Source organism: Clostridium cavendishii DSM 21758, assembly GCF_900141845.1.
Lineage (GTDB): Bacteria > Bacillota > Clostridia > Clostridiales > Clostridiaceae > Clostridium_AG > Clostridium_AG cavendishii.
This window is the reverse complement of the sequence record NZ_FQZB01000004.1, coordinates 1-57,671: the sequence shown is the minus strand read 5'-3', so window position 1 is coordinate 57,671 and position 57,671 is coordinate 1. Positions and strand designations below refer to the sequence as shown.

The 57,671-nt window shown below is 26.6% G+C and carries 61 protein-coding genes and 2 pseudogenes (1 of these 63 running past the window's edge); 47 read left to right on the top strand and 16 right to left on the bottom strand.

Annotation, left to right across the window (positions count from 1 at the left end; translation table 11 throughout):
* From BUB01_RS02340 to BUB01_RS23940, 5 genes and pseudogenes are all read right to left on the bottom strand, one after another.
* Window positions 1–703: the beginning of a HAMP domain-containing sensor histidine kinase gene (locus BUB01_RS02340; protein ID WP_072984911.1), read on the bottom strand. Its footprint begins 1,124 nt before the window's first position; only the first 703 of its 1,827 coding nucleotides appear in the window; the start codon lies at window positions 701–703; its stop codon lies off the left edge, out of view.
* A gap of 219 nt (window positions 704–922) precedes the next feature.
* Window positions 923–1,105 carry an alpha/beta-type small acid-soluble spore protein gene (locus tag BUB01_RS02335; protein WP_072984909.1) on the bottom strand — a complete coding sequence of 61 codons (183 nt, stop codon included), beginning with the start codon at window positions 1,103–1,105 and terminating at the stop codon, window positions 923–925.
* Between the two features lie 367 nt (window positions 1,106–1,472).
* A complete protein-coding gene (locus BUB01_RS02330) occupies window positions 1,473–2,444 on the bottom strand; it encodes a P1 family peptidase (protein WP_072984907.1) in 972 nt (323 codons plus the stop codon).
* A 127-nt stretch (window positions 2,445–2,571) separates the two neighbouring features.
* Window positions 2,572–2,871 (bottom strand): annotated as a pseudogene (locus BUB01_RS23945) (ECF transporter S component); the annotation flags it as partial.
* A 102-nt stretch (window positions 2,872–2,973) separates the two neighbouring features.
* Window positions 2,974–3,330: pseudogene (locus BUB01_RS23940) on the bottom strand (ECF transporter S component); the annotation flags it as partial.
* A 318-nt stretch (window positions 3,331–3,648) separates the two neighbouring features.
* On the opposite strand from BUB01_RS23940, the gene BUB01_RS02320 reads away from it, so the two are divergent.
* The 14 genes from BUB01_RS02320 (at window position 3,649) to BUB01_RS02255 (ending at window position 19,826) form a co-directional block, all read left to right on the top strand.
* A complete protein-coding gene (locus BUB01_RS02320) occupies window positions 3,649–4,302 on the top strand; it encodes an HDIG domain-containing metalloprotein (RefSeq protein ID WP_072984903.1) in 654 nt (217 codons plus the stop codon).
* Between the two features lie 199 nt (window positions 4,303–4,501).
* Window positions 4,502–5,980, top strand: a complete 1,479-nt coding sequence (thrC, locus tag BUB01_RS02315) for a threonine synthase (protein ID WP_072984901.1) — start codon at window positions 4,502–4,504, stop codon at window positions 5,978–5,980.
* Between the two features lie 4 nt (window positions 5,981–5,984).
* Window positions 5,985–6,866, top strand: coding sequence for a homoserine kinase (thrB, locus tag BUB01_RS02310; RefSeq protein WP_072984899.1), 882 nt, complete (start codon window positions 5,985–5,987; stop codon window positions 6,864–6,866).
* 17 nt (window positions 6,867–6,883) lie between these two features.
* Entirely contained in the window at window positions 6,884–7,321 is a 438-nt protein-coding gene (locus BUB01_RS02305) for an ACT domain-containing protein (RefSeq protein ID WP_072984897.1), read from the top strand.
* A gap of 173 nt (window positions 7,322–7,494) precedes the next feature.
* The gene (locus BUB01_RS02300; RefSeq protein ID WP_072984895.1) at window positions 7,495–8,796 is read left to right on the top strand and encodes a DUF4026 domain-containing protein; all 1,302 of its coding nucleotides are present in this window, start codon (window positions 7,495–7,497) and stop codon (window positions 8,794–8,796) included.
* Window positions 8,797–8,985: 189 nt separating this feature from the next.
* Window positions 8,986–9,879: a D-alanine--D-alanine ligase gene (locus tag BUB01_RS02295; protein ID WP_072985352.1), complete on the top strand. Its 894-nt coding sequence runs from the start codon at window positions 8,986–8,988 to the stop codon at window positions 9,877–9,879.
* A gap of 174 nt (window positions 9,880–10,053) precedes the next feature.
* Window positions 10,054–11,514, top strand: a complete 1,461-nt coding sequence (pdxR, locus tag BUB01_RS02290) for a MocR-like pyridoxine biosynthesis transcription factor PdxR (RefSeq protein WP_072984893.1) — start codon at window positions 10,054–10,056, stop codon at window positions 11,512–11,514.
* Between the two features lie 170 nt (window positions 11,515–11,684).
* Window positions 11,685–11,975, top strand: a complete 291-nt coding sequence (locus BUB01_RS02285; protein WP_072984891.1) for a hypothetical protein — start codon at window positions 11,685–11,687, stop codon at window positions 11,973–11,975.
* A gap of 150 nt (window positions 11,976–12,125) precedes the next feature.
* Window positions 12,126–12,812 (top strand): ABC transporter ATP-binding protein, encoded by a 687-nt coding sequence (locus BUB01_RS02280; RefSeq protein WP_072984889.1) that lies wholly within the window; start codon window positions 12,126–12,128, stop codon window positions 12,810–12,812.
* The gene (locus BUB01_RS02275) at window positions 12,781–15,159 is read left to right on the top strand and encodes a hypothetical protein (protein WP_072984887.1); all 2,379 of its coding nucleotides are present in this window, start codon (window positions 12,781–12,783) and stop codon (window positions 15,157–15,159) included. Before BUB01_RS02280 ends, BUB01_RS02275 begins: the two co-directional genes overlap by 32 nt.
* A 240-nt stretch (window positions 15,160–15,399) precedes the next feature.
* Window positions 15,400–16,095, top strand: a complete 696-nt coding sequence (locus BUB01_RS02270; protein WP_072984885.1) for a response regulator transcription factor — start codon at window positions 15,400–15,402, stop codon at window positions 16,093–16,095.
* Window positions 16,079–17,458: a HAMP domain-containing sensor histidine kinase gene (locus tag BUB01_RS02265; RefSeq protein ID WP_084108191.1), complete on the top strand. Its 1,380-nt coding sequence runs from the start codon at window positions 16,079–16,081 to the stop codon at window positions 17,456–17,458. Before BUB01_RS02270 ends, BUB01_RS02265 begins: the two co-directional genes overlap by 17 nt.
* Before the next feature lie 278 nt (window positions 17,459–17,736).
* Window positions 17,737–18,456 carry a hypothetical protein gene (locus tag BUB01_RS02260; RefSeq protein ID WP_072984883.1) on the top strand — a complete coding sequence of 240 codons (720 nt, stop codon included), beginning with the start codon at window positions 17,737–17,739 and terminating at the stop codon, window positions 18,454–18,456.
* A gap of 98 nt (window positions 18,457–18,554) precedes the next feature.
* Window positions 18,555–19,826 (top strand): MFS transporter, encoded by a 1,272-nt coding sequence (locus tag BUB01_RS02255; protein WP_072984881.1) that lies wholly within the window; start codon window positions 18,555–18,557, stop codon window positions 19,824–19,826.
* Between the two features lie 201 nt (window positions 19,827–20,027).
* Here the strand turns inward: BUB01_RS02255 and BUB01_RS02250 are convergent, their stop codons facing one another.
* Window positions 20,028–20,528 (bottom strand): cupin domain-containing protein, encoded by a 501-nt coding sequence (locus BUB01_RS02250; protein ID WP_072984879.1) that lies wholly within the window; start codon window positions 20,526–20,528, stop codon window positions 20,028–20,030.
* A gap of 99 nt (window positions 20,529–20,627) precedes the next feature.
* Window positions 20,628–21,044 (bottom strand): DUF2752 domain-containing protein, encoded by a 417-nt coding sequence (locus BUB01_RS02245; protein WP_072984877.1) that lies wholly within the window; start codon window positions 21,042–21,044, stop codon window positions 20,628–20,630.
* Window positions 21,045–21,240: 196 nt separating this feature from the next.
* Between BUB01_RS02245 and BUB01_RS02240 the strand changes: the two genes are divergently transcribed.
* Window positions 21,241–21,921 carry a DUF421 domain-containing protein gene (locus BUB01_RS02240; RefSeq protein ID WP_072984875.1) on the top strand — a complete coding sequence of 227 codons (681 nt, stop codon included), beginning with the start codon at window positions 21,241–21,243 and terminating at the stop codon, window positions 21,919–21,921.
* A 95-nt stretch (window positions 21,922–22,016) separates the two neighbouring features.
* Window positions 22,017–22,664: an FMN-dependent NADH-azoreductase gene (locus tag BUB01_RS02235; protein ID WP_072984873.1), complete on the top strand. Its 648-nt coding sequence runs from the start codon at window positions 22,017–22,019 to the stop codon at window positions 22,662–22,664.
* A gap of 147 nt (window positions 22,665–22,811) precedes the next feature.
* On the opposite strand, the gene BUB01_RS02230 is transcribed toward BUB01_RS02235, so the two are convergent.
* The gene (locus BUB01_RS02230; protein WP_072984871.1) at window positions 22,812–23,714 is read right to left on the bottom strand and encodes a 3'-5' exoribonuclease YhaM family protein; all 903 of its coding nucleotides are present in this window, start codon (window positions 23,712–23,714) and stop codon (window positions 22,812–22,814) included.
* A gap of 223 nt (window positions 23,715–23,937) precedes the next feature.
* Window positions 23,938–24,117 (bottom strand): YjfB family protein, encoded by a 180-nt coding sequence (locus BUB01_RS02225; RefSeq protein WP_072984869.1) that lies wholly within the window; start codon window positions 24,115–24,117, stop codon window positions 23,938–23,940.
* Window positions 24,118–24,305: 188 nt separating this feature from the next.
* Here BUB01_RS02225 and BUB01_RS02220 point away from each other — a divergent pair, with 188 nt between their 5' ends.
* The 3 genes from BUB01_RS02220 (at window position 24,306) to BUB01_RS02210 (ending at window position 27,502) form a co-directional block, all read left to right on the top strand.
* The gene (locus tag BUB01_RS02220) at window positions 24,306–25,694 is read left to right on the top strand and encodes an MATE family efflux transporter (protein WP_072984867.1); all 1,389 of its coding nucleotides are present in this window, start codon (window positions 24,306–24,308) and stop codon (window positions 25,692–25,694) included.
* Window positions 25,695–25,729: 35 nt separating this feature from the next.
* On the top strand, window positions 25,730–26,560 hold the full coding sequence (locus BUB01_RS02215; protein ID WP_072984865.1) for a DUF4037 domain-containing protein: 831 nt from the start codon (window positions 25,730–25,732) through the stop codon (window positions 26,558–26,560).
* A 162-nt stretch (window positions 26,561–26,722) separates the two neighbouring features.
* Window positions 26,723–27,502, top strand: coding sequence for a TrmB family transcriptional regulator (locus BUB01_RS02210; RefSeq protein ID WP_072984863.1), 780 nt, complete (start codon window positions 26,723–26,725; stop codon window positions 27,500–27,502).
* A gap of 119 nt (window positions 27,503–27,621) precedes the next feature.
* On the opposite strand, the gene BUB01_RS23055 is transcribed toward BUB01_RS02210, so the two are convergent.
* Window positions 27,622–27,768 carry a hypothetical protein gene (locus BUB01_RS23055; RefSeq protein ID WP_159433197.1) on the bottom strand — a complete coding sequence of 49 codons (147 nt, stop codon included), beginning with the start codon at window positions 27,766–27,768 and terminating at the stop codon, window positions 27,622–27,624.
* Window positions 27,769–28,033: 265 nt separating this feature from the next.
* Between BUB01_RS23055 and BUB01_RS23625 the strand changes: the two genes are divergently transcribed.
* From BUB01_RS23625 to BUB01_RS02195, 4 genes are read left to right on the top strand one after another with little or no spacing between them, the layout of a single operon-like run.
* Window positions 28,034–28,294 carry a TetR/AcrR family transcriptional regulator gene (locus BUB01_RS23625; RefSeq protein WP_242958352.1) on the top strand — a complete coding sequence of 87 codons (261 nt, stop codon included), beginning with the start codon at window positions 28,034–28,036 and terminating at the stop codon, window positions 28,292–28,294.
* Window positions 28,295–28,645, top strand: coding sequence for a TetR-like C-terminal domain-containing protein (locus BUB01_RS23620; RefSeq protein WP_341422240.1), 351 nt, complete (start codon window positions 28,295–28,297; stop codon window positions 28,643–28,645).
* On the top strand, window positions 28,639–29,658 hold the full coding sequence (locus tag BUB01_RS02200) for a S66 family peptidase (RefSeq protein ID WP_341422239.1): 1,020 nt from the start codon (window positions 28,639–28,641) through the stop codon (window positions 29,656–29,658). The genes BUB01_RS23620 and BUB01_RS02200 overlap by 7 nt, the downstream gene beginning before the upstream one ends.
* 43 nt (window positions 29,659–29,701) lie before the next feature.
* Window positions 29,702–30,487: a GNAT family N-acetyltransferase gene (locus BUB01_RS02195; protein ID WP_072984859.1), complete on the top strand. Its 786-nt coding sequence runs from the start codon at window positions 29,702–29,704 to the stop codon at window positions 30,485–30,487.
* Between the two features lie 137 nt (window positions 30,488–30,624).
* On the opposite strand, the gene BUB01_RS02190 is transcribed toward BUB01_RS02195, so the two are convergent.
* Window positions 30,625–31,344 (bottom strand): hypothetical protein, encoded by a 720-nt coding sequence (locus tag BUB01_RS02190; RefSeq protein WP_207649968.1) that lies wholly within the window; start codon window positions 31,342–31,344, stop codon window positions 30,625–30,627.
* 638 nt (window positions 31,345–31,982) lie between these two features.
* Here BUB01_RS02190 and BUB01_RS02185 point away from each other — a divergent pair.
* The 5 genes from BUB01_RS02185 to BUB01_RS02165 all read left to right on the top strand — a co-directional run bounded on the left by BUB01_RS02185 (window position 31,983) and on the right by BUB01_RS02165 (window position 36,352).
* On the top strand, window positions 31,983–33,104 hold the full coding sequence (locus BUB01_RS02185; RefSeq protein ID WP_072984855.1) for a zinc metalloprotease: 1,122 nt from the start codon (window positions 31,983–31,985) through the stop codon (window positions 33,102–33,104).
* An 86-nt stretch (window positions 33,105–33,190) separates the two neighbouring features.
* Window positions 33,191–33,691 carry a MarR family winged helix-turn-helix transcriptional regulator gene (locus BUB01_RS02180; protein ID WP_072984853.1) on the top strand — a complete coding sequence of 167 codons (501 nt, stop codon included), beginning with the start codon at window positions 33,191–33,193 and terminating at the stop codon, window positions 33,689–33,691.
* A 79-nt stretch (window positions 33,692–33,770) separates the two neighbouring features.
* The gene (locus BUB01_RS02175) at window positions 33,771–34,937 is read left to right on the top strand and encodes an ArsA family ATPase (RefSeq protein WP_072984851.1); all 1,167 of its coding nucleotides are present in this window, start codon (window positions 33,771–33,773) and stop codon (window positions 34,935–34,937) included.
* A gap of 12 nt (window positions 34,938–34,949) precedes the next feature.
* Complete coding sequence (locus BUB01_RS02170) at window positions 34,950–35,174, top strand: hypothetical protein (protein WP_072984849.1); 225 nt, start codon at window positions 34,950–34,952, stop codon at window positions 35,172–35,174.
* A gap of 17 nt (window positions 35,175–35,191) precedes the next feature.
* Entirely contained in the window at window positions 35,192–36,352 is a 1,161-nt protein-coding gene (locus tag BUB01_RS02165; RefSeq protein ID WP_072984847.1) for an ArsA family ATPase, read from the top strand.
* 31 nt (window positions 36,353–36,383) lie between these two features.
* Here BUB01_RS02165 and BUB01_RS02160 read toward each other — a convergent pair whose 3' ends face one another.
* A complete protein-coding gene (locus BUB01_RS02160) occupies window positions 36,384–36,653 on the bottom strand; it encodes an MBL fold metallo-hydrolase (RefSeq protein ID WP_278337106.1) in 270 nt (89 codons plus the stop codon).
* A 303-nt stretch (window positions 36,654–36,956) separates the two neighbouring features.
* Here BUB01_RS02160 and BUB01_RS02155 point away from each other — a divergent pair, with 303 nt between their 5' ends.
* The 14 genes from BUB01_RS02155 (at window position 36,957) to BUB01_RS02090 (ending at window position 49,214) form a co-directional block, all read left to right on the top strand.
* Complete coding sequence (locus BUB01_RS02155; protein WP_084108190.1) at window positions 36,957–37,706, top strand: MBL fold metallo-hydrolase; 750 nt, start codon at window positions 36,957–36,959, stop codon at window positions 37,704–37,706.
* A 527-nt stretch (window positions 37,707–38,233) separates the two neighbouring features.
* Window positions 38,234–39,157 (top strand): 3-oxoacyl-[acyl-carrier-protein] synthase III C-terminal domain-containing protein, encoded by a 924-nt coding sequence (locus tag BUB01_RS02150; RefSeq protein WP_072984843.1) that lies wholly within the window; start codon window positions 38,234–38,236, stop codon window positions 39,155–39,157.
* Window positions 39,158–39,210: 53 nt separating this feature from the next.
* A complete protein-coding gene (locus BUB01_RS02145) occupies window positions 39,211–39,444 on the top strand; it encodes an acyl carrier protein (RefSeq protein ID WP_072984841.1) in 234 nt (77 codons plus the stop codon).
* A 14-nt stretch (window positions 39,445–39,458) separates the two neighbouring features.
* Entirely contained in the window at window positions 39,459–40,799 is a 1,341-nt protein-coding gene (locus BUB01_RS02140) for a hypothetical protein (RefSeq protein WP_072984839.1), read from the top strand.
* A 44-nt stretch (window positions 40,800–40,843) separates the two neighbouring features.
* The gene (locus BUB01_RS02135; protein ID WP_072984837.1) at window positions 40,844–41,956 is read left to right on the top strand and encodes a hypothetical protein; all 1,113 of its coding nucleotides are present in this window, start codon (window positions 40,844–40,846) and stop codon (window positions 41,954–41,956) included.
* Window positions 41,935–43,107 carry a radical SAM protein gene (locus BUB01_RS02130; RefSeq protein WP_072984835.1) on the top strand — a complete coding sequence of 391 codons (1,173 nt, stop codon included), beginning with the start codon at window positions 41,935–41,937 and terminating at the stop codon, window positions 43,105–43,107. Before BUB01_RS02135 ends, BUB01_RS02130 begins: the two co-directional genes overlap by 22 nt.
* Window positions 43,108–43,409: 302 nt before the next feature.
* Window positions 43,410–43,727, top strand: a complete 318-nt coding sequence (locus tag BUB01_RS02125) for a hypothetical protein (protein WP_072984833.1) — start codon at window positions 43,410–43,412, stop codon at window positions 43,725–43,727.
* Window positions 43,728–43,903: 176 nt separating this feature from the next.
* The gene (locus BUB01_RS02120; protein WP_072984831.1) at window positions 43,904–44,299 is read left to right on the top strand and encodes a PBECR3 domain-containing polyvalent protein; all 396 of its coding nucleotides are present in this window, start codon (window positions 43,904–43,906) and stop codon (window positions 44,297–44,299) included.
* A gap of 301 nt (window positions 44,300–44,600) precedes the next feature.
* A complete protein-coding gene (locus tag BUB01_RS02115; RefSeq protein ID WP_072984829.1) occupies window positions 44,601–45,059 on the top strand; it encodes a DUF2628 domain-containing protein in 459 nt (152 codons plus the stop codon).
* A gap of 323 nt (window positions 45,060–45,382) precedes the next feature.
* Window positions 45,383–46,489, top strand: a complete 1,107-nt coding sequence (locus tag BUB01_RS02110; RefSeq protein ID WP_072984827.1) for a helix-turn-helix domain-containing protein — start codon at window positions 45,383–45,385, stop codon at window positions 46,487–46,489.
* A gap of 11 nt (window positions 46,490–46,500) precedes the next feature.
* Window positions 46,501–46,701: a PLDc N-terminal domain-containing protein gene (locus BUB01_RS02105; RefSeq protein WP_072984825.1), complete on the top strand. Its 201-nt coding sequence runs from the start codon at window positions 46,501–46,503 to the stop codon at window positions 46,699–46,701.
* The gene (locus BUB01_RS02100) at window positions 46,701–47,618 is read left to right on the top strand and encodes an ABC transporter ATP-binding protein (protein ID WP_072984823.1); all 918 of its coding nucleotides are present in this window, start codon (window positions 46,701–46,703) and stop codon (window positions 47,616–47,618) included. Before BUB01_RS02105 ends, BUB01_RS02100 begins: the two co-directional genes overlap by 1 nt.
* Window positions 47,615–48,379, top strand: a complete 765-nt coding sequence (locus BUB01_RS02095) for an ABC transporter permease (protein ID WP_072984821.1) — start codon at window positions 47,615–47,617, stop codon at window positions 48,377–48,379. The genes BUB01_RS02100 and BUB01_RS02095 overlap by 4 nt, the downstream gene beginning before the upstream one ends.
* Window positions 48,380–48,611: 232 nt before the next feature.
* A complete protein-coding gene (locus BUB01_RS02090; protein WP_072984819.1) occupies window positions 48,612–49,214 on the top strand; it encodes a VanZ family protein in 603 nt (200 codons plus the stop codon).
* An 87-nt stretch (window positions 49,215–49,301) separates the two neighbouring features.
* Here BUB01_RS02090 and BUB01_RS02085 read toward each other — a convergent pair whose 3' ends face one another.
* The 4 genes from BUB01_RS02085 to BUB01_RS02070 all read right to left on the bottom strand — a co-directional run bounded on the left by BUB01_RS02085 (window position 49,302) and on the right by BUB01_RS02070 (window position 52,812).
* Window positions 49,302–50,198 carry a sensor histidine kinase gene (locus BUB01_RS02085; protein WP_072984817.1) on the bottom strand — a complete coding sequence of 299 codons (897 nt, stop codon included), beginning with the start codon at window positions 50,196–50,198 and terminating at the stop codon, window positions 49,302–49,304.
* 99 nt (window positions 50,199–50,297) lie between these two features.
* A complete protein-coding gene (locus BUB01_RS02080) occupies window positions 50,298–51,095 on the bottom strand; it encodes a hypothetical protein (RefSeq protein ID WP_072984815.1) in 798 nt (265 codons plus the stop codon).
* A complete protein-coding gene (locus tag BUB01_RS02075; RefSeq protein WP_072984814.1) occupies window positions 51,088–52,011 on the bottom strand; it encodes an ABC transporter ATP-binding protein in 924 nt (307 codons plus the stop codon). The genes BUB01_RS02080 and BUB01_RS02075 overlap by 8 nt, the downstream gene beginning before the upstream one ends.
* 120 nt (window positions 52,012–52,131) lie before the next feature.
* The gene (locus BUB01_RS02070; protein WP_072984812.1) at window positions 52,132–52,812 is read right to left on the bottom strand and encodes a response regulator transcription factor; all 681 of its coding nucleotides are present in this window, start codon (window positions 52,810–52,812) and stop codon (window positions 52,132–52,134) included.
* 337 nt (window positions 52,813–53,149) lie between these two features.
* Here BUB01_RS02070 and BUB01_RS02065 point away from each other — a divergent pair, with 337 nt between their 5' ends.
* The 5 genes from BUB01_RS02065 (at window position 53,150) to prfH (ending at window position 57,199) form a co-directional block, all read left to right on the top strand.
* Window positions 53,150–53,806 (top strand): L-2-amino-thiazoline-4-carboxylic acid hydrolase, encoded by a 657-nt coding sequence (locus BUB01_RS02065; protein WP_072984810.1) that lies wholly within the window; start codon window positions 53,150–53,152, stop codon window positions 53,804–53,806.
* Between the two features lie 92 nt (window positions 53,807–53,898).
* On the top strand, window positions 53,899–54,390 hold the full coding sequence (locus tag BUB01_RS02060; RefSeq protein ID WP_072984808.1) for a hypothetical protein: 492 nt from the start codon (window positions 53,899–53,901) through the stop codon (window positions 54,388–54,390).
* A gap of 301 nt (window positions 54,391–54,691) precedes the next feature.
* Entirely contained in the window at window positions 54,692–55,240 is a 549-nt protein-coding gene (locus BUB01_RS02055; RefSeq protein ID WP_072984806.1) for an NADAR family protein, read from the top strand.
* A 282-nt stretch (window positions 55,241–55,522) separates the two neighbouring features.
* Window positions 55,523–56,590: an RNA ligase RtcB family protein gene (locus BUB01_RS02050; protein WP_072984804.1), complete on the top strand. Its 1,068-nt coding sequence runs from the start codon at window positions 55,523–55,525 to the stop codon at window positions 56,588–56,590.
* A 9-nt stretch (window positions 56,591–56,599) separates the two neighbouring features.
* The gene (gene prfH / locus BUB01_RS02045) at window positions 56,600–57,199 is read left to right on the top strand and encodes a peptide chain release factor H (RefSeq protein ID WP_072984802.1); all 600 of its coding nucleotides are present in this window, start codon (window positions 56,600–56,602) and stop codon (window positions 57,197–57,199) included.
* The last annotated feature ends 472 nt before the right edge of the window (window positions 57,200–57,671 follow it).

Here is a 57,671-nt window from a genome sequence, read left to right as displayed (position 1 = left end):
TATTTGCTTTATGGGAAAAGTCACCTTCTTTAGCTTTTAAAATATCCTTTTGAAGCGAATAAATAGGTTCTAAAAATTTTGATATTAATTTTAAAGTTAAAAGAAAGCTTATTAATATTAAACCAATAGATAAAAAAATCATAGATAAAGTAGAAGTATGTATTTTTTCTGTTACATTTCCTTTTTTATTAAGAATTGCTTTTTGATTTAATAGAGATACATCTCTAATAGATTTTCTTAGTTTTAAGTATTTTGGTTTTACATCAGTAGTGTAGTTTTTCAAAAGTATTTCTTTACGATCTGAACTACTATTTGTATTGGATTTTATTAAACTAGAAAATGAAGTCAAAAAATCTTCATAATTTTTTTTTATATCAGATGTTGAATTTTCTTCATATACTTCAGTTAGATTATTAAGTTGAAAATAAAGAGGTTCATTAAAATCGGTATTTTTTTCATAAAAGGCTTTTAAATATTTATCATCATTATATATTATATAAGATAGTATATCTTTATCCATAAAATCAATTGTGTCTAGCATTTTATCACAAAATGTTATACTATCATAATTCTCATTTAAAACAGCATCAGAAGCTTTACCAATTTTTAAGAGATTAAAAATTGAAAAGGTACCTATTAAAATATTTATAATAACTAAAATCATGAATAAATTGATAAATTTTCTTTTTAAACTTTGTTTCATTTAATCCTCCTATATAGAAATATAAATTTAGGTAATATTTTTAAAGTTTAATTATGTCATAATGTAAGTATATAGGCAATTAGTAAAATATACAATAAATGATACAAAGCAAATAATATAGAATAAAAGAATGGAATTGCAGTATGATGTAATTTCTAAACATAAAGGAAAGACCTAAGGAGAATCCCTAGGTCTAATAATTGATATTAATTTTAAAAATTACTTTAATGATTTTTCGTATTTAGATACCATCCTCTTAACCATTTCTCCACCAACGCTACCGCATTGTTTTGAAGATAGGTTTCCGTTATAATCTGTAAATGGTACTCCCATTTCATTAGCTACTTCTGTTTTAAATTTTGATAACCCATTTTTTGATTCTGGAACTAATTTTTGTGCCATATTAATTTCCTCCTTCAAAGGTTAAAAAATTTTATTTGCTAAGCTTTATTTGCTTTGCATTATTATTATGTATCTATATATTTTTAATACACTATGAAAACGGAGGTAAAATAGGAATAAATGTATAATTTAGGGTTAATATTCTATGGATTAAAGTTAAATTATTAAATTTGACATATCAGTTTTTATTTTGTCCCTATACTCTTAAATTATTGAAATTTATATTACGAAATAAATATTATTTTTTTATAATAAAGGCTTTCTAGAAAATCAGTAGAAAGCCTTCACAGTAATAAAATTTTATTAATAACATATGCAAGTATAGAGCATATATAATTGTTCATGTACAATTATATATTACTTTTAACTATTTTAAAGATATATCATTATAACTCTTATAACCATAAGCAGAGGTAGCTGATTTAACTCCGTTAAGGATAGCTTTTTCCATAACTCTAGCAGAGAGTAAACCAACAACGTTTATATCAGCATCTATTTTATTTGTTGACATAGTAAATATTGTATCACCATCAAACATAGTATGAGCAGGGCGCATAGTCCTACCAAAGCCATTATGAGCCATTGAAGCTATTTTATTTGCTTGAGCTTTAGTTAGATTTGCGTTTGTTAATATAGTACCTATAGTTGTATTGCCTTTAAATACGTTATTTTTTTTATCATATAGAGAAATCATAGTTTCTTCGGTATCAATAAAACCACTATTATCTTCTTTTAAAGCACCAGCTATTATCTTATTTGTATTAGGATCTATAATATCACCGAGACAATTTACTCCAACTATTGCACCTATTTTTAAGTTGCCTACCTGAATTGCATAAGATCCAAAACCGCCTTTCATTGATTTTTCAGCACCTAAAAATTTTCCAATTGTAGCACCTGTGCCACAACCTATATTTCCATTTATATTATCAGAATAAAGTTCGGAATTTTTACAAGCTAGATAACCCATCTCTTTATTAGGACGAATTTTTGGATTACCACAAGTTAAATCAAATAAAACTGCTTGACAAACTATGGGAACCTTAGTTATACCAACATCAAAGCCTATATTATGTTCTTCTAAATATTCCATAACTCCAGAAGATGCATCAAGTCCAAAAGCAGAACCACCTGATAAAACAACTCCATGAATTTTTTCAACCATTTCCATAGGATTCAGTAAATCAGTTTCCCTAGTTCCTGGAGCACCTCCTCTAACTTCAACCCCAGCACTAGCACCTTCTTCACAAATAACAACAGTACAACCAGTGCCAGCTTCAAAATCACTAGCGTGACCTAGTTTAAAACCTTCTATATCGGTTACATTTATTTCAAACATAATCTTTCTCCTTTAAAAAATTTAAAATTTTATATTAAAAATTATAGTGTAAAAAAGAAAATATTAAATAAGGTACTTTAAAACGAGTGATTGTTTTAAAATACCTTTACTAATTTCAGTCAAAAGCCTATTTCTTTTTAATTTTTAAGATTGCAATTACAACTGGAATAGTTACTAAAGCTGAAATTAATGCTTCAGGAATACCATTAGTTATTCCTATACCAGCTATGAACTTTCCTGCAATTTCAGGTGACACATTTATTGCTTTAGCAAATCTATCTGCATATATTAAATAAACAAGTCCAAGAACTAATGCAGTATTTGTTAAGGTACCTAAAATTGAAGCAGTACCTATACTTAAAACTTTTTCTTTATTTGTATGTTTAAATTTTATAACTACTACACTAAGTAGTATAAAAACTATTGCTGTTAGTATTCCATCCACTTGAATTGGTAAAAATACTTTTAAAGCTATAAAAAGCATAAAGCTTACTGTTGCAGTAGCAAATATACCAGCTAAATTAATATGTTTTTTTACAGCTTTGCTCATACCTGCATAAATATAATAACTAACTACACCTATTAACACCCTTGGTAATATAGCTATTATAGGATTCCAAAATATAAAACTTGTTGGGGTTGGTGTAGTAAAAGCCTGATATATTGAAAATAATCCAAAACATAAACCTATTATTGCACCTACAATTGGACCTTCTATTATAGCACCTATAATAACTGGAATATGCATTATAGTTGCTTTAACTGGTGGAATTGCTATAAATCCTAAACCAGTAAGCCCAAGAAATATTGATATTGCTGATAACATTCCAGCAACTACAAGTTTTCTTGTATTAAGCGATGAACTTGTTACTAAATTTTTTTCCATTTTTTTAAATCCTCCGTTCTTATTCCTATTATGGATATAATTCGGTTTTATAAAAATAAAAACCATAAAGTTCGGTTTCTAATAGAATACCGACAATATGATTTTATCACGATTTTATAAGAATTCAAGCAGTTTTATAAAGAAGTTAAAAATTGTTAGTGAAAAATTTATCAAAAATAAGTTGTTTACTAATTTAGACAATAAAAAGAAAAAATTTTCAGAAAATATATAAATCTGCTATGCTTCTGTTGACTATAAAATATAAAAAGGGAGATAATATATATATGTGCAGTAAACATTATCATGAGAGGTGAGTTTATGGAGATATTAGAAGTAGTTAATGAGATAGAGAAGCACTTACTTGAAGATAAAAAACCATCGATATATTTAAATGAAGCAAAGAATAAAGGTTTCTTTAAAATACAGGGTATAGAAGTACTTAATGAGCTAGAAAATATTCCGCAATCACCAAAACATCATCCAGAGGGAAATGTTTGGAATCATACTTTACTTGTAGTAGATGAAGCTGCAAAATATAAAGATTTAAGTAGCGATGCTAGAGTTTTTATGTGGGCAGCATTAATACATGATATAGGAAAAGAAAAAACGACTATGAATAAAGAAGGAAGAATAACAGCATATGATCATGATAGAGTTGGAGCCGAAATGGCAAGACGGATGCTTAGAAAAATTAGCGAGGATATTGTCTTTAATGAAAAAGTTGTGAATTTGGTTAGATATCATATGCAATATTTATATGTAAGTAAAAGATTACCTTTTTCAGATATAAAAGCTATGAGTGAAAATTCAAATCCTGAAGATATTGCATTGCTTTCTTTATGTGATAGATTTGGAAGGGGAAAGTTATCAAAATCACAAAAAGAAGATATGTTATCCGACATAAATAAATTCTTAAAACAAGTATCATCTACAAGTGGAGAGGAATATAAACTTATAGAAGATTTAAAATAGTGTGAATTAAAAAGCTTAAACTACCTAATAAAATAGTTTAAGCTTTTTAATTTATTATAAGGGTTAATATATAACAAAGTCATTATTCTATTTATTATTTTTTATCATGATGTTTACGAATAAAAAACACTTGTATTTAATACAAAAACATGATAAGCTTTTATTAAGCATTAAAATATACAAAAATTGGGGTGGTAAAATGCTTTTTTATAGTACAAGGGGATATAGAGAAAGAGTTTTTTCAGAAGAGGCAATAATAAGTGGGCTAGCTAAAGATGGAGGGTTATTTGTTCCGGAGAAATTTCCTAACATAGCACATAGATTAGAAGAATTAAGTTTTCTTACCTATGAAGCTTTAGCATATGAAATTATTAAATTATTTTTTAATGAATTTAGTGATGATGAAATTAAAGATTGTGTAAATAGTGCTTATACAGGACGTTTTAAAGTTCAAGTTAATAATAATTTTTTAGAACTTTATCATGGACCAACAAGTGCTTTCAAGGATGCTGCACTTCTTTTTTTGCCACAGATAATGAAAAAAGCAAAAGAAAAGACTAATTTTAAAAACGATATATGTATTTTAACTGCTACATCAGGTGATACAGGTAAGGCAGCATTGGAAGGCTTTAAAGATATAAAAGGGTTTAAAATAATAGTATTTTATCCTAAGGATGGAGTAAGTGAAATACAAGAAGCTCAAATGCGTACTCAAAAAGGTGAGAATACTTATGTTGTAGCAATTGATGGAAATTTTGATGATGCTCAAAATGGGGTAAAAGCAATATTTAGTGATGGTGGTTTTAAGCAATATTTAGATGACAGGGGAGTAAGTATAAGTTCGGCAAATTCAATTAATATAGGAAGATTAATTCCTCAGATAGTATATTATTTCTATGGTTATTTTAGATTAGTTAGTTCTGGGAGTATAGCTATGGGAGAAAGAATAAACATAGTTGTACCTACTGGGAATTTTGGTAACATATTAGCGGCTTATTATGGGAAAAGAATGGGGCTACCTATAAATAAGTTTGTATGTGCATCAAATGAAAATAATGTACTCACTGATTTTATAAATACAGGAATTTATGACAAGAGGCGCGAACTTAAACTTACAGAATCACCATCAATGGATATATTAGTTTCGTCCAATTTAGAAAGATTATTATTTGAATTAAGTAATAGGGATAGCAATCTTATAAAGGAATTAATGGATGAGCTAAATAAAAATGGTTTTTATAAAATAAATGAAGCTATGAAGAAAAATATGAAAGATTTTTATGGTGGATTTGCAACTGAAGATGAAGTTAAGAAAGCAATAAAATCAGTTTATGAAGATAAAAACTATTTAATAGATACTCATACAGCAGTTGCTTATTCTGTATATCAAAAGTATAGAAAAGCTACTGGAGATGATAGCAAATATTTGATAGCATCAACAGCATCACCTTTTAAATTTGTAAGGAGTATATTAAAAGCTGTAGATGGTAATAAATTTGAAAATGAGTATAAGGAATCAAACGATTTTAAACTTTTGGAGGTGCTTGGAGATATTACAAAAAATAAAGTGCCAAAAGGTCTTGCTTCTTTAGAAAATTTAGAAATTAGGCACAACAATTTATGCAATAAGCAAAATATGGAGGAGATAGTAACTCTATTATTAAAAGTGGGGGATTAAATATATGATTAAAGTAAAGGTTCCAGCAACTTCAGCCAATATAGGGGCAGGCTTTGATTGTTTGGGAGTTGCCCTTAAGCTATACAATATTTTTGGATTTGAAGAACTTTCGGAGGGGCTTAAATTTGAAGGTTTTGCAGAAGAATATTGTAACGAAGAAAATGTGGTTTATCAAGCTATGATTAGTTGTTTTGATAAATGTAATTATAAAGTGAAGGGCATAAAAATAACTTTAATAGAACAAAACATTCCTATGACTAGAGGCTTGGGGAGTAGCTCTAGTTGTATAGTGGCTGGTCTTATTGGGGCAAATAGACTAGCTGGAAATACTTTAACAAGGGATGAAATATTGGATTTGGCTGTAGAGATAGAAGGCCATCCAGATAATGTAGCACCGGCTATATTAGGAGGGATGGTAGTAGCTATAAAGGATGATGAGAAAACTTATTATAATAAATTCAATATAGAGGATAGATTAAAGTTTGTAGCTTTAATTCCAGATTTTATGTTAGCAACATCAGATTCAAGAAATGTCTTGCCAAAAGTAGTGGAATTTAAGGATGCTATATTTAACTTATCAAGAGCAGCATTTACTGTATCTTGTTTTGCTACGGGTAGATATGAAGCTCTTAATAAAGCTTGTATGGATAAACTACATGAACCTTATAGGAGTAGACTCATACCAAATTATTTTACTATAATAAATAAGGTGTATAATAATGGTGGACTTTGTGCGTTTTTAAGCGGGGCGGGTCCTACTATTATGAGTTTGTATTTAGAAAAGGATATTAATAATTTGAGTGAAGTTAATACTTTTATAGATAACTTAGATGAAAAGTGGGATTTAATTAAACTAGAGGCTGAAAATAATGAGATACATTTATAGGTTTAGAAGGTGAAATAATGGATAAGAACTTTTTAGTGATTGATAAAAGGGTGTTACCAGATGTTTTTGAGAAGGTAATACTTGCAAAAAAACTACTAAAGGATGGTAAGGTAAAAGAGATTACAGAAGCAACTAAGCAAGTTGGAATAAGTAGAAGTGTTTATTATAAGTATAAAGACTTTGTTTTTGAATTTTCCGAGAGTTCAAAAGGAAGAAAACTTATATTTAACATGATAATAACACATGAAAAAGGTATTCTTTCAGCTGTTCTTAATTTGATTTCAGAAACTGGTGGAAATATACTAACTATAGATCAAGGAATTCCTATAAATAATTCAGCTTATGTAACTATAACTATGGATATTTCATCATTAGAAATTGAATCACAGAAACTGTTAGAGAAGATAAAAACTGTAAAAGGTGTGGAGAAAGTAGAATTTGTGGCTATGGAATAACTTGTATATATAATGGATTAAGCAATATAGATAAACATTTTATTTATATTGCTTAATTTATTTTTATCATTAATAAAGTGCATTTAGTTCCAAAGTAATTGGATTATTAAAAAAAACATGATATAATAATTAGAATTAAGTGGTAAAAAATAGAAAAGGGGGTTAGAGATTATATGAGAGATTCTAATATTTATAAGAAAATATTAGATGGACAAGGCAAATTGCCATCCAATATGGGGATAATACCGTATGAAGATATTGACGAATTTACATATGAAGGGATAAAGGAAAGTTTAGAACATAATGGGGACTTCAATATAGTTAATATGGAAGTGAAGGAAAATTTATTAGAAGGAAACATAAGATACATAAATCAAAATTTAAGAGTTAAAATTATTATAAATAAGAGTAAATTTGATGTAGTAGACATAGAAGAAAAGAAAGATTATTATGAATTATCCGATCAAGAGGTAGAACATGCTAAAGTGGCCAATGGATATGTAGAATGTAGAGTCTACTTTGGTAGGAATTCATTAGAATCATATTTAGCGCAACTTAAGATATTAAATACTATAACAAAAAATGTGGCTATTTTAATAGATATGAGTGCTTTTAAACTTTTGTCTGGAAATTGGCTTAGCTTTGTTGCAAAATCCAAAGTTCCACCATCAGCTGAATATTTGTATAGTGTTCATCTAGTTAGCGATGATAATAAAAAAGGTATATGGATGCATACACATGGATTATATAGATGTGGTCTTTTAGAAGTGGAAATGTTAAAAATTACAGAATCAGTAGAAGGTCAATATAATTATTTAAATGCTATAGTTAATAAGCTTTTAATAGAAGGAATGCCAAGGCAGGAAGCACCTATATATGCAGGTCGGTCTCAAAATAGAGATATAGTTTATATATGGCTACCGTGGCAAAAGGCTATAAAAAGATTATCTAAAAAAGGATTGTTTGGTGCAAAAATAAAGTTTTTAGGGGATAAAGATGATAGGAAGGATGGTGCACATAATGGACCATCAGCTGTTTTATTAGCTTATGATAATAAAAAAATAAAAGATGCAGATTATTATGCTGAAATAATAGCTGATAATCCTATTATATACATAAATAGTGAAGAAACAGATAGAATGTCTGCTGTGGCAGAAGAAAGATTTCATCATTTCAAGCAAATATTTAATGATTATAAAAATGAAAATAAGTGGGAATTTGTAATTAAAGTTGGTTGCCTTATAGATTCTGCTAAGAAAAAGGAAGATAGAGAACATCTTTGGTTTAAGGTTAATGAAATAAAGGAAAGAGATTTTTTAGGTGAGCTTATAAATGAGCCATATGGAATAGACAGTATGAAGAAAAATTGTATTTATAATATGATGATATCTAATATTTCTGATTGGAGGATATATTCTCCAAAAGAAAGTTATTCACCAGATTCAATTTATAAGTATTTTGAATTAGATAAGTAGAAAAAAGGTTCCATTTAACTATTAAAGTTATAGTTAGGTGGAACTTAATATTATGCCTAATTATCAATATAATAAATTAAGACATATTACAAAAAATAATAGATAAATTTAAATATAATTGGTATTTTTGGCCTATTATTTTCTTTCATATGCCTAAAATGATAATTAGGAGTGAATTTTATGAAGCTTATGAAGGTTGGAGTTTTAATGGGAGGAGTTTCCTCTGAAAGAGAGATTTCTTTGAGGTCTGGCGAACAGGTTGTAAATAATTTAGATAGAAAGAAGTATGAAGTAATACCAATATTGCTTGATTCTAAAAAAGACGTTATAGAAAAGGTGGAAGGAGTAAATTTTGCATTTATAGCTTTACATGGAAGTTTTGGTGAGGATGGGGAAATACAAGGAATTTTAGAGAGTTTAAATATTCCTTATAATGGATCAGGTGTATTAACAAGTGCTCTTTGTATGAATAAAAAACAAAGTAAAAGGATAATGAAGTCAGTAGGAGTTAATACAGCTGAGTTTATAACAGTAAATAATATAGATGAAATAGAAGTAAAACTTAAAAATAATTTAAGCTATCCATTAGTAGTTAAACCTAATATTGGAGGCTCAAGTGTAGCTACATTTATTGTTTATAATGAAGAAGAACTTAAAGCTTCAGTTAAGGAAGCTCTAAAATATGATAAGGAAATAATAATAGAAAGATATTTAAAAGGTGAAGAATATACTGTAGCTATATTGAATGGTGAAGCTTTACCTATTATAGATATAAAATCGAAAGGAAAGTTTTTTGATTTTAAGGCAAAATATACGAAAAATGAAGCTACAGAAGAGATTGCTAATATAAGTAGGGAACTGGAAAAGGAGATCAAAGAGCTATCTATAAGATGTTATGAAATATTTGATTGCAAAGCATATGCAAGAGTTGATATCATAGTAAGTGAGGGGATTCCTTATGTACTTGAAGTGAATACATTACCAGGTATGACCAATAATTCTTTGATTTTAAAAGCTGCTAAAGCAATAAATTTAACTTATGTGGATTTACTTGATAAAATAATTGAATATTCACTTACTTAATAAAACTTATTATTACTAGATCAAACCTATGTAAAATAATATCAATAAATTTTTAAATTAGAATTAGGTAAGAATTAAAAGTTTTGTATTAAATTATTTTTAATCTTTAATAATAAATTTTTATAACCATTTATGGTAAGCTAGCATAGATAAACGATGAAAGGGGCTGATACTTTGATTTGTTCAGATTTAAATTTCAACAATGAGGAGCCTATATATATACAAATAGAAAATAATATTAAGGAAATGATAGAAAAAGGAAGGATAACTAGTGAAAGTAAATTACCATCGTCTAGAGAATTGGGAAAACTTCTAGGAGTTAGTAGGAATTCAGTAATAAGTGCTTATGAAAATTTAGAAGCTAATGGATATATATATACATTAAAAGGAAAAGGTACCTTTGTTGCAAAGAGAAAGAGTGTTAGTAATAGAGGGTTTAATGTTGATTGGAATAGTAAAAGAAATAATTATGGTAAAACCTTAGAAGAATTAGATATTATCAAAACAGAATTGGTTTGGAAAAAAGGTATGATATCTTTTAAAAGTATAGCACCAGATGAAACTCTTTTTGATACCGAAGAGGTTAAAAAAGGTTTTTTAAATAGAATGAGTATAGAAGGAAATAAGCTTTTGAATTATGGTTATGCACAAGGATATAAGCCATTAATAGAATTGCTTTTAAAGTATATGAAGGAAAAAGGCGCTAAAATAGATAACAAAGATATTCTAATTACAAATGGATTTACAGAAGGTTTAGATATAGTGTTAGCTACTTATACAAAGCCAGGGGATACAATTATATGTGAAAATCCGACTCATAATACAGCCATAAAAATAATGAAAAGTTATGGACTTAAGGTTATAGGCGTTAAGATGAACAGTAATGGAATAGATTTAGAAGATCTTGACTTGAAGCTTAAAGAGAATAAGGTTAAAATGGGATATTTAATTCCTTCTTATCATAATCCAACAGGTATTGTTATGGATGTGGAAAAAAGATATAAGGTTTATGATATTTTTAAGAAATATAATGTACCAATAATAGAGGATGGATTTAATGAAGAACTGTTATATTCAAGTTCTCATGTACTCCCTCTTGTAGCGTTAGAAGGAGATGGAAATAGTATAATTTATATAGGAAGTTTTTCAAAAATATTATTTCCAGGTATAAGATTAGGATTTATTTTAGGGGATAAGAGTTTGATATCAACACTTGAAAGTGTTAAGAGGGGGAGAACAATTCACTGTTCATTTTTAGATCAAGCCATATTTTATGAATATTTAAATAGTGGAGTTTTTTCGAAATATATAAAAAAAGCACGAAAGCACTATAAGGAGAAATATGAATTTACTTTAGCTAAAGTTAAAGAGTATATACCTTATGAAGAGGTTTTTGGCGAAGGAGGGTTACATCTTTTCATAAAATTAAAGGACATAAATGCTAGAAAGGTTTTAGATAAATCTTATGAAAAAGGAGTTGTATTTACTCCAGGAGATATATTTTATTTAGATGGAAGTGGAAGAAATACTTTTAGAATAGGATTTTCAAGGCTTTCAGATGAAGAAATAACAGAAGGAATAAAATTAATAGGTCAAAGTATAGAAGAGGTAATGGAAAAAGAGAGCTTGGATTAAAGAAAAGCTCTCTTTTTTGACATAAGTAAATTATAGAAGGTAGTCTTTTTATTATCATAATTACACAATAAATACAAATTTGAATAATATATTAATAGTAGAATATTTAGTGATTTTGGAGCATCTAGGAAGTGGTAACAGAATTAATATATTAGGATGAGGTGAGGTACATGGCAAAGTGTGTTCATTGTGGAAAAACATTAGAGAATAGGGAACTTAGAATATCTGTTTTAACTTCTCAACCAGTAAAGTGCCAAAATTGTAAAAAAATCAATGAAATAAGTTGGTTTACTGTTATATTTACAGCAAGCATTATAGTTTTATCATTAGGTTTTGGTATTAGAATATTAACAGATGTATCATTTAATAGCTTAGAGATAATTATTTATATGATTTCTGTAGTAATGTCAGTAATATTATTATGCCCTTTATGGTATAAGGTAGCAAAAATAAAAAAATGAGTTAGCATTCATAATGGGAATCCATCAGGGTAAGTTCAAATAATTAGGTAAAGGTTTAGATTTTCACTTAATCTTTATTTTTTCTTTATATTTAATGTATAAAAAATAAAATTCTTTCTCTTACAATTAATATTGGAGGGAGAGGATTTTATGTTTTCAATAAGAAATTTATCGAAAGAATTCAAACAAGGAAATCAGATACAAAAAGTTTTAAAAGGAATAGATTTAGAGGTTAATAAAGGAGATCTAATAACTATAATGGGACCATCTGGTGGTGGGAAATCTACACTTTTATATAGTTTAGCACTTTTAAGCGAACCGACTTCAGGAGAAATATTTTTTCAAAATAAAAAAGTAGATTTTCAAAATGAAAAAACTTTAGAGGGGTTAAGGAGAAATAACATAGGATTAATATTTCAAAATCCAAATTTAATAAGTTCACTTACACCAGTAGAAAATCTTGTAATAGTTATGAACTCTAAGGAAGGCCACAAAGAAAAGGTTAGAAAAGCGGAAGAACTTTTAAAAATGGTAGGATTAAGTGATAAGAAAAAGGCAAGCATAAGTTCATTATCAGGGGGAGAAGCACAGAGAGTAGCTATTGTTAGGGCCTTAGTAAATAAGCCATCAATTCTTTTATGTGATGAACCAACAGGTGCATTAGATTCTGAAAATGGAAGTAATGTTATTAATATTTTACTTAATATAAGAGAGGAAACACAGTGTGCATTAGTTATAGTAACTCATGATGAAAATATAGGAAGATTAGGTGAGAGAAGGCTTTATTTAAGGGATGGTGTTATAGATGAAATTAAGAGAGATTCTAAAGTTATATAATTTTAGAAAATTTAAAAAAGAAAAAATACTTTTAAGTTTTACAGCACTATCTATATTCATAGCAGTACTAGTATCATTAATGGTTCCTCAAATAGCAGAAAGTCACAAAAGATATATGGAAAGCAATATAAGACTTTTAAATGGTGGGGACTTAAAAATTAGAACAAGATATTTATCTAATGAGTTTAATGAAGTGATTAAGGATGCAATAGATAAAGGCTTTGAAGTGAAAAGTAAGGATGTTGAAACAGGCTTTTTCTATTTGGATTCTGGCAAAAAGGTAGTTGGTTCAATAATTGTAGATGGAAAGAGTTACAATAAAAATTCTGAAAATGATTATAATCTTAAAGAAAATGAAGCTGTATTATGTAGTAGAATAGCTAAGAATTTAAATATAAAGGTAGGGGATAAGATTAATGTAAACGCCAGTATAACTGGAAAAAGGGAGTATACGGTTAAGGCTATAGAAACATTGGCTTCAGGTGTAGATAAGGATTCTGAAATTCTTGGCTATGGGAAATTAGGTAGAAATAAAGAGAGCCTGGAGAAGGATAAAAATCTTGTAACTAAAAATGGAATGGTTATTATAAATGGAAAAGAGTATAAAGCTTTAAGTGAAAAGCTTAGAAATGTTGAGAATGGTTATGAATATACTACACTTGATGAGAGACGAAAGGAGGTTAAAGGTGAGATAAGTAGAGAAGTTGCAGTGCTTTCTATTGTTACAACATTATCATATATACTTTCAGCTTTAGGTATAATAAGTACAACTATTATGTTATTAATAAAAAGAAAAAGGGATATTGCGATACTTAAAATGCTAAATGTTTCTTCTAAGATTTTGAAAAGGTCTATGAAGGTAGAGTTAGGAATTATAGTTGGGTTACCTTTAATATTAGCATCTATTTCTTCGATTTATTTTTCAAAGGTATTTTTAAGGATAAATAATATTGAGGATTTATGTACCTTAAATGATAAATTACCTATAATTCTTAAAGGAAGTTTATTTAATGTATTTATGTTTTTAATAATACTTAATGTAGCTTTATTAACATCAAATGCTATACAGCCATTATCAATAATAAGGGAGGATCAAACTCTTGTTAAAAAATATATAAAGAGAACAGCTAAAATTACAATTCTGTTAATTCCAGTAATGCTTATAGTATATGCTATCTTTATAGGTCAAATTTCATCTGCTTTATCTAGTATTGGAATTCTGCTATTTATACTTATATTTTTTGTGGCTATTTCAATTATTCTTAAGCTACTACAATTAGTTCCTTTTAGAAACACTTTTTGGATTTATAGTATAAAAACTATAAAAAAGAATTTTTCGTCTTTTGTATTAGTAATTTTAAGTATAACCTTAACCTTATTTCTTATATTAATAGGGTTTAATATGGATAAAACTATTAGAGATGCATTTAATAAGTCTGTGGATTCAACCTTACCTTATAATTATATGATAGGACCTCAAGAAGGTGAGAATATAGATAGTATACTAAAAAATGATGCTAATATATCTGGATATTCAAAGTTATATGAATATGAGGGAAAGGTACTTAATAAGGGTGTAAAATTTAGAAGTGCTACAATAGCTCAAATAAAAGAAAATGAATATGGAACAAAGTTTAAGATTCTAGAAGGTAATGATATATATGAAGGTGAAAAGGGGGGCTGTCTAGTAAGTCAAGAATTTATAAGAGAGACAGGAGTAAAGTTTGGAGAGATATTAAATATAGAAACAGAACAAGGAAATGTAGACATTAAGATTAAAGGAATTTATGATGGTGGTAAAATAGATTCGCATAAGATAATCACAGATTTTGTTAGAGAAACTAATGATATAGGTTATATAGTAAAAGCAAATAATGATCAATGGACAAATAAAATTAAAAAATCATGTGTAATGCATATAGGGATAGTTGGAGAAAGCTTTGCAGAAGTTGCTAAGGAGTTTTTAAAATTATTTAAAGGGTTATGCTTTATAGCTATATTTTCTAGCTTACTTTTCAATATAAATATGGGTTTTATGAGTTATATGGGAGAAGAAAGAGATGAAACTATAATTAGAGCTTTAGGAATCGGAAGAAGGTTTAATATAAAACATGAAATAATTAAATTTTTTATTGTAATGTTAGCAAGTGTTATAATGGCCACTACTTTATATAATTTAATTATAAATTCTATACTTAAAGGTTTTATGGGCGTTACTTCAAACATTTCTATTCAAATGTTTGGATTAATAATAATAATTTCATTTGTTTTAGGTATAATTAGTTTTTTATTTCCTATAAATAAGCTTAATAATAATAAAAGTTATACTATATTAAGGGAGGAATAGCTATAATAAATACTCATTAATATTAATTTATATTAATGTTTTTATAGAATAGATTTAAATTAAAAAACTAAAATTTGAATACTAATTAAATTAAAGATTTAGAATTCAACTTAATAAAATAAATATTATATGTGTTATAATGGAAATATGATAAATAAAAGAGAATTAATGGTTTAAGCTAATATAGCCACTTTCAATAGGTAAGAAAGTGGCTATGTTATAGATAGAGGAGTTTAGTAAATGGAGAAAATATTAGTAGTAGATGATGATAAGGATATAGCTTTTATGCTTAAGAATTACTTAACAAAGGAAGGATACGAGATAGAAATAGCACATGATGGAATAGAAGGGTTAAAAAGCGTAACGGGGTTTATGCCTAAGATAATTTTATTAGATGTAATGATGCCAAATATGGATGGATATACTATGCTTTCAAAACTTAGAGATTTTTCTAATATTCCTGTAATATTATTAACTGCTAAAGGTGAACAAATGGATAAAGTATTAGGCTTTATGAAGGGTTGTGATGACTATGTAGTAAAGCCTTTTGATCTGACTGAGCTTACATTTAGAATAAGAGCTGTTTTAAAGAGAATAAATAGTATAGCAAATAATAAGATTGAAAATGAGGACAAGATTATAATTAAAGATTTAGAGATAATTAGGGATGAATTTAGAGTTTTAAAGTTAGGTGAAGATTTAAAGCTTACTAAAAAGGAATTTGAGATTCTATGCCTTCTAGCATCAAATAAGGGCCGTGTGTATTCAACAAAGCTTATATATGAAAATTTATGGGGAGAAACTTTTATAGAAAATGATAATTCTATATTAACTCATATAAGAAATTTGAGAGAAAAACTAGGTGATAATGCAAAAGAAGGGAAATATATAAAAACTGTATGGGGAGTAGGCTATAAAGTTGAAAAAGATATTTAAGAAAAAGATATTTAAATTAAAAGGTGAAATTGTAATTTTTGTGATAATATCTATTGCGCTTTCATTTTTTATTGGTATTTTCATGGCAGAAACTATTAAAACAAATAGATCAGAAGGAGAAATTCAAAGAGATAGAGAAGAAAATGCTAAAGAAGTAGTAAAAAAGCTGAAAAAGAATCTTGAAAAGCAAACACTTGATGAGCATAGACTTAACGAAATGCTTAATATGAATGGTGGGAATGGTGATTTATACGTTTTAGATTATAAGGGAAATGTTTTATATGGTACCCATAGAAACATTAGCAGTATAGATATATCAAATTTGAAAGAAATAAATATATATGAAGTTGGTGAGAATTATGATAGAAAGAGATTTAGGGGACAAGGTATTATAAAAATAGATGATGAAAAATATTTGTTTTATGATTTGATGCAGTATGCTGGAGGTGGCGGAGATTTACCAGCTGTATTATTAATATTAATTATAGCAATAGCTATATTTTGCATATTGATTTGGGGAAGAGTTTCCTATATTTCTAAAATGAACAAGTCTATAAAAGTAATAGCTGGAGGAAATTTTTCTGAAAGAGTTCCTTTAAAATATAGAAATGAACTTAGAGAATTAGCAGAAGCTATAAATTTTATGGCAGTTCAGTTAGAGGAAGAGGATTCTAAAAAGAAAGAATTTATAACTAATATTTCTCATGATTTAAGAACCCCTTTAACTACTATTTTAGGCTATTTGAAAACTATAGAAGAGAAAAAATATAATTCAATAGAGGAGCTTAATAGTTATTTAAGTATAATAAATAGGAAGAGTGTATATCTAAAGGGGTTATTAGACGATTTTTTTGACTATTCAAAATTATCGTCTAATGATGTAGGTTTAAATTTTACCAATATATATGCACAAGAAATACTAAGACAAATTTTCTTTGAAGAAAAAGATAGATTTTCAGAAAAAGAGTTAGAGTTGAAGTTGTCTTTATCAGAAGAAGCTTATTATATAAATGGTGATGGGGAGCTTTTAGAGAGGGCTATAAATAACTTAATATCAAATGCTTATAAGTATTCAAAAAGAGGAACTGTAGTTCAAATAAATTTAAAAGCAAAAAATATAAATAAATTAAATTATGTAATTATAGAAGTTATTAATATTCCTAAGCAGAAAATGAGTAAGGATGAAGCTACTAAAATTTTTGAAAGATTATATAAAATAGATAAATCTAGAGGTGTAGAGGGTAGTGGATTAGGCCTTTCTATAACTAAGGAAATAATGAATTTACATAAAGGGTATATAAAAACTGAATTAAAGGAAGAAGCTTTGGGTGTAAGTTTATTTATACCAAAGTTTGAATTGTAGAGGAATAATAAACTAAATACTAATTGAATAAAGTAACAATTAGTATATTAGATGAGTTATATAAATTAAGCTATATTTTTAATATGGCTTAATTTTTTTATCTAGAATAATTAAATCTAAGAATTTAAACCTTTCTTAAACGACATTTAAGAAGATAAAGTGTATAGTTCACAAGGTAAATGGTATATCTTGCGAAATAATATGGTATATAATAACTTATTATGATATAATAAATACATTAAAAGAAATAAAACAATTAGTTTTTGGAGGGGAAAAAAATGATTGATTTAGTTAATAGAAGGATTAAAGTAGATGAAATAATATTTTTAAGTTTTAAAGAATTTTTTAGAAATATAAAGGATATATTTTTAATAACTTTGGTTTTTGGGATACCAACTGCTATAGCTAATTTTATGGAAGAAAAGGATGTTATACATGATAGTATTTTTAAAAGTTACAATGGAGGTTTTGTGAGTTTTTTAACAATGTTATTTGTTTCAATAGGCTCAATGGCTATAATAAAATTAGTTAGCGAAAGTATAAAAGGAAACAAAATAGGGTGGGAGAAGGCTATAAGAGATACATTACCTAAAAGTGTTTCTACAATAATAGCTAGTATATTAGGTATTATAATAATAGCAGTTTTTACATTTTTACTTATAATACCTGGTATAATAGCATGTATAGCTTTAAGTTTATCTTTACAATTTATAGTTTTAGAAAATAGTGAGGCATTAAAATCATTGCAGAAAAGTAAAAACTTACTAGATGGAGAAAAATGGGATGTGTTTGTAAAACTCTTTTTACTAGGGATTATTATTTGCCTTATAGAGATATTAATAACTATGGGGATGAATGTTCTAGTTGTAAGTTTTTCACCTATAATAATAATAGGTTCATTAATTTCTTCTTTATTAGGACAAGTAATAGTAATAGCCACAACTATAATATATATTAATTTAAAGAATCTAAAAGAAACTTATGATTTTATTGCGTAGGTATTATTGGTTTAGAGTTAATAAATAGATGATTCTTATATTAAAGTATGCTATAATTATTTACAACATGGGATAATTTGGTTTTATTTGGGGGTAAAATGGAAAAGAATTTAATTAAAAACAAGGACTTTATTTTACTTATAATAGGTAAAGTTATATCATTTATAGGAACAAGAATGAACAGTTTCGCTTTTGCATTATATGTTTTAACTATAACTGGTTCTGGAAGTAAATTTGCATCCATTCTTATAGTAGGTATTATACCTCAAATTATTTTAACGCCTGTTTGTGGAGTTTTAGCAGACTGGTTAGATAGAAAGAAAATCATGGTATATATTGATAGTGCAATGGCTATTTTATTTACTACTTTATCAGTAATAGCATTTATATCGACTATAAATTTAACACATATTTATATAGCAGTTATTTTAGGATCTATATGTCAGGCACTTTATAACCCTGCAGCAGGAGCAGCTATACCAAGCTTAGTAGAAAAAGAACTTTTAGTTAAGGCAAATTCTATAGATAGTACAGTAACTACATTAGGTGGACTAATAGCTCCAGCTATAGCGGCCGCCATATATGGGATATTTGGAATAAAGATTATATTACTTTTGAATGCTATAAGCTTTATCATAGCATCTATTATGGAAGCTATGATTAATCTTAAGACTGAAGTTAAAAAGTTGGAGGGGAATGTTTATAAAGAATTTTTTAATGATTTTAAAATAGGGTTTGATTTTATAGTAGGAAATAACTTTTTGAAATATATTATGATTTTTTGTTTTTTTATAAATGGTGTTCTTGGAGGTTCTATGAGTGTAGGGATACCTTTTATATGTAAAATAGTACTTAAAATATCAGATATGCAGTTTGGATTAACTGAAACAGCTATGGTATTTGGCTCATTAATAGGTGCTTTATTATCACCTATGATAGCTAAAAAAATAAGTCTTGAAAGATTATTTAGTTTAGTTATATTGGGTTGTGGAATTTTATTATTCCTTGTGGGGATAGTAGTAAATAGTAATATCATAAGTGTTGTAAACAACTTATTTGTTACGTGGATATTATTTTTATTAATACTTACTACATTTACTATAATAGCAACTTTTATAAATATATCTATGGGAACTATGATGCAGAAATTAACACCTAACAATATGTTAGGTAGGGTTATGGCCACTGGTGGAACTATTGCAATAATAGCTATGCCTTTTGGACAAGTAATTTATGGAGTTTTATTTGATAAAGTGATAACTTTTTATATATTTGTGGTCTCAGCTGCCATATTAACTACTATTGCTTTAATATCATTTAAAGTATTAAAAGCTCAGGATGAGAATTTAGTAGCTATACTAGAAGAATAAGAAATAAATAAATAAACTAGTAAAAGCCTTGGAATATGATGTGCTAATCCCTTAGTAACAGTTTTTATTATTTAAACTGTCCACCATAAGGGAAGTATATCAATAACCAAGGCTTTTTGTATTCTAAAATCGAGATATTTTATAGAAAATTTTAAAACACGAATAAGGAATATATATTAAGTAAGAAAAGTTACATGTTTTTTATTCTCTTGTAAGCTTCAATATAATATCTTTATGTTCAGGATAGTCATTTAAAAGATTATTTCTTTCAAAAAGTTCAAAATCTTTAAATTCAAATCCTGGTGAAACCATACAGCCAACTAATGCATATCCAGGGTTATTCATAGCAGAACCAAAGATATAATTCTTAGGAACTAGAAATTGAGGGACTTCACCTTTTTCAATATCTAAACCAAGTTGCGCTGTAGTAAGTTCGCCTTCTGGACTTATCATATAAATTGTAAGAGCAGAACCTGAGTGATAGTACCACATTTCATCTGATTTAAGACGATGAAAATTAGAAACTTCACCATCTCTAAGTAAAAAGTATATACTGGTCCAAAGAATTCTTTCACCTTCAAATTTTGTTCTTAAATCATTAGAAGTAATATTTTCAGAGGATGCAAAACTCTCTTTATAATATCCTCCTTCTGGATGTTTAATCATGTCAAGTTTTTCTATAAAGTAATTAGCTGAAAACATAGTTGTCTCCTTCCTTAGTTAAAATTTATTTTGAATTATTATTTTATTTGATAAAAAAATGTTTACATTAATTATAAAATTAATAATGCTATAAATCAATTAAATTATTAATTTTATAAGTTTTAGAAGTTCCATAGAAATAGAATTATCATCAACATTCATAGGAGCTGTAGTAGGAAATAAAGTATACATTCTATAAATATACACACCTATAAATAAGCTAGCAATTAAAGTATATAAAAATAGTTCATTTCGTTTACTACCTAATAAAGGCTTGTCTGCACTTATTAAAAAAATTATAAATGGAATAACTATAAAGAAAAGTGGATGATAATGAAAAGCAGTCTTAAAATCTAATCTTAATAAAGCCAAGTGAGCTCTTGTAAGTCCACAGCCAGGGCATGGTATGCCTGTTATAGCTTTTATAATACACATTCCTTTGGTAAGTATGATAAATAGTGCTATACAGATTATTAATATAAAATTATTTTTTAGAAATAATTTAAAATTTGACATTTAAAAATTCTCCTAATATATTTTAAAAAATTAGAAATACCTATTTATTATTTAAGCATTAGCTTAGAAATAAAGCAAGTATTTTAAAGGAGACGATTTAAAGCTATAAGGAATATTAAATTAAATAAAATTAATAAATAAAATAATATAATTAGTAAAGAATATAAATAATAATTGCTAAGGAGGAGTCTAAGTTATGTCATATAAAAGTATAATTTTTAGAGCAGTTAGCACTTATTTTATACTACTTTTTTTAGCAAGGATTATGGGGAGAAAACAAATATCTCAGTTAACATATTTTGATTATATTGTTGGAATAACAATTGGATCTATTGCTGGTGAAGCTGCTATAGATCCTAATGTAGATATGCTGGATGGAATGTTTGCTGTTTTTATATGGAGTGTTCTTACAATATTAATTTCAGAAGTTAATTTGAAAAATATTAAAATAAGATTATGGGTAGACAGTGAGCCATTATTGATTATAGATAAGGGTAAAGTTATTTATAAAAATATGAAAAAAGCTAGGTATAATATTGGAGATTTATTAATGCAGCTTAGAGATAAGGATATTTTTTATATTACTGATGTTGAAATAGCAATATTAGAACCTAATGGAACACTTAGTGTTTTGAAAAAGGCAGAGAAGAGTGAATTAACTGTAAGTGATATGAATATTAAAAAAGCTAAAACTGGTATAATGGCTGAACTTGTTCTAGATGGAAAAATATTATCATCACATTTAAGGCAAGTTAAAAAAGATGAGAATTGGATTTTTGAACAATTGAAAATAAGAAATATTAATAATATTAAGGATGTAGTTTTTTTTGGTGTTCAAGCTGATGGGCAAATATATATTGTTACTAAAAATAATTAAAATATAAATTTCAAATTTGGGAATAAATAATATAGATATAATAATTTTAGTTAGGAAAGTAATAAATTATATTAAAAATGAAGGAGTTGTTAGATTTGAAAAAGCTATTATATATTACCGTTAATTCAAAGCCAGAAAATCTATCTTCAAGTAAAACTGTGGGAAGAGAATTTGTTAATAGGTTTATAACTAAATATCCAGAATTTCAATTAGAAGAATTAGACTTATATAAAGATCATATACCAAGATTAAAATATCAATATTTTGAAAATAGAAATGATGCAATAAATAAAGATAATACTCAAGGCTTATCAGCAGAAGAAAAAAAAGAAGTTGATAGAATTATGTGCTTATGTAATCAATTTATAGAAACAGATGTATGTGTAATAGCAGCACCAATGTGGAGTTTATCATTTCCAGCACCATTAAAAGAATATATAGATTGTATAGTTCAAGTGGATAAAACAGTAAGCTTTGCTGGTGGAAAACCAAAAGGATTACTAGACGATAAAAAGAGAGCCGTAGTATACGTACAATCTTCAGGCGGAAATATTCCATGGATGTTTGGTCCAATGGCTAATAAAGGGTTAAACTATATAGAGGACATAATGAATTTTATGGGAATTAAAAATTTCCAAAAGCTACTAGTAGATGGAACAGGTTATACTGAAAAAGATATGATAGCTGCAATTGAAAAAGCAAAGAAAGAAATAGATGATATAATAGATAAAATTGAAGTTTAAAAATAGCTGATTAAAAATGGTTTTAATAATTATCATATATTTAAATTCTCTTATAACATATAAGGGAAAAGAGAATAATTTTTGATGACTTGGAAAATGTTTTGAAACAGAAAAATTATTCTCCTTTTCCTAAAGCTTATAAGGATTCTATAAATAAAGTCTAGTTTCTAATTTCTTATCATATTCAGACCAACCATTTTCAAGAGTTTTTGATTTTATTTGATTAATTTTATTCATAGTAGCGTCAAGATTATCAGCAAGATTTATTATAAAGGATTCTTCCATTTTCATATTTCTAGGAGAGCCGTATTCGAGCTTACCGTGATGTTGAACAATGCAGCCTTTTATTCTATTAACAAAATCATCAGAATAAAAACTTGGATTTTCGTTAATAGCTCTATCTATTAGTTGAACTCCAATAACTATATGACCTTCCATTTCTCCACGTAATGTATATTTAAAAGAACCATTAGAATCAAGCTCGTATATTTTGCCGATATCATGAAGTTTTGCACCAAGAACTGCTGTTTCAGTTCTTTTACATTCATATCTTTCACAAAGAACAGAAGTTAAATACATAACTCCAAGTGTATGTTCTGCAAGACCACCTATGTAATTATGGTGCATAGATACGCCACCTATACCTTTCTTAAATTTTTCTAAAAAAGTTTCATCTTTAAAGAAATAATCATTTAATGCTTTACCTTCTCTAGAAAATATATATTTTTTAGTAAGTAAATCAATTTCGTTCATAATATCTTCTATAGGTCTTTTAACTATAGGGAGATAATCCTCTATTTTATAGTCAGATAGGATTTCATACTTTTTAATTTCCAGATTCGAATCTTTGACTCCTTCAACATAAATCACAGTACCTTCTTTTATATTTCCATCTTTATTAGAGAGGGTTGCTTTTATATCACCTGTTTTGTCAGCTAATATACAAACAACTTTATTAGAATCATTAAAAATTATTTTGTTTACAATTAAAGAAGTTTTTAATGATTTTCCGTTTTTTATATTATCTAAAAATTCATCTTTTTTACCCATATAAATTCCTCCAAAATTATTATCATTAAATATTATCTACAAGTAACAATAAAATATTATAGAAATTTAGATGAATAAATTATTTTGAAGTTTAATAGAATATAGGCTTACTAATGATTTAGTAAGCCCATAAACTTTTGTATAGTAGAAAATTAATAATATTTGCAAATTAATTTATATTAATATTTTAAGTTATTAGAATTAAATTCATATAGATGTTATTTTATACTTTCACATCTAATAATTGACCACGATTAGGATCTATAGCACATGTTTCAATCATTTTAGTCATATTATTAGCATTTTCTTTGCCTGTATCCATAGACATTTTAAGTAGGCTAATTCCTACGGCATCTTGTAATGCAGATTGATGCATGGAAACTGATAAAGCACCTATATCCATATATATCACCTCCTTAATATTATTATCGTTATTTTATAGTAAATATGTAGATGAATAAAGTTTATTAATAATATTGACATTAGTAAAAAAAGGTATTACTATAAAAATATATTAGTAGTACATAATGTACTACTAAATACGAGCGGTTTATATAAATTATATTAAAGTATTAATATAAGGGGTGTATCATGAATAAAAAATATTATAGTAAAAAATCTTATTATAATGCTATATTACAGATAGCAATACCAGTATCGACTCAAAGTTTATTTCAAGCTTCGTTAAGTGTTATTGATCAATTTATGGTAGGTCAGCTTGGGCAAGAAGCAATTGCAGCTGTTGGACTAGGATCAAGATTTCCATTTGTTTTTTTAGTAACTTTAACGGCAATTGGTGCAACAACATCTATTATGGTATCTCAATACTGGGGGAAAAAAGATAATAAAAATATAACAAATGTATTTGCAGGAAATTTAATATTTGGAATGATTATAACATTAATATTTTCTATAATTTCACTAAGCTTTTCAAAACAAGTTTTAGGTTTTTATACAAAAGATAGTAATATAATTAAATTAGGAAGCGAATATCTTATAATTAACGCTATTTCGTATGTACCCATGTTACTAATTACGATTTATGCATCAATTCTAAGAAGTACAGAACATATTAAATCTCCGATGTATGCAGGAGTATTTGCAGTAATATTAAACACACTATTAAATTATATTCTTATATTTGGGAAAATTGGTTTACCTACAATGGGGTTTTTAGGGACAGCATATGCTACAACTATTACTAGATTTTTAGAGGCTGTACTACTTATAGCTTTCACGTATATTAATAAATATCCAGGAGCTTATAAATTGAAGGATATTAGCAATGTTTCATTTGAGTTTATGAAAAAAATATTTATTATAGCTATACCATTATTAATAAATGAATTCATGTGGGCTTTAGGGGAGACAATGTATTCAATTGTATATGGAAGAATGGGTACAGCAGAAGTCGCTTCTATGACATTGACTTATCCGATTCAAAGCTTAAGTATAGGTTTGTTTTCAGGTGTGAGTAGCGCTGCTGGAATTATAATAGGAAATAAGCTTGGAGTAGGAGAAAATGAGCTTGCATTTAAATATTCGAAAAAATTTGTTAGATTAGGAATTATTGGATCAGTAGTTTTTGGAGTTTTATTAGTAGCTTGTTCAAATTTATATATTTCAGTGTTTAATATAGCTAGTGATTTAAAAGAATGTACATTTAAGTTATTAGTTATGTTTAGTATAGTTTTATGGATTAAAGTGTCAAATATGATTATAGGTGGTGGAATTTTAAGAAGTGGAGGAAAAACTAAGTATACACTTTATTTAGACATGCTTGGAACATGGGGAATTGGAGTGCCTATTGGATTTTTTTCAGCCTTTGTTTTGAAGTTACCAATTCAGTGGGTTTATTTAATAATTTCAGGAGAAGAACTTGTAAGATTTATTGTTGGTCTTAAGATAATGTATTCAAGAAGATGGATGAGGAATCTAACAGAATCAAATTCAAAGGTTAGTATAGAACAAGTAATTTGAAAATGTTATTTTAACTATATTAGGAGTGAGCATTTATGAATATTAATGTAAAAGAAATGATTATTGAGTTTTCAAAAATAGAAGAAGTAGAGGGAATATTATTAGCCGGATCACATGCAATGAAAACTAATGATACAGATTCAGACTATGATATATATGTTTATTCAACTAAAGAAATATCAGTAGAAAAAAGAAAATTAATTATTAATAAATATTGTGATTATATGGAGGTTAATAATACATTTTGGGAAATTGAAGATGATGGATTTTTAAAAGATGATAATATTCCAATAGAAATTATATATAGAAATTTACAGTGGATTAATGATACATTAAGTAGAACTGTAATAAAATTTGAAGCAGATGCAGGATATACTACTTGTTTTTGGGCTAACTTTATAAATTCAATTATACTTTATGATAAGCAAGGAGAATTAAAAAAACTACAAGATAAATACAATATAAAGTACCCTAATGAATTAAAGAAAAACATAATAAAAAAGAATTATCCTTTATTAAAGCTTCAAATGCCCGCATATTATTATCAAATAGAGAAAGCTTTAAAAAGAGCTGATTTTATAAGTATAAATCATAGAGTTTCAGCGCTATTTGCTAGCTATTTTGATATTATATTTGCGGTAAATGAAATACCACATCCCGGAGAGAAAAAAATTATTAAGATTATTAAAGATAAAAATTTAAAAGTACCAGTAGATATAGAAAAAAATATTGATAATATTTTAAATTATTCGGTATTAAAGAATCCAAAAATATTATTAGAATTAGATGAATTAATTCGAAATTTAGATATATTTTTAAAAGATGAGGGACTATATATATTTAATAATAAAGATTTGCCTATATAGAACTTATATCTTTTGTTTATTAATAAGGATGTAAATAAAATATATATTCAAAAGTGTAAAATAAAAGATTATGGAATTTGAAGGTTTATATTGGTAAAATAATAAGGAAGTTCGTAGTAAATAGTGTAAAATAGATTATTTAATATAGAGAGGAGAATAGGTGTGGAGGAAATATTATGTTTATTAGAGAAAATGAATTTTTCAAAAACAGAAGCATCAGTATATGTTAATTTACTTCAAAATTCAAGTTTAAATGGTTATCAAATTGCTAAGAATTTAAACATGTCACGTTCCTCAGTTTATGGAGCTTTGGATAATTTATATAAAAAGGGTATTGTATTTTCATTGCCTGGAGATTCTCAAATATATAAGGCAGAAAATCCTAAAGTATTAATAAATAAGATGAAAAATGAAATTGTTCAAACAGCAGATTTGTTAGAAGAAAAACTGCAACAATTAAAGTATTCAGATTCTGAAGAAAGGTATTTGAATATAGCTGGATATGATAATATTATTTCAAAAGCTAAGGAATTATTATTAACAGCAAAAAAAGAAGTATATATAAATACCGATTTAGATTTACAAATGTTTTTGAAAGAGTTTATTAATCTTAAGAAAAGGGGCGTTAGAATAATTATATTTTCCTTTGCTAAAGTAAATTCTGATAATTTACCAGTAGAAATATATACTCATAATAATGCTAATTGTGGGGGAAAAGAAACAAGAATAATGATGGTTGTAGATTGCAAGAAAACATTAATTGCAGATAGAGGACCTCATAGAGAAGAGTTCTTAGGTACATTTACAGATAATTTGCTTTTAGCTTCAGTTGTTTCTGAACATATTCATAATGACATATATCTTTTGAAATTAAAGAATAAATATAAAGATAATTTAATTGATGAAGATATTAAGTTAAATACATTACTTGAAAATAGATGAAATATAGAATAAAAAACTAATAATATAAAAGAAGAACCTATTTTAAAATTTTTATAATTTAAAGATAGGTTCTATTTTTAATAGGATAAAACTTGAAATTTGTTTTAAAATTCTAGTTCTTATTTAAAATCTGTGCGAGAAGATGGATCATTGTCACCATAAGGAGTACTTTGATTTTGCTTATTCTTAATTTTTGCAGCGTAATTATTAGTTATTGAACTAGGATTTTGTCTTTTCTTTTGGTTAATAGAATGCATATCTTTCATAATTAAATCCTCCTCATAAGTCAATAAAACTTCTATATTAGCTTATCCATTATTAATAAAAATATTATATATTCTTAGAAGAGAATGTTACCATTAGAGTGAACATTTTTGAAATATATTAGCCTTTTTTATAAATAAAGACATTTTCAAAACAATTAATGCTTTAATATGACTTATATATAAATAAGTTTTCAATGTCAACATTAAATGTTATAATTTGTATAAAGAAATTCTAAAAATTGTAAAACTTTGGGATGAAATATTAGTGATTAAGGATAAGTATCACCATGGTGATTTAAATCAAAAACTTATAGAGAATGGATTATTGCTATTAAATAAAGAAGGTGTTGATGGTTTTTCACTAAGGAAGGTTGCTAGCATGTGTGGTGTAAGTCATAATGCACCATATAAACATTTTAAAGATAAAGAGGAACTCATTGATGAGATAATAAAAGAGGTTTGGAAAAGCTTCTACTTAGCATTAGCTGAAGTAAGAGATTTGTATTCTGATAATCCCAAAATTTAAATAGCTGAAATAGGGAAGGCTTATGTGAAATTTATGGTGGAAAATCCAGAATATTTAAAGTTTATGTTTTTATCAGATGATAAATCTTCAATAAATATTGAAGAGGATAAAATAGGTGAAAATAATAATACAGCATTTAATGTTTTCAAAGAAAGTGCAGATGAATATTTAAAAGAAATAAATATGAATGAAGATTTATTTGTAGAAAAAATATTAATTATGTGGAGCTTAGTTCATGGCATATCTGTATTAATAGCTAAAAAAAGTATTTCGCATGATGAGAATTATTTAAATATGGTAGAGAAGATGATATACGATACTTTAAAAGGAATGGAAGTAACTAGATTATAAATTTAAAGGGGGCATTTTATATAATAATTTTAAAGAGTGAGGACTCAATTGGGATATTTTCGCCATCATCACCAATAACATGTAAATCACCTAATAGGTTTAAAAGGGCAAAGAAATATTTGGAAAATAAGGGGTTTGAAATAATAGAAGGAAGCTTAACAGGAAAAGCTGATTTCTATAGATCAGGAAGTATTAAGGAAAGAGCTGAAGAATTAAATGATCTTATTAGAAATAAAGATGTCAAATGTATAATGTCTACTATAGGTGGAATGAATTCAAATTCAATTCTTCCATATATAGATTATGAAGCCTTTAAAAAAGATCCTAAAATAATTATTGGTTATTCAGATGTTACAGCAATTTTGCTTGCTATATATGCAAAAACAGGAATAAACACATACTATGGACCAGCGCTAGTAGCATCTTTTGGAGAGTTAGAGCCATTTGTAAGTGAAACTTATAAGTGTTTTCAAGAGATAGTTGAAGAAGAAAGACTTTTTCCTTATGAGATAGATAAACCTAAATATTGGACTGATGAATATATTAATTGGGAAACTCAAGATAGAAGTAAGGAACAAAGAAAAAATGAATGGATAACAGTTTATGATGGTGTTGTTAGAGGAAGAGTAATAGGTGGAAATTTAAATACTATGCAGGGGATATGGGGAACTGAATATATGCCTGAAATAAAGAATGGGGACATACTTTTTATAGAAGATTCCTTAAAAGATGCATCTACAATAGAAAGAAGTTTTTCATTACTTAAGCTAAGTGGAGTTTTTGATAAGGTATCAGGAATAATACTTGGAAAGCATGAACTTTTTGATGATTTAGGAACAGGCAGAAAACCATATGAAATACTTTTAGAAGTATTAGGAGATAAAAAACTTCCTTTCATAGCAGATTTTGATTGTTGTCATACTCATCCTATGATTACTTTGCCTATTGGATGTATTATAGAGTTAGATGCAAGCAATAAGCATATAAAAATCATTGAAGATTGGACTAAATAAAAAACAGATAGATAAGTGATAACTTTAAAAGTGGGGCGATTATATGGAAGTAAAAATAATTCACAATAAGGAAGAAGTAAAAAAGTATTTAGAGGATAAAAATATATCAAATTTTATGTATCATTGTAGTAACATAGAAAAAGACTTTTGGGAATATAGTCAATTTTATGGATTATATGAAGGTGATAAAGTAATTGCTATGGCGATTTTTATAATAAAATATGGTGAACCTATTTTATTAGCAACTTCATATTGTAAAGAAGATAAGTATCAAGAAATCTTATTAGAAAAGTTAATCGTTTTTTTACCTAGTAATTTATATAGTCATTTAAATATAGGTTCATATAAACTTTTGAAGAATGTAAATCACGTTAATTCAAGATGTTCATTTTATAATATGAAATTAAATGAGGATAAATTTAATTTTGACAATGCAAGTGAAAATATAGTGAGAATTAATTATGAGGATAAAGACAAATTAATAGAACTATTTGAAAGTAGTCATCCAGAGTATATGTTAGAAGAAAAGTATTTAAAAGAAGGATTTTTCTATGGAATTTGGGATAAGGATAAACTTATATCAGTAGCTGGAGTATTTTCAAATTCAGAAGAAATGGGAGTTATGCAGATAGGAAATGTTACAACTCATTATGAGTATAGAAATAAAGGATTAGCAAAACAAGTAATAACTAAATTAATAATGGATAACAAGAGGAAAAATAGAAAATTTGTTTTAAATGTAAAGAAGGACAACTTAGGAGCTATCAATGTATATAAGAAATTAGGTTTTGAAATCATTGGAGAATTTGAAGAGGTTATTACTGAATAATTTAATTATAGAATAAGTGCTATAAATATATTAAAAGAGATATATTTATAGCTTTTTTTATGTGTAATAAGTTAAAGCATACCTAAAATTTTTAATAAACAGAGAATGTATAAAAGTATTTAATACGTCTATGAGCTTTAGTTTAATTTATAAATATTAATAACATTATTAGGAATTTCAAAAACTTTATATGTATTTTTAGTTTTAAATTCATAATAGTAAATTGCATTTTCAGTTATCGGAAGAGTTCCTTCTACCTCTTCAATAATTTTTGAATCAGGTGTTGAGCCTAAAAAGTAGAACCCTTTCTCATCTAGTGAAAATTTAGGCAGTTTTATTCTAGTAAACTTATCTTTTGTATTTAGAATTACCTCTTTTTGTAATGAGTTTACATCTAAAAGATAGAACTTATTTATAAATTCACTATTTTCAACATTAGCAGCAGTAAATAAAATCTTAGTTGCATCATTGTTAACAGAAATATCATTTATATTTTTGTTTGTAGAGTAGATTTCTTTTTTCCTAATTCCATTTTCGGTATATTGAATAATTTTATGCTTTGGAATATGAGGATAGTGAGTGGTACTAAATTCTTTTAATGAATGTTCTATCGTATAAACTTTATTATTAAGTTCATTATAACAAAATGTATAGATAGTAGAATCATTATCTTCATTATGCCATATATCAATTTTAGAATTAGCTAAATTATAGGTGCCTAATGTACGATGGTGATATTCTTTAATAAAGGTCCTGAAAACCAAAATCAGAATAGCTATGATTTGTTCTAGAGTAAATGGTCTTAAATTTATTTGAGTTAATATCATATATACCATAGGTAGAAACATAATCACCATTTATTTTATCAGTATACATTATTGAGATAGATGTATTTTTTTTATTTGAGGTTATAATTTTATTATTTGGTATATTAGTGAAAGTTATGTTTTTACTAAAATTAACTTTATAATAATTTTAAAATATAGACATAAATAATATTAGTATAAGAAAATATATTGATTTTTTCACCATTTGTTCTCCTTTTATAGAAATACGAATTATAAAATTATAAATGTAGTATTTCAAAGAAAGATTATATTCATACAAGCATAGGGTATAATACTGGGAAATAGTATTTTTCTGAAATAGGAATGTAAAAAGTATACGGGAATCATATATTAAAATATTAAAAATATCAGCTATTATTTATTATATAGATAATGTTAAATATCAGTAAATTGCTATTTTATATAAGTATAAAGTAAAAAAATTTATAGAAAAAGGTGGACAGCCACAAGTTAAATTTTGTAGAAGAGTAAAATAATAAATATTTTGGGTTGGTATCAGTTTAATAATTGAATTTAAGAAGGTATTAAGACAAGTTAATAGAATATAGTACTATATGAAACAATATAGATTATATTGTTTATGTAATTTTATTATAAATACTTATCTTGGCGTTTTAATACACGAGATATTTTTAGGAGTGTAAAATTTGAATAAAAAATTACAAAAAAATAAAATTAAGAATGTATTAAAGAAAATGGTTTTTATTATACTAGCTATTGGGATAGGTGGAATAATAGGTATAATTATAGGCAAGGTAACTTCAGGAAACAGCATTTTTATAAATTTAATATGTATTATGCTTATTATAATTGCTTTCATATTACAATTAATATTACATGAATTAGGACATTTAATTTGTGGAATTTGGTCTGGGTATGAATTTGTATCTTTTAGAGTTGGAACATTAACCTTTGTAAAGGAAAATGGTAAAATAGTAATCAAAAAGTATAAAATTGTTGGAACAGCAGGACAATGCCTTATGATGCCACCAAAAGGGAATGAATATGATTATCCGTATGCTTTTTATAATTTAGGTGGAATATTAATGAATGTATTAATATCATTTTTAAGTATAATTTTATATATAGTATTCCCTATGCCTAAATTACTTGGGACATTTTTAATTTTTATTACGATTAGTGGAATTTATGATCTACTTGCAAATGGTATTCCAATGAAGGTATCAGGGGTTGTTAATGATGGTTATAATTTGTTATCACTCAAGAGAGATAAATTTGCAAGATATTCATTTTATACTCAACTTAGGGTAAACGGATTACTTTATCAGGGAGTAAGAATGAAAGACATACCAGGAAAGTGGTATGAAATACCTTCACAAGTTGATTTAAGCAATTCATTATTTAGTAGTATGAAATGCTTAGAGGCAGCATACTATCATGATAGAAAAGAATTTGATAAAGCAAAGGAATGTTATGAAAACTTACTAAATGACGCACCTAATTTGATTAACTTATTTAAGAATGAAATTAATTGTGAGCTTCTTTTTTATGAGATAATAGGTGAATGTAGACAAGATGTAATTGATGAATTATATACAAAAGAATTGAAAAAATATATTAAGGCAACTAATTGTTATATAACAAGGAAACGTTTAATGTATACTTATGCTGTTATAATTGAAAAAGATATAGAAGAAGCAAACAAAATATTAAATGAAATTGAAAAGATTAAGAAAACATATCCAGCTAAAGCTGAAATTGAGAGTGAATTAGAAATAATAGAATTTGTAAAACAAAATAAATATTAATAAGTGAAAATCATTGACAAGAAAATACTTCGGGAGTAGAATTAAAATATACTTCGGGTTAAGAATAATTTGAGGGGGAATAGAGTATGATAACTAATGAAAATTTTAATATAGAAACTTTGATTTTAAATTATATAGATGAATTTAAATTTTTATTATTTCCAGATCAGTGGAGTAATGCTTTTTTAGATTATTCTAAGAATGAAGTATTAGCAATTTTACTAATTTATAGACAAAAAAGTGTTACTATGTCTGATGTTGCTGAGTATATTAATGCACCTTTAAATACAGCTACTGGTGTGATTAGTAGATTAGAAAAGAAAGAAATAGTAGAAAGAAAAAGAGATGCTGAGGATAAGAGAGTAGTAAATATTACTTTAACAGATAAAGGTTCACAGTTTGTTGAAGCTGAAAAAGGTGATATTGAATACTATATTAAAAAAATATATGAAGCATTAACTGAAGAGGAAAAGAAGATTACTTTTAGTATAGTCAATAAGGTTATTTCTGTATTAAAGGAAGGAAAGAATACTGTTAATAAGAAAGAAAAAGTAGTTAAGAAAGTTAAAAGGATAAATATAGAATAGCTTATTTAAGTAAGCTGTTTTTTTTACAAAATACTTCGAGCAAAGAACTAATCTTTAAACGAATTAAAGGAGGATTATCATGAGTAGAATTATTATTTTTACAGGTAAAGGTGGAGTAGGAAAAACAAGTATTGCAGCTGCACATGCAGTAAAGGCTGCAAAGGAAGGATTTAAAACTTTAATAGTTAGTACAGATATGGCTCATAACTTAAGTGATATATTCGAAAAAGAAATAAAAGAAGAGCCAATAGAGATTTTTAATAATCTGCATGCTTTAGAAATAGATCCAAATCATGAAATGGAGAGACATTATGGAGAAATAGCAAAGGCTTTTAAAAATATGATACCTAAAAATAATGAAGAAGATGCTGAAATTTTTGAAGATATAGTTGTATTTCCAGGAATTGAAGAGTTATTTTCACTAATTAAAATTAAAGATTTATATGATGAGAATATATATGATTTAATAATTGTTGATTGTGCTCCAACTGGAGAAACGTTATCTTTATTAAAGTTTCCAGAACTATTTTCTTGGTATATTGAGAAGCTATTTCCAGTAGGTAAAGTGGCCATGAAGGTATTAAGACCTATATCAAAAGTTGCCTTTAAAATTGAAATGCCTAATGATAAGGCTTTAAATGATATTGAAAAGTTATATGTAAGACTTAATGAATTACAAAATCTTTTAAAGAATAGAGAAATATGCAGTATTAGACTTGTTACTATACTAGAAAAAATGGTTATTGAAGAGAGTAAAAGAAATTATATGTATTTAAATTTATATAATTTTAATGTTGATGGCTTATATATAAATAGGATAATTCCAGAGGGTATAGACAATAGCTTTTTTAATGAATGGAAGGTAAATCAAAACCGTTATTTAGAAGAGTTGGAGGCAGTGTTTGTTAATATACCAACTTATAAAATAAAGTGGTATGAAGTTGATATAAATGGAATAGGAGGATTAGAAAGAGTTGTTTGTGATTCACTTAAGGATAAAGAATTATTTAAGGTATTAAAGAATACTCAAAATGAAATATTTGAAAAGATAGATGATAGATATAGATTAGAAGTTTATATACCGTTTGCAAATAAAACAGATTTTGATTTGTTTGAATCAGGTACAGATATAATTATTAAAATAGGTAATTTTAAAAGAAATATTCCTATACCAAATACAATAAGAAATCGTTCAATAGTGTCTGCAAAATTAGAAAATGAAAAGTTAAGTATTATTTTTGAATAGGAGGCTTTTATCATGAATAAGGAATTTATTAAAAAGGTTATTCAAATAAAAAGACTTGAATATGAAGTTTTTAAGCAGATAATGCCAAGTTCAGTTAAAAATAAAGTAGATAAATTTGAGAATGAAGTTTTTAATTTAGTAAAAGATATTGCATTTGAAATAATTAATGATGATATGAAAGAAAAGGTTAATGTGAAAAGCAAAAACACAAAAAAGATAAGTGTTGATTTTAATTAAGAAGGGGGAGATGGAAAATGAGAATAATATTATATACAGGTAAAGGTGGAGTAGGGAAAACAAGTATTGCAGCGGCTACAGCTTGTAAAATAGCAAGTGAAGGCAAAAGAGTATTAGTTATAAGTACAGATTTAGCTCATAGTTTAAGTGATTCTTTTGAGGTAAAGTTATCTAATGAGCCTATACAGATATCGGAAAACTTGTATGCTATGGAAATAGATTCTAATGTAGAGAATGAAAAAAAATGGGGAAATATAAAAGGCTATTTTGAAAAACTAATGATATTAAAATCAAAGGAAACTATAGAAACAGAGGAATTATTAGTGTTTCCAGGCTTTGAAGAATTACTAGCTTTAATTAAGATTAAGGAGCTATATGATGGGGGAGAATATGATGTTTTAATAGTTGATTGTGCTCCAACCGGAGAAACTATGTCATTACTTAAGTTCCCAGACTTATTTAAATGGTGGATGGAAAGGATATTTCCTATGAAGAAAAAGGGAGCTAAGATAATGAAGCCTATCATAGAACCAACTATGAAAATACCAATGCCTACAGATGATGTTTTTGATGAAATTGAAAATTTATATGCTAAAATTGATGAACTACATTCGCTTATGCTGAATAAGAAGATAGTTAGTATAAGAATAGTAACTACACCTGAAAAGATAGTTGTAAAAGAAGCTAAAAGAAGTTTTTCTTATCTTCATTTATTTGATTATAATGTGGATGGAATAATAATAAATAAGATATTTCCTGAGGAATCTATAAAAGGATATTTTGAAAAATGGGAAGATATTCAAAAGCAAAGCATTAAGGACATTGAAGATAGCTTTAATGGAATTCCTATTTTTAAACTAGAGTTAATGAAAAGTGAGCTTAGAAGGTATGAGCTTCTTAAAAAAGTTGGAGATAACATCTATAGAGAATTAAGACCAGAAGAAGTATTGTTTAAGGAACAGATATTTTCGATTAATAAGGAAGAAGAAGGTTATATATTATCTGTAAGGATGCCGTTTGTAGATAGAAGAGAGTTATCTCTTTCGCAAAATGGAGATGAGCTTATAATTGGTATAAAGAATGAAAAAAGATGTTTTGTATTACCTAAAAAACTTCAATCAAAAGAAGTTTTAGGTGCAAAATATGATGATGGAAAATTAAATATTAAGTTTGCTTAAACTTATATAAGATCAAAGACCATATATAAAATTAATATATGGTCTTTGATTTTATCAGTTCTATTCGTTCTTTTGGATTTAGTATTAGTAGATTATCTAGCTTTATTTCAGAAGGTTTTCTTGATATTCCATGTATTGGAATAACATGTTTTGCATTTATTAATTTAGCTGCTTTACTCATTTCTTCAGGTCCCATATTGAATTGACCATCATAAGGAAGAAGGGCATAGTCTATGTTTTTATCTTTTAAATTTTTCATCTCGTCTATCATAGAAGTATCTCCAGCATGATAAATTTTAATGCTATCAACGTTATTTATTATGCATATAATTATTCTAGAAAATATTATAACCTTATGTTACATTTTTATGTGTTTTCCAGACTTAATGATAATTATTTAGATGGAGAATTTTTAACTTTAGTTATTCTAAAATTTTACAGATAGTTTACGAAATTATAATCTTAAAAGAACTATTAAGATGCTAAGATTGAGAAGGTGAAAAAATCTGAAGGAGCAAGGAAATGAAAGAATAGTTTTTTAGTTTATAAAATAAAAAAATTTATTTATTACATTAGCAAACTCAAATAAATAGGAGGAGAATTTATGAAATCAATAAATAAGAATAAACTATTTATACTATCGATAGTAGTTTTATTTTTTGCAGTTGTAGGAACGTTAACAAATAGTAGCATAATAAATAATAAAAATACAGTTGAGAAGAGTTTTTTGGCAAAAAGTCAGGAATGTTATACAAGTGAAAAAAATTCCCAAGACTTAAAGGTACATTTCATAGATGTAGGTCAAGGGGATTCTATTTTAATTGAGAAAGATGGGGAAGCTATGTTGATAGATGCAGGAACTACAGATCACGAAAAAACAGTAATTAATTATATAGAAAAACAAGGAATAAATAAGCTAGATGTTGTTGTTGCAACACATCCACATGAAGATCATATTGGAGGGATGCCAGGTGTTATAAATACCTTTGACATAGGAAAAATGTATATTCCTCAAGTATCTGCAAATACAAGAACATTTGAAAGAATGGTAAGTGCCGCAAAAAATAAAAGGGTAAAGTTCATTTCACCAGTTGTAGGGGATAAATTTAATATAGGAAACGCAAGGTGTACAGTATTAGCACCAAAGAATGATGACTATGAAAATATTAATGATTATTCAATAGTAGTTAAATTAGAATATGGAAACACAGTTTTTTTATTTACAGGAGATGCACAAGAGGTGTCAGAGAAGGAAATGCTTAAAAGTAGGTTTAATTTAAAAGCTGATGTTTTAAAGGTAGGACATCAAGTAGCGAGGAGTTTTTATCAGCAGTATCGCCGAAATATGCTGTAATTAGTGTTGGTTATGGAAATAGTTATGGACATCCAAATCAAGGAACAATAGAAAGACTAAGAACTGTAGGAGCACAAATATTTAGAACTGATGAAGTTGGAGATATAGTAGCAATTAGTAATGGAAATTCTATAAAATTTAATAAAATATATGAAAATTATAGCGATAATTATGAAAAAAAATTTAAATAAAGTGATTGTTAGATAGTTATATTAAATGCATTGAAAAGAGGATTTAATAAAAAAATCCTCTTTTTGTTATAAATGTTTTAATAGAAGGTTATAAATATTTCAATATAACTCTATAAATACACAATTTGTGAACTTATATACAAATTTGCAAAAAAATACTATATATGATATAGTTATCCAAAAAGAAACGTGTATGCAAGAACTAAACTTTAAGTAAAATATATACTTATATTTTAGTCTTATATCATACAGCAATTAATCATACAGAAAATAGGAACAGAATTTTTAAGTATATGATAATAAATGAAATATTAAATAAAGTAGGAGTTTGTAAGTATGAGTTATATAAGTTATTTAGATTATTATATGCCTAAAACATATGAAAAAGCAGAAGAAATTCTAAAGCAGATAAATGATGAATCTATTAATATAAAATATATGTTGAATCAGGGCAAGCTTGAAAATATTTCTGTGGAAAATGAATTAAACAATCATGAAATGATATTTAAATTAATGGACAAGTATATTGAGAGTAATAATTCAGCAAGTGACTTTGATGCTATTATTTTTCAGGGAGCTGACAGAAATATTTGTAATGAAACAAGCATTCCTTATGTAATTATTGAAAAATATAATATGAATAAAGCAACAGTTTTTGCTTTAAATCAAGAATGTTCAACAACACTTCAAGCGATTGAACTTGCTGATGGATTAATTAATAGTAATAAAGCAAAAAAAGTGTTAATAGCTAGTATTTGTAGAGCTGATAATGTACAAGAACGTTATGTATTTCCTACTATATTGGGGGATGGGGCTGGATTAATTGTAATTGAAAATCAAGGTAAATTAAAGATTTTAGATTCTTTTTCAAGGACAGATGGTACTTATAGTTATAAAAAGTATATGAATATTCCGTATATACTTTCTGAAAAAGATATTACTATAAATATAAAAAATGCCATATTAAAACTTCTTGAAAATAATAAATTAACAACTGATGATGTTAAATTTATAGTTCCACAAAATGTGAATGAAATTGTATATAGATTACATGCTAAGGTTTTGAAAATATCTCCAGAAAAGTTTTTCTTAAAAAATATACCCTTTGGGGGTCATGTTGGAGATATAGATACTATTAGAAATTTAAAGGATATTATTGATAAAAATTTAGTATTTGAAAAGGAAAAATTAGTTTTATTTGCAATGGGGATGATTGCTGAGAATCAAACTTATGTATCTATATTAATAGAAAAAAATTAGCTTTTTAATAGAAAAAATTAAGTATTTAAGTATAAAAGAGGAGTGGCTTATTTATGGAACAAAAAATAATTGAAATTTTATCAGAAATAAAGGAAGATGAAGCTTTGAAAGATTCATTGACATTAGATTCAAATATAATTGATGATGTAGGAATTGATTCATTACAAATGATTAATTTCATTTTGAGGGTAGAAGAAGTTTTTAATAAAGAAATTGATTATGAAAAATTTGAATTCTCCTATTTACAATCTATAAATTCATTTTGTAATTATTTAAAAACAATATAGTTAAGGAGTTATTAATGAATAAGACTATTTTAATTGGAGAATTCAATTCAGAAAAATATTGGAAAGATGAAGGTTATGCAAAGCTACCAGAAATTCCAGATAAGAATAGTTATAACATAATACGTTCAATGGATGAACTTTTATTTCCATTAGCTAAATCAAAAGATTTGTTAATAACAAGATATAAGTTCAATTCTTTTTTAAAAGACTATTTAGAGAGTATAGGGTTTGATTTTTTATGTACTAATAAAAATGTAGAAACGGTTGAAGATATAAATGATAATAGTATCTTTGAGGTCTTATACAAAAATAAGAATTTGTTTAATGATATTTTCCCTTATGATGTCAAGGATAGGAGCTTAGAACCCTATTCTATAATGAAGTATTGTAAAAACTTAGCTTATTCTTTAAACCTTAAATATAATGGATGTGACTATAAAATAGTAAAGAATGTTAATTCAAAAGTATATTCTCAAAATTTATCTAAAATTTTGAACCTTAAATATTATGGTGAGATTATAAGTAGCCATGAAGAACTTGTTTTATTGAGTAATGAAGCTAAATTTAATAATGGATTATTAATTAAAGATCCATATGGTGTATCTGGAAAAGGAAATATGCTTTTAAATTCAAAAGTACTTATAAATAGAATTGCAAAATATCTTAAGGCACAAGAGGATAAAGGGTTAAAAACACTTTTTGTAGTAGAGCCATTTCTCCAAAAGGAAATTGATTTTTCATGTGGTCTTAACATCTCTAAAGAGGGTAAGATTAAAATTATTAGCGTACAAAAAATGATTAATTCTAATTTTGCCTACTTAGGTTCAATTACTGCTGATAAAGATTTTGTAGATTATTTATATAGAAATAATTATTTCTACACTATAGAAAAGATTGCAGATAAATTACATGAAGATGGATATTTTGGAGATGTATGCATTGACTCTATGATTTTGGCTAATGGAGATATTGTACCCATTATAGAAATAAACTGTAGAAAATCCATGGGTTTTATAAATTACTATTTGGATCAATATTTAAAAAGATATAATTTAAAGGGTTCTTTATGTTTCCTTAATTTAGGATATAAAAAGGATTTAACATTTGAAATTTTATTTGAAGCTTTAAAAAGTAAAGGACTTATTTTTTATAGTAATTTGACTACAGGCTTAATACCTATTTCTTCAAATACTATGTTTATAAATAGAGACTTGGATATTTCGCCAAAAGAAGAAAAAATATATAAGGGCAGATTTTATATGTGTATTGTATCTAGTGATAGTGAAGAAAGAGAAAATATATTAGATAAAGTAAAGAAGACTTTATATGAATTATCCGTTCAGATATATAATTAGATGATTTTAATAAAATGTTATTTAGTAAAAAGAGGTAAATAAATATGAAAGTTGCAGTTTTATGTTCAGGAGTAGGACTTGGAGTTTATGTTCCTGGTTTAATAATAAATAGAGATTTAAAAAAGAATGATATATCTTCTGAAGTATTTGTACTTGAAAATCTTATTGTTGAAGAGAAAAAGGATAAAATACCAATTAATAAAGATGCATATCATAAAAATTTTTCAGTAGCATTAGTAGGACTTAAGATATCCAAAGATATGATGTCATCAATATGCAATCAAAAGCTTGAGAATATTATAGATTATTGGTTTAGAGAAAAAATAAATTACTTTATTGTTGTTTCTGGTTTTTGGTTGCCAATAATAGAGCTTTATAAACAGAAATATAATGAATTAGACATACATTGTGAGTGCATTCATATAGATAGTGATTTTTCAGCTTCTTGGAAAAAGGTTAAGAATATTCCAAGTTATTGTCACAATGAATTTTTATACAGTTACAATGATAATAAGCTTTTAAAAGATTTACTTATTTCTGATGAATCTCCTATAGAGTTTAAAGACAGAGAGGACAGGCTTTTAATTCATGGAGGAGGATGGGGACTTGGAACCTATACTAATAAAATAAATGAACTTAATGAATTTTTAATTAAACTTTACATTATTGCTTATGATTATTCTGAGGTTAAATTTAATGATGAACTGAATAGGTATTTTATGATTGATCCAAGTTGGAATCCATGGATAAGAGATAAAGATGACAATTATATATTTCCTCCTTTTGCAGAAGTAAAAACTAATGTAACTGAATTTAAAAGCAATGATAATTATCCAGATGTATTTAATTTAATTCGTAAATCAAAAGGAATCGTTAGTAAACCAGGTGGTGCAACACTTATTGATTCTTTATCATCTGCTACACCCTTAATAATGTTAGAGCCTTTTGGAGAATATGAAAAGAAAAATGCAACTTTATGGCAAAGTTTGGGGTTTGGTATATATTATGATGATTTTATAAAAATACATTATAAAATGGAATTTTTAGAGAAACTTCATCTTAATATTTTGAATGAAATAGGAAAAAGAGAAAGTTATACTTCTTATTTAATAAATAAAATAAATGGAGGTTTTTTATGCAACCAAATACTAATGTAAAATTTGATGAAAATAGTTTTAATATACTTAAAAAGACACTAAAAAATATATCTAATACAAAACATAATAGAGATAGTAATAGTTCATTTGCTACTAACCTTCCAGTAGAAATAGGAATTCAATTAACTAATAGATGTAATTTACGTTGTAAGCATTGTTTTGAGTGGAATAAGGATGGATATCTTCAGAATGTGGATGAGTATACAAAATCAGGGGAGTTAGATAAATCAGTATTAAAGCAAATCTTTCTTCAAACTAGAGAGGCTAAGTCTAATATGTATTTATGGGGGGGAGAACCTCTTTGTTATAGTTATTGGGATGAAGTAATTTCAATACTTGAAGAGGATAAACGTTGGACTATAATATGTACAAATGGAATTCTTGTAGATAAAAAATTAGATTCATTATTAAAGATATCAGAAAATGTAGTACTACTTATTAGTGTTGATGGATTTGAAGAAGAAAATGATGCTATTCGTGGAAAAGGTACATTTAAAAAAGTGATTGAGAATATAAAACTTTTAATGGATTTAAAGAAAAAAGGAATCTTTAAGGGAGAAGTTTCCGTAAATTGTGTTATAAGTGAAGCTATGACTGGTAAACTATATGATTTTATGGAGTTTTTTGAAAAGTTAGGAATTAATACTGTATATTTTGGTTATCCATGGTACCTTCCAGAAGATACTGCAAATAATATGGATATATATTTCAAAGAAAATTTTGATTGGTTAAAAACATTTAATGATGATTATATTCCAAGCTGGCATTCATACAAATATAATCTTAATAAAGATATTTTGAAAGTTTTAATTCCTGAAATTCAAAGGTTAAATAGTAGGGTTTGGAATATAAGAATTAGATTTCAGCCAGCATTAGAAATACCGCAAATTGAGAACTTTATAGCTGGAAAAGAGATTCCAGCACAACATAGAAAGTGTTGTTTGTCAATTTCAAATCGTATGAATGTGCTTCCATCTGGTAAAGTAACTGTATGCAAGAATTTTCCTGAATTCACTGTAGGAGATTTGAATAATGAGACTGTAGAGGAATTATGGCACAATAATAATTTTAAAAAATGTAGGGAAATTCTTAGTTCAAACTTAACTCCTGTATGTTCTAAGTGTATTCTACTATATTTACATGGAGTATAATAAGTCTTTATTATCATAAGGTTTATGAATATATTATGATATAGAAATAGTTTTAAGTTAATTATTTAGATTTTAAAATAAATTTGTGTATCTTTTTATAGAAATTTTTGGAAAATAAAAGTTTTTTATGTTTTACTATCAGGAAAGGTTTATTGGATATTATATTATTTACTTTGCGCTTATAATTTAATTTATTAAATTAATAAATTATAGAAGTTCATTTTAGCTATAATTATGTTAAAATATATTATAACTGTTATAGTAGAGAAAAGAGTTCTTTGATAATTGATAGGAGTGAGTAAATGTACAAATTTGAAGATATAATATCAGGAGATTTTTCTAAATATGATGAAGAAACTCAAACATATATGAAGATATATACTGAGAAGATTAGAGAAAAGATAAAAGTTGAATTAATAAATCATATAGTTAGTGAGATGCTTGAAAATGCAGAAAAGAATAAAGAAAATTTTATAAATACTTTAAGTGAAATTTTAGAAAATGGATATAAAGGGCTTAATAAAATGCCTACTGGAGCTCTTTTGAATATGTACTTAGAACGTAAAAATCAAGAAGAATTCATAAATTTATTGGAGAAAATAAATGATGAAATAATATAAAATATTTATAAAAAAAATATATATGGGTATAATTAAAATAGAGTTTATATAAAAAAAAGATGATTTTATACGATAATATAGTTAGATATAATATAAAAAAATTGAATTGATTTATAAAAATATTATTTTACAAAATTAATTTTCGATTAAAAAATATTAATATATTAGGAGTATTAATGGCAAATGATAAAAAATCATATAAAATTGTTGGAGAAATAAATAAGGAATTAGCCCAAACTGCAGAATTTGAATATTATGGAGAAGTTTATATGTCTCCTGGAGTGATTAAGCACATAATGAAAAAACATAAAAATAATCTAGAAGATTATGTTACAAATAATATAATTGATTATATAAAGTTAATTATAAGAAAACCAGATTTTGTAGGAAAACATCCTAAAAAAGTTGGAACTAGCATTGAGCTTGTAAAAAAAATAGAACAAAATTTATTATTAGCAATTGATGTTGATTTAGATGAACATTATATTTATGTAGCATCATTGTATCCGATAACAGAGGCTAAACTAATAAGCAGAATTAGTAGTGGAAGAGTTAAAAAATTCAAAAAATAAAAAATTGACTTTAATATAAGAATAAAGTATAATAAAAATGGATAAAGTAGTAGATGAAAATAATGATTTGAGGTGGGAAATGGCTCCCCACACGCAGTTTTGCTGTTAACAGAGATGCAGGATACGCCGACCTGCCAAATTATTGTTTTAAGAGTTAAGCACCCAAGTCTTGGGTGCTTTTGTTTTATGGTAAAGTAGCTATTCTATTATAACAAAGAGTTAAAATAAAGTGATTTAAAAATAATTTAGTTAGTTAATTGAATTATTATTTATTATATTTATATAAAAGGAGAATTTTTTTGTGGAAGATAATTATAATCAACAACTTCCTTATACAGTGGATGAATATTACTCATTTGTAGGAGATAAGGAAGCAAATTATTTTTATTGGAATTTCAAATCAATTAATAATGGTAATAAAATCACGTGGAATTGGGGTGCTTTTTTATTTGGTCCAATATGGTTGATCAATAGAAAGATATATTTACCAAGTATATTAATTTTTTTATTAGAGATAACTTTTGATATTTGTGTGTTTACCTATACTAGTTTATTAATAAGGATTGTGTTTGGATTATATGGAAATTATATATATTATCAACATGTTAATAAAAAGATGGCAGAAGTAAAAAATATGGATGTTCACGCAAGTAAAGAGCATAATAAGCTTTCTCAAGTAGGTGGAACTAATAAAATTATGGCAACTTTATTCTTAATAATATTTATTATGGTTATTTTTATTTTAATAAATAAGAGTTAAGACTTAAAATTATCTACACAATTATTCTTTTGTTAAAATATTTAGAATTTTAAAAAAATAATGTTAATAACTCTATAGTAATATTTGAAAGATAGAACCCCTATAATAATGCATAGAAATGTATTATTATAGGGGTTTTTGGATGCTAAATATAGAGATTATTAAAAATATTTAAAGGTATAGAGTTTCTAAATAAACAAATAAATAATTTTAAAAGTAAATAAAGTTGACTATTAGTTGATTTTTCAGAAGAAAAACAACTATCATTCCATTGTAAAAAGATAAAGCGAATTTTAAAATTGAAGTATAAGGAGGCGTTATTTATGGAAGAAATAAGTATTGGATTTAATATATTAGTTAAAAGAAAGGAAAAAGGAATTACACAAGAAGAATTAGCAGATTTTATTGGTGTATCAAAATCTGCAGTATCAAAGTGGGAGTCAAATCAAAGTTATCCAGATATAACTTTATTGCCTATAATAGCCACTTACTTTGATATAAGTGTAGATGAGTTAATAGGTTATCATCCACAATTGACAAAAGAAAAAATCAAAAGTCTATATTTAAGACTATCAGATGATTTTAGTAAAAAATCTTTTGATGAGGTTTATGATGAATGTATGGATTATGCTAAGAAGTACTATTCTTGTTTTAGGCTTCAGTTCAATATAGCATTGTTATTGATTAATCATGTAAATTTGGTAGGGGATAAAGAAAGAACTAATGAAATATATAAAGAAGCAGAAGATATATTTGAAAGGATTATAAAGAATAGTAAAGATTCAAGTCTTTGTAGGCAAGCAACTTATTTGAAAGCTACTTGTTTATTAATGACAAATAGGGTTGGTGAAGCAATAATTAATTTAGAAAGTATTACAGAGCTTTCTTTAAATCCTGAAATTCTATTAGCGAATGCTTATGAAATGAAAGGAGATACAAATAAAGCTGTAAAAATTTCACAAGAATATATTTATGGAAATGTAATAGGAATATTAGGAGCAGTACCAAGTCTTATAAGGTTATATGGAAATGATATTGCAAAAGTTGAAAAGTGGATTAAAATGACATTAGAATTAAGTAAAATATTTAATATTAAAGAAATATATCCTTCAAGTTATTTATCAATTTATTATATTACAGCTTACATTTATGTTATGAATGGAAAAAATGACAAGGCAATAAACATGTTAGAGAATTATGTAAGAACAATTTCAAATACTGAATTTTTTCCTATTAAGTTGAAAACAAATGAAGTTTTTGATTGTATAGAGGGATTATTTGAAAAGTTAGATTTAGGGAATCAATCACCAAGAAATGAAAAGATTATTAAAGAAGAAATAAAGAAAGCAGTCATAGATAACCCAGTATTTAAACCTTTAGAGAAAGAAGAAAAGTTTAATGATTTAATTAAAAGATTAAAGGATATATAGGAGTGAATAATATGGAAAATATAAAGGAAAGTATACCATTTTTAATACCAATAATAATAGTTGAATTTTCATTAATGCTTGCAGCAGTAGTTCATATATTAAAACATGATAAGTTTAAGATTGGGAATAAGGTAATATGGATAATTGTTTCAGTATTTATACAGATTATAGGACCTATCCTTTATTTTACTATTGGTAGGAGCGATGAATAATGGAGGTTTTAAAGGTAGAAAATCTTTATAAGAGTTTTAATGGATTTAATGTAATAGAAGACTTAAGTTTTTCAGTACAAGAGAATTCAATATTTGGCTTCATTGGGAAAAATGGAGCGGGAAAGACAACTACTATGAAGATGATTCTTGGACTTCTTGAGGCCAGTAAAGGAGAGATCTATGTTTGTGGTGAAAAAGTAGTCTATGGAAATGCGAGGACAAATAAATATATAGGTTATCTGCCAGATGTTCCAGAATATTATGGGTATATGAAGCCATATGAATATCTAAAACTTTGCGGTGAAATTACAGGTATGAACAAGAGAAATATAAAAGTAAAGAGTGAAGAATTATTATCATTAGTAGGACTAGAAGGTAACAATAGGAAGATAGCTGGATTCTCAAGAGGAATGAAACAAAGATTAGGTATAGCACAAGCTCTACTTAACGAGCCAAAACTTGTAATATGTGATGAACCAACATCTGCACTGGATCCTGTTGGAAGAAAAGAAATATTAGATATTTTATATAAGGTAAAGGATAAAACTACTATTATTTTCTCTACACATATACTTTCAGATGTAGAAAGAATATGTGACACATTAGGTCTTCTTAACAATGGGAAAATAGCTATGAGTGGGAAGCTTCATGAGATAAAAAGTAATTTTAGAAGTGATAGTATATTCATAGAACTTAATCATGAAAATGAAATATCTATCTTTAAAGAAAAGCTAGAAAGTATAAAGAATGTTATTAATATTGTAGTAAATGAAGAGAAAGTTAATCTTAAGGTTAATAACGTAGATGAAACAAGTAAAGAAATAATAAGATTACTTGCAAATAATAATATATCAATAGCAAAGTATGAAGTATTAGAACCATCTTTAGAGAATCTATTTATGGAGGTGGTACAATGAAGAGTTATATAGCCTTCACTAAAAAAGAATTAATTGAGCAAGTAAGAACTTATAAGTTATTTATATTTTTAGCAGTATTATTTGTTTTCGGGATGGTAAGTCCTTTATTTGCAAAGATAATGCCAGATATAATATCGTCTATGAACACTCAAGGAGTTGAAATAAAAATTCCAAAACCAACGTATATAGATGCGTATGCTCAATTTTTAAAAAATATTGGTCAAATGGGGATTTTTGCTTTACTTCTTATATTTAGCGGATTATTATCTAACGATGTTACAAAAGGAACTTTAGTAAATATGGTTTCTAAGGGGTTATCTCGTAGAGTTATAATTTTAGCTAAGTTAAGCTCGGCAGTTTTAATATGGACATTAGGTTATTTAATTGCTATAGCGACTAATTATATATATACATTTTATTTGTTTGGAGAACATTCAGTTAACAATTTAGTATTAGCTCTTTTTAGTTTATGGTTATTTGGAGTTTTTTTAATTAGTATTATTATTTTAGGTAGTACAATAGTTAAAGGTAGTTATGGAGGATTAATACTCACAGCTATTATCTATGGAAGTTTAGCATTAATAAATTTGTTTCCTAAAATTATAAAGTTCAATCCATATACTTTAACTTCAAAAAATATGGACTTAATAACAGATAAGATGGAAATTAGGGATATTAAAGTAACAATAATCACTACTGTGGTATTAATAGTAATAGCACTAGTAGCTTCATTAAAAATCTTTGAAAGAAATAAATTATAAATTATAATTTATAGGGTAGTCCACATTTTGATACAATCCCACTTAAGTAGACAAATGAAATAATTAAATTTCATTTATCTATGGAGGTGGGATTGTATCATTTTGAACTACCCGTATTTTTTATTTTTCTTTGAAATTATTTAAGCTTTAAATATCTTTAAAATATGATTTTATTTATTGGGTTAGTATGATAATATTAAATGTAATAAAAAGTAAAAAGATGGAGAGTGTAATGATTAATATTGGTGTAATTATTTATGGACTGATTATTTTAATTTTAGTATCGATTTTTAAGTTTGCAATAAAGAAGAAGAAAAAAGTAGATGTGAATATATGGAGAGAAATATTAGGTGTTTTATTTGGAATTTATATTATAGTATTAGTTTCAGTTACTTTATTACCTATATTTATAGGGAATAATCATGTACAAAGAGATTTAATAGTTAATTATATACCTATAAAAGGTATTATAGAATGTTATAATGTAAATGTAAATTCAGAATATTGGTCATATGCTTTTGGATTTAAAATATTTTTACGAAATGTAGGAGGAAATTTTATATTACTTATGCCTATAGCTATAATAGTACCATTATTTTTTAAACGCTTTAGAAACTTTAAAAATATAGTATTATTAGGATTGATTGTATCTATAGGGATAGAAGCTCTTCAATTTATAGAAAACTATTTAAACATTGGTATTAGAGCTGTTGATATTGATGATGTAATATTAAATACATTAGGAGTAGCTATAGGATATGGCTTATATTTAGTATTTATAAAATTAGTTGATAGGTTTAATTTTAAAATAGTAAAAAGAAGTTTTGAAGTATAAATTATAAAGACAAGCAAAAAGCCTATGAAACCTTTTGTAAATCAAGAGCTTTCAGGCTTTTATATTTTATAAAAATCTATATTTTTATTAATTTTTATATAATGGCAGTTTTACTTGAAGATCCAACAGTCCAGCTTTCATTTCTGCTCCTACGCTGCCATCCATTTGTTCTGCAAGTAGCCTTACTATGGATAGGCCTAGTCCTGTTGAATTGTTTCTAGACTTATCTCCAGTATAGAAACGGTCAAATAGTTTATCTGCCTCAAGTTCGCAATTGGGATTCACTGAATTACGAACTGATATAATCGCTCTTTTATCGAAGGTTAACAGACTTACTTCTATATTACCAGTGGAATGCTGGACACAGTTACGAATCAGATTTTGTACAATCCTTGTAACCATTTCCTTGTCAGCAAGAATAAAAATAGAGCTAGACGCTTTTAAAGAGACAGTCAGATTATTTTCTTCAAGTGTAGTTACTAAATCTGCAAGACATTCTGTTACAAGGTTTGTAAGATTAATTCGCTCAAGATTAACTACAGGCTCTACATTTATGAGATAGGAGTATTCAAAAAAATGCTCTATCATACGACCTAATTCTTCAGAATGCTTTTGAGTGATGTGAAGTTTTTCGCGCTGGGAGTCAGTTAATTCCCCTTTTTCCATAAGTTGCTGATATCCTTTTATAGCAGTAAGTGGTGTTCTCAAATCATGAGAAATGTTTGCAATCAGTTCTTTAAATCTTTTTTCTTCACGAATACTATTAAGACGTAGTGTTTCCTCTGCCTTTAAGCATTTATTAATATTGATAGCAAGGTCATCAAATTCCTTATTAAACAATTCTAAGCTGAGTGGTTGACGCGTGTTTTCTGATAACCTTTTATGAAGCTGTTTGTTTATATTATGCAATTGCAGCTGAATAAAAGTAACATATATAGAGAGTATTATAACAATAATAGTAAGAATAACAACTGCAATTAGCATTATCTGCACCAACCTTTTCTATAAAATATTTTTTAGGAAATTCCTACTCATTACATTCGTATGAGTAAGTTCGAATTACTAAATTCAAAATTTGGATTCTCACTTAATTTCTGTTCTTCTAAATATGATGTAGGTGATTGATAAAATTATAATAATAAAAACTATACTGCAAACAATTGCTTTTAATATAGTTCCTGCTCCAGAAGCCATAGTTAATACTGGATAGTTCTGTGCAAATGGATTGTATTCAAGTAATTTTCCGAATACTCCTAGCTTATCTTTAACTACTACAATAAAGTCAAAAACAAAAGCTAATCCAAAGCCTGTACCTACTACAAAAACTGGTCTTCTTAGTATGAAGGCTAGTAAAACACAGATACTTAGACGACTTGCATAAACTATTGTTAAGGTCAGGATAATTGCTAGCATTTTGAAAATTACATTCACAGAGATCTCTAGTCCTGCCTTGTTTGAGAATATATCCATAAATACAGATGGTATAACTAATGTTCCAAATTTAATTCCTGATACGAAGGCAATAATGGTTCCTATTGAATATGGAAGTAACATAATAGCCATTACTAAGAAATATACAATTGACTTGCTTACAAGTATTGTACCTCTTCCATAACCACAAGAAATTGCTGCGTTTACTGTTTTATTTTCAAAATCACTACAGATAAATATACCTGCGATAACTGCTCCAATTATAGACATTACAAACACATCAGATAAGAATATTGTATTGACAGTAACTTTTTCTTCAAGTGTACCATTTGCACTCAAACGTGATACTATGATAAGAGATACTGCACACATACTTGTTATAAAGAACGATACTTTAACTGCTGTGGATTTAAAAAGTTTGAATAAATCTGAATAAATTAAATTAAGCATTATGATAGCCCCCTATAACTGATATAAAGTAATTTTCAAGTGTATCTCCTTCAGTTGAAAAATTCGTCATTATAACATTATTTTCATAAAGCGTTCTTGATACCAGTTCCTTTTCATTTAGATAGTCGTATAATTTGACCGTCTTATCAGGCATAACCTTATAATTTATAGTATTAAGCTTTTCTTCTAATATAGTTACCAGTTTTTCAGTATTATTACAAGCAATATTTATGTGGTGCTTACAGTTTTCTTCAAGCTTTTCAAGGGTAAGTGTCTGTTTAATCTGACCTTTGTGTATAATAATATAATCTGTTGCAGTCTGATATAATTCTGGTAAATTGTGACTTGATATTAAGATTGTCATTTGACGTTCTTCACATAACTTTTTTAGTAAATTACGTATATCTACAACTCCTACTGGATCAAGTCCATTTATTGGCTCATCTAAAATTAACAATTCAGGACTACCTAGCAGAGCAATTGCTATACCTAATCTTTGCTTCATTCCAAGGGAAAAGTTTTTTGTTTTCTTATTTCCTACTTCCTTAAGTCCCACCATTTCTAGTAGTTCATCTTCTAGTTCCTTATTAGGTACTCCCCGCATAATTCTATGAAAATTTAGGTTTTCTTTTGCAGACATGTTAAGGATTAAACCTGGATTTTCAATCATGCAGCCAATACGCTTTCTTTCAGTCTGTAGTTCCCTATCTCCCCCATGTCCAAATAGTTCAATATTTCCCTCTGTTTGAAAAGTAAGTCCTGTTATTATACGCATCAAAGTTGTTTTGCCAGCTCCGTTTTGACCTATCAATCCATATATTTTTCCAGGTTTCATATTAATTGAAACATTATAAAGTGCATAGGCACCGCGATATTCCTTTGTTAAATTATTTGTTTTCAATACATATTCACTCATTTTTTTACATCTCCCTTCTATAATCTTAGTATATAAATCAAAGGTTTAGAAAAAGTTTAGAAATTAAAAAAGATGTTTAGAAAGTGATAATAAATAGTGAAAACTTAAAGTCTATTTCAATTACTCCTTATACAGGCGATAACCAAGTCCCCATATAGTTTCTATATACTTTTCATTTGGATTAACTTTCTTAAGCTTATTTCTAAGATTACTTATATGGATTTTAACCGCATTGTTATCGTCAAAAAATTCATCCTGCCAGACAAGCTCGTAAATGTTTGCTTTAGTAAAGACTTTGCCACGGTTTTTTAGCAGTAATTCTAATATCATATATTCCTTAGCAGTAAGATCAATAAAGGCATCTTGTACACTTATACTTTTTTCATTATCATCAAGAATAAGATCTTTATAAGTAAATATCTTGCTCTCCTTAATTTGCTTATTAAAACGCCTTAAATTTGATTCAATCCTAGCTATAACTTCTTCTAAATCAAAAGGCTTGGTGATATAATCGTCTGCACCAAGTCTTAAAATATCTACTTTCGTACCTACCATATCTTTTGCAGAAATAACTATTACAGGTGTGTCTGTAAACTCTCTCATTTCCTTTAATATTTGGTCTCCACTCTTATAGGGAAGCATAAGATCAAGCAAAATTAAGGCATATTCATAATTTTTTATTTTATTCATACCATCCATGCCGGTAAAAGCTGATACCACTTCATATCCAGCATCTGTTAATGCTTCTGCTAGCATTAAGTTGACATCTTTATTGTCTTCAATGATTAAAATGCTATCCATAAGTCAGCCTCCTTGTAGAAATATCCTAAAAATCTATTTATTTTTTATTACATATATTTTATCATAGATTTAGAGTGGTATTGTAAAATATTTTCAAAACACAGTTAAATAAAATTACAAAAGAAAAAATTACATTTTTTAATTTAAGAGAAGGTATTGATTATAAAAAAATTAGTTTGATTCATAAATCAATGATGGCCATGTTGAAGATCTGGATAAGTAAAAAGGATATTGGATCATTACGAGAAGAAGACAAGTATGCATTAGAAATATATGGTAAAATATTGACGAGCATGAAAATATTTATATAATATTGAAATATAAAAGGGGGAGAAAAATGGAATTTAATAAAACCAACTTTGATTTTTTTTATAAACATTGTATAAGTAAATTTGGTGAAGATATAGGAAATATGATATATGAAACTGCTGAAAATATATTAGCTAAAATGAAAAGTGAAGTTGACTATAAAAACAGTAAAGCTATAAAATGGCATATGGATAAAAATATGCTACCTACAATAGCGATGTATTTTGCATTTAAGAAATTTGATGTCACCTGTGAAAGAGCATATGAGTATACAGGTGAGATATTGAAAATTGCATGTGAAAAAGTTCAAAATAAAAATAAATTTCTTGGTAAGATGCCATTTGGATATAAGTTATTTAAGGTGACTTGTAAATCACTTATTGAAAAGCAATATCCGCAAGAAGGATGGGATATTGAATGGATAAAATATGATAATAAAGAAATACATGTTGACTTTAAAACTTGTATATATATGGAGACAACTAAGAAGTATAATTGTTCTGAATTATGTCCTTTGTTTTGTTCTAATGATGATATAACTTTAGGTGGATTTGCTCCTAATATTATATTTGAACGCAATGGAACGATTGGTAGAGGGCAAGATAAATGTGATTTTTATTTTATAAATGGGAAAAGTGAAAGTGAAAAAATATCAAATGAAGATAAAAAAAGATTAGAAATATAATTAGAGTGAAGACTTTATTTAGTAGTTTATAAATAGAAAAAATATTCATATACATTATGTAAAATCTAAAACATAAGAAAGAGGAGAAAAAAATGATTGCTCCAACAATATTAAAAGGAGAACTTGTTGAAAGATTTAGAGAACATTTATTAGAATTTAATTATTATCATATTATTTATGAAGGCAAAAACAACAGCTGCATTGAAAGTAGAAGTTTTAATATATATGAAGCTAACTTGATTATTAATAATTTTATAAATTCAAATATACCAATTGTATGTATGGCAGGAAGTAAATCAAGTATACCTTTCTTTGATTATCATTGCGCGGTAAATATAGATAAGGAAAAGGGAGAAGCGTATGTATATGAATTACTAGTGAAAGAATCTAAGGAGGAGAATTTAATAAAGGGATTAGTAATGGCTTTATATGTGATGAAGTATTTTTTGAAATCAGATAAATGTAAAATTGAAAGGTTAATAGTTCCATTATTAATTTTAGGCTGTGAAGATAATGAGGAATTTGTTGTAGAAAATATTATAAGTGAAAATAAAGCTATCTTATATTTGAAAAATATTGGATAGAGTAATATTGCAGTAAAGTTTAAGTATAGAATAAAAAAATAGGATGTTTAATGATGAAAGAGGATAGATATATCAATTCAATTTTTTTCAATTAGGCTTATCACGATATATGGTTAAGATTGAAAATTATATAGAAACAGCCAAAATAAATAATTAAAGGTAAAGCTGCTTCAATATTTTTTAGAGAATATTATTGATTTTTCAAAGAAGAAAAGATATCTTTTTGAAAATGGTGAAGAACTATTGAATAAATTAGGGTATGAGTTTGAATTAAATTAGACTATGAATAGGGGATGATTTTATGAAGTATACATTAGAATGGGTAAAAAGTGAATTTAATAGAGGAAATAAAATTAAGTATGAATTTTTCTGGGGGCATAGACCTTCAAAAAATGGGAGAATAACAAAATCTTGTTTTAGTCAATGGTGGATGAGTGAATTTGAAATTGATAATATAGTATATTGCTGTGCTGAGCAATACATGATGGCTGAGAAAGCAAGATTGTTTAATGATGAAGAAGTATTAGAGGAAATATTAAAAACAAAAGAGCAAGGAAAGATAAAAGCATTAGGAAGAAAGGTTAAAAACTTTAATGAAGAAGTTTGGAATAAGAATAAATATGATATTGTTCTAAGAGGGAATAAGGCAAAGTTTTCACAAAATGAAGCTTTAAAAGAATATTTATTAACTACAGGAAATAAAGTACTAGTTGAAGCAAGTCCATATGATAGAGTGTGGGGAATAGGACTATCAGCTGATATTGAAGGAATAGAAAATCCTCTTTTATGGAAGGGAGAAAATTTTTTAGGTTTTGCATTGATGGAGGTTAGAGATATTTTAAAAGGATAAAATATATTGATTTTAGTATGTAGGTATTTACAGTGTGTAGAAGATATGATATATTATAATTAAATTATTATGGAAGGAAGTGGTTAGTATGTTAAAAATGAAAAATGCTTTAAACAAATTAAATATAAAATTAACAATAACCACGCACCTAAGATAGGATTAAAGAATATAATATAATTCATTCTCGTGAATGAATAAAAATGTTTCTTATAGTTGTGGCTATAGTGTCACGACTTTTTTGCGACCTTTTTTAGGATATAACCCATAATAAGGAGAGAAAAAATGAACAAGATAGAAATAATAATTAATAATAAATGTTGGCTAGAATCTCAAGCTAAGGAGCAACTTCTAGAAATATCAAAGTTAAAAGGAATAGAAAGAATAGTAGGATTACCAGACTTACATGCAGGCAAAATTCCAATAGGTGTAGCTGTAAAGACAAAAGATGTTATATATCCTCATTTAATAGGAGGAGACATAGGATGTGGTATGAAACTTGTGAAAACTGGTGTAGTCAAGAAAAAATTTAAGATGGAAAGATGGGTAAAGAAGTTAGAAAAACTAAAAAGTTTAGATGAAGTAAAAATAGAGAGTCCTTATGAAGGTAAGTCACCAATTTATCCACTCGGAACTATTGGAAAGGGAAATCATTTTGCGGAGTTTCAAATATTAAATGAAGTAGTAGATGAAGAAGAATTTAAAAAATTAAATATAACAAAAGATGATATATTACTTTTAATTCATAGTGGGTCTAGGAATTTTGGACAAAATATATTAGATGAGTTTGATTTTAAAGAAGGTTTAGATCCTAATGGTGAATTAGGGGAAAAGTATTTGAGAAATCATGAGTATGCGTTAATATGGGCAGAAAGAAATAGAGGATTAGTTGCAGATAAAATATTAGATTATTTAGGGTATAACTCTATTGGAGAAAGTATTATAGATTGTAATCACAATTTTTTAGAAGAAGAAGGTTACTATTATATTCATAGAAAAGGAGCAACATCTAGTAAAAAAGGTGCTGTAATAATTCCAGGTTCCAGAGGAAGTTTAACCTATATAGTTCTTCCTAAAGAAGATACAGAAATATCATTAAATTCTTTATCGCATGGAGCAGGAAGAAAGTGGCCAAGATCTATGTGTAAGGGAAAACTTCAAGCTAATTATAGTAGAGAAGATATTAAAACTACTGCTTTAAAAAGCTCAGTTGTATGTCATGACCTTGAATTACTTTATCAAGAAACCCCAAAGGCATATAAAAATATAGATGATGTAATTAATAGTTTATTGGAATTTAATCTTATTACAGTTATTGCTACTCTTAAACCATTAATAACTTTTAAAGGGTAGGTGATTTTTATGAAATTACAAATAAGTTCGTCAAGTGGCCCTTTAGAGTGTGAAGTAGCAGTAAAAAAGTTTTTAGAATCTATATTAGTAGAATTTAAAAATATAGAAATTTTAGAAACGACTTTAGGTGAAAATAAAGTTGGATATAAGTCAGTCATTATACATTCAGATGAGGATTTGTCAGATATTAAAGGAACTATTAAATGGATTTGTGAAAGTCCTTATAGAAAAGAGCATAAAAGAAAAAATTGGTTTATCGATGTATCAGAGATTGAAGTTTTAGAAAGACACGAGATTGATGAAAGTTTAATTAAATATGAAACTTTTAGAGTAAGTGGAAATGGTGGTCAAAATGTAAATAAGGTAGAAACTGGAGTAAGAGTTATTTATGAGCCTTTAGGTATAGTAGCTGAAGCTAGAGAAGAAAGATCTCAAATAATGAATAGAAAGAAAGCTATTAAAAGGTTATATGAGTTTTTAGAAAATAAAAATAAGGAATTAGCAAGACGAGAAAGTAAGATTTCATGGCAGGAAAATAGAGATATTATTAGAGGAAATCCTATTAGAATTTATAAAGGAGTTGATTTTAAAAGATATAAGGGTAAGTAATTACTAAATTTATAAAAGAGAAATCTCACTTTTTCTGTGCGATTTTTCTTTTAGATACTTGGTTATATTAAGTATAAGACATATTTTTGAAAACATTAGATAAATATATTTAATTATTTTTGTATATATGTTCTAATTAATATTCTACATAAAAAACAAATTTATTAAGAAATAATAACAACTAAACATTTTTAGTTAAAAATAGCTAATTAGAATCATATATATTATTTAATTTGATTCTATAAGTTCCATAAAAGACTTAATAATATGAAACTCCTACTCATTTACATTCGTATGAGTAAGTTTAAATAACTAAATTAAAATTTAGATTTTCACTTATGATAAATTATGAGTGAAAGTAAATTTAATTTTTTGAATAATCTTTATTGAAACTTATATATATAATAACAAAAGTATAAGATGAATTTAAGTTCATTTATATAAAGGTATAAAAAATAGATATACGGAGGTG

What these genes read in the sequence shown, in the direction of transcription:
- BUB01_RS02335 (WP_072984909.1), bottom strand. Translation starts at nt 1,105, where the DNA reads ATGGCACAAAAATTAGTTCCAGAATCAAAAAATGGGTTATCAAAATTT.
- BUB01_RS02330 (WP_072984907.1), bottom strand. Translation starts at nt 2,444, where the DNA reads ATGTTTGAAATAAATGTAACCGATATAGAAGGTTTTAAACTAGGTCAC.
- BUB01_RS02320 (WP_072984903.1), top strand. Translation starts at nt 3,649, where the DNA reads ATGGAGATATTAGAAGTAGTTAATGAGATAGAGAAGCACTTACTTGAA.
- thrC (WP_072984901.1), top strand. Translation starts at nt 4,502, where the DNA reads ATGCTTTTTTATAGTACAAGGGGATATAGAGAAAGAGTTTTTTCAGAA.
- thrB (WP_072984899.1), top strand. Translation starts at nt 5,985, where the DNA reads ATGATTAAAGTAAAGGTTCCAGCAACTTCAGCCAATATAGGGGCAGGC.
- BUB01_RS02305 (WP_072984897.1), top strand. Translation starts at nt 6,884, where the DNA reads ATGGATAAGAACTTTTTAGTGATTGATAAAAGGGTGTTACCAGATGTT.
- BUB01_RS02300 (WP_072984895.1), top strand. Translation starts at nt 7,495, where the DNA reads ATGAGAGATTCTAATATTTATAAGAAAATATTAGATGGACAAGGCAAA.
- BUB01_RS02295 (WP_072985352.1), top strand. Translation starts at nt 8,986, where the DNA reads ATGAAGGTTGGAGTTTTAATGGGAGGAGTTTCCTCTGAAAGAGAGATT.
- BUB01_RS02285 (WP_072984891.1), top strand. Translation starts at nt 11,685, where the DNA reads ATGGCAAAGTGTGTTCATTGTGGAAAAACATTAGAGAATAGGGAACTT.
- BUB01_RS02280 (WP_072984889.1), top strand. Translation starts at nt 12,126, where the DNA reads ATGTTTTCAATAAGAAATTTATCGAAAGAATTCAAACAAGGAAATCAG.
- BUB01_RS02275 (WP_072984887.1), top strand. Translation starts at nt 12,781, where the DNA reads ATGAAATTAAGAGAGATTCTAAAGTTATATAATTTTAGAAAATTTAAA.
- BUB01_RS02270 (WP_072984885.1), top strand. Translation starts at nt 15,400, where the DNA reads ATGGAGAAAATATTAGTAGTAGATGATGATAAGGATATAGCTTTTATG.
- BUB01_RS02260 (WP_072984883.1), top strand. Translation starts at nt 17,737, where the DNA reads ATGATTGATTTAGTTAATAGAAGGATTAAAGTAGATGAAATAATATTT.
- BUB01_RS02255 (WP_072984881.1), top strand. Translation starts at nt 18,555, where the DNA reads ATGGAAAAGAATTTAATTAAAAACAAGGACTTTATTTTACTTATAATA.
- BUB01_RS02250 (WP_072984879.1), bottom strand. Translation starts at nt 20,528, where the DNA reads ATGTTTTCAGCTAATTACTTTATAGAAAAACTTGACATGATTAAACAT.
- BUB01_RS02245 (WP_072984877.1), bottom strand. Translation starts at nt 21,044, where the DNA reads ATGTCAAATTTTAAATTATTTCTAAAAAATAATTTTATATTAATAATC.
- BUB01_RS02240 (WP_072984875.1), top strand. Translation starts at nt 21,241, where the DNA reads ATGTCATATAAAAGTATAATTTTTAGAGCAGTTAGCACTTATTTTATA.
- BUB01_RS02230 (WP_072984871.1), bottom strand. Translation starts at nt 23,714, where the DNA reads ATGGGTAAAAAAGATGAATTTTTAGATAATATAAAAAACGGAAAATCA.
- BUB01_RS02225 (WP_072984869.1), bottom strand. Translation starts at nt 24,117, where the DNA reads ATGGATATAGGTGCTTTATCAGTTTCCATGCATCAATCTGCATTACAA.
- BUB01_RS02220 (WP_072984867.1), top strand. Translation starts at nt 24,306, where the DNA reads ATGAATAAAAAATATTATAGTAAAAAATCTTATTATAATGCTATATTA.
- BUB01_RS02215 (WP_072984865.1), top strand. Translation starts at nt 25,730, where the DNA reads ATGAATATTAATGTAAAAGAAATGATTATTGAGTTTTCAAAAATAGAA.
- BUB01_RS23055 (WP_159433197.1), bottom strand. Translation starts at nt 27,768, where the DNA reads ATGAAAGATATGCATTCTATTAACCAAAAGAAAAGACAAAATCCTAGT.
- BUB01_RS02195 (WP_072984859.1), top strand. Translation starts at nt 29,702, where the DNA reads ATGGAAGTAAAAATAATTCACAATAAGGAAGAAGTAAAAAAGTATTTA.
- BUB01_RS02190 (WP_207649968.1), bottom strand. Translation starts at nt 31,344, where the DNA reads ATGGTGATTATGTTTCTACCTATGGTATATATGATATTAACTCAAATA.
- BUB01_RS02180 (WP_072984853.1), top strand. Translation starts at nt 33,191, where the DNA reads ATGATAACTAATGAAAATTTTAATATAGAAACTTTGATTTTAAATTAT.
- BUB01_RS02175 (WP_072984851.1), top strand. Translation starts at nt 33,771, where the DNA reads ATGAGTAGAATTATTATTTTTACAGGTAAAGGTGGAGTAGGAAAAACA.
- BUB01_RS02170 (WP_072984849.1), top strand. Translation starts at nt 34,950, where the DNA reads ATGAATAAGGAATTTATTAAAAAGGTTATTCAAATAAAAAGACTTGAA.
- BUB01_RS02165 (WP_072984847.1), top strand. Translation starts at nt 35,192, where the DNA reads ATGAGAATAATATTATATACAGGTAAAGGTGGAGTAGGGAAAACAAGT.
- BUB01_RS02155 (WP_084108190.1), top strand. Translation starts at nt 36,957, where the DNA reads ATGAAATCAATAAATAAGAATAAACTATTTATACTATCGATAGTAGTT.
- BUB01_RS02150 (WP_072984843.1), top strand. Translation starts at nt 38,234, where the DNA reads ATGAGTTATATAAGTTATTTAGATTATTATATGCCTAAAACATATGAA.
- BUB01_RS02145 (WP_072984841.1), top strand. Translation starts at nt 39,211, where the DNA reads ATGGAACAAAAAATAATTGAAATTTTATCAGAAATAAAGGAAGATGAA.
- BUB01_RS02140 (WP_072984839.1), top strand. Translation starts at nt 39,459, where the DNA reads ATGAATAAGACTATTTTAATTGGAGAATTCAATTCAGAAAAATATTGG.
- BUB01_RS02135 (WP_072984837.1), top strand. Translation starts at nt 40,844, where the DNA reads ATGAAAGTTGCAGTTTTATGTTCAGGAGTAGGACTTGGAGTTTATGTT.
- BUB01_RS02130 (WP_072984835.1), top strand. Translation starts at nt 41,935, where the DNA reads ATGCAACCAAATACTAATGTAAAATTTGATGAAAATAGTTTTAATATA.
- BUB01_RS02125 (WP_072984833.1), top strand. Translation starts at nt 43,410, where the DNA reads ATGTACAAATTTGAAGATATAATATCAGGAGATTTTTCTAAATATGAT.
- BUB01_RS02120 (WP_072984831.1), top strand. Translation starts at nt 43,904, where the DNA reads ATGGCAAATGATAAAAAATCATATAAAATTGTTGGAGAAATAAATAAG.
- BUB01_RS02110 (WP_072984827.1), top strand. Translation starts at nt 45,383, where the DNA reads ATGGAAGAAATAAGTATTGGATTTAATATATTAGTTAAAAGAAAGGAA.
- BUB01_RS02105 (WP_072984825.1), top strand. Translation starts at nt 46,501, where the DNA reads ATGGAAAATATAAAGGAAAGTATACCATTTTTAATACCAATAATAATA.
- BUB01_RS02100 (WP_072984823.1), top strand. Translation starts at nt 46,701, where the DNA reads ATGGAGGTTTTAAAGGTAGAAAATCTTTATAAGAGTTTTAATGGATTT.
- BUB01_RS02095 (WP_072984821.1), top strand. Translation starts at nt 47,615, where the DNA reads ATGAAGAGTTATATAGCCTTCACTAAAAAAGAATTAATTGAGCAAGTA.
- BUB01_RS02090 (WP_072984819.1), top strand. Translation starts at nt 48,612, where the DNA reads ATGATTAATATTGGTGTAATTATTTATGGACTGATTATTTTAATTTTA.
- BUB01_RS02085 (WP_072984817.1), bottom strand. Translation starts at nt 50,198, where the DNA reads ATGCTAATTGCAGTTGTTATTCTTACTATTATTGTTATAATACTCTCT.
- BUB01_RS02080 (WP_072984815.1), bottom strand. Translation starts at nt 51,095, where the DNA reads ATGCTTAATTTAATTTATTCAGATTTATTCAAACTTTTTAAATCCACA.
- BUB01_RS02075 (WP_072984814.1), bottom strand. Translation starts at nt 52,011, where the DNA reads ATGAGTGAATATGTATTGAAAACAAATAATTTAACAAAGGAATATCGC.
- BUB01_RS02070 (WP_072984812.1), bottom strand. Translation starts at nt 52,812, where the DNA reads ATGGATAGCATTTTAATCATTGAAGACAATAAAGATGTCAACTTAATG.
- BUB01_RS02065 (WP_072984810.1), top strand. Translation starts at nt 53,150, where the DNA reads ATGGAATTTAATAAAACCAACTTTGATTTTTTTTATAAACATTGTATA.
- BUB01_RS02060 (WP_072984808.1), top strand. Translation starts at nt 53,899, where the DNA reads ATGATTGCTCCAACAATATTAAAAGGAGAACTTGTTGAAAGATTTAGA.
- BUB01_RS02055 (WP_072984806.1), top strand. Translation starts at nt 54,692, where the DNA reads ATGAAGTATACATTAGAATGGGTAAAAAGTGAATTTAATAGAGGAAAT.
- BUB01_RS02050 (WP_072984804.1), top strand. Translation starts at nt 55,523, where the DNA reads ATGAACAAGATAGAAATAATAATTAATAATAAATGTTGGCTAGAATCT.
- prfH (WP_072984802.1), top strand. Translation starts at nt 56,600, where the DNA reads ATGAAATTACAAATAAGTTCGTCAAGTGGCCCTTTAGAGTGTGAAGTA.